61 protein-coding genes and 1 tRNA gene (2 of these 62 only partly in view) are annotated in these 55,113 nt (G+C 66.9%); 25 read left to right on the top strand and 37 right to left on the bottom strand.

Annotation, left to right across the window (positions count from 1 at the left end; genetic code table 11):
- The 3 genes from SY26_RS02605 to SY26_RS02595 form a co-directional block, all read right to left on the bottom strand.
- Positions 1-154, bottom strand: partial view of a hypothetical protein gene (locus SY26_RS02605; RefSeq protein WP_045999139.1) — the 5' portion only. Its footprint begins 116 nt before the window's first position; 154 of the gene's 270 nt are visible here — the first part of the coding sequence; the start codon lies at positions 152-154; the stop codon falls past the left edge of the window.
- 174 nt (positions 155-328) lie between these two features.
- A complete protein-coding gene (glnA, locus tag SY26_RS02600; RefSeq protein ID WP_045983010.1) occupies positions 329-1,735 on the bottom strand; it encodes a type I glutamate--ammonia ligase in 1,407 nt (468 codons plus the stop codon).
- 75 nt (positions 1,736-1,810) lie between these two features.
- The gene (locus SY26_RS02595) at positions 1,811-2,149 is read right to left on the bottom strand and encodes a P-II family nitrogen regulator (protein ID WP_042248864.1); all 339 of its coding nucleotides are present in this window, start codon (positions 2,147-2,149) and stop codon (positions 1,811-1,813) included.
- Between the two features lie 155 nt (positions 2,150-2,304).
- On the opposite strand from SY26_RS02595, the gene SY26_RS02590 reads away from it, so the two are divergent.
- Positions 2,305-3,894, top strand: a complete 1,590-nt coding sequence (locus tag SY26_RS02590; protein WP_045999138.1) for a bifunctional ADP-dependent NAD(P)H-hydrate dehydratase/NAD(P)H-hydrate epimerase — start codon at positions 2,305-2,307, stop codon at positions 3,892-3,894.
- 47 nt (positions 3,895-3,941) lie between these two features.
- Positions 3,942-4,026 (top strand) — tRNA-Leu (locus SY26_RS02585).
- A 15-nt stretch (positions 4,027-4,041) separates the two neighbouring features.
- On the opposite strand, the gene SY26_RS02580 is transcribed toward SY26_RS02585, so the two are convergent.
- From SY26_RS02580 to SY26_RS02555, 6 genes are all read right to left on the bottom strand, one after another.
- Complete coding sequence (locus SY26_RS02580) at positions 4,042-4,776, bottom strand: hypothetical protein (RefSeq protein WP_045999137.1); 735 nt, start codon at positions 4,774-4,776, stop codon at positions 4,042-4,044.
- 3 nt (positions 4,777-4,779) lie between these two features.
- The gene (locus SY26_RS02575) at positions 4,780-6,060 is read right to left on the bottom strand and encodes a hypothetical protein (RefSeq protein ID WP_045999136.1); all 1,281 of its coding nucleotides are present in this window, start codon (positions 6,058-6,060) and stop codon (positions 4,780-4,782) included.
- Positions 6,061-6,143: 83 nt separating this feature from the next.
- Positions 6,144-6,941 (bottom strand): Crp/Fnr family transcriptional regulator, encoded by a 798-nt coding sequence (locus SY26_RS19760; RefSeq protein ID WP_052715088.1) that lies wholly within the window; start codon positions 6,939-6,941, stop codon positions 6,144-6,146.
- A 276-nt stretch (positions 6,942-7,217) separates the two neighbouring features.
- On the bottom strand, positions 7,218-8,204 hold the full coding sequence (locus tag SY26_RS02565; protein WP_084693648.1) for a GGDEF domain-containing protein: 987 nt from the start codon (positions 8,202-8,204) through the stop codon (positions 7,218-7,220).
- Complete coding sequence (locus tag SY26_RS02560; protein WP_052715087.1) at positions 8,201-8,770, bottom strand: hypothetical protein; 570 nt, start codon at positions 8,768-8,770, stop codon at positions 8,201-8,203. The genes SY26_RS02565 and SY26_RS02560 overlap by 4 nt, the downstream gene beginning before the upstream one ends.
- Positions 8,771-8,840: 70 nt before the next feature.
- The gene (locus SY26_RS02555; protein WP_045999135.1) at positions 8,841-9,131 is read right to left on the bottom strand and encodes a DUF3572 family protein; all 291 of its coding nucleotides are present in this window, start codon (positions 9,129-9,131) and stop codon (positions 8,841-8,843) included.
- A 105-nt stretch (positions 9,132-9,236) separates the two neighbouring features.
- Between SY26_RS02555 and SY26_RS02550 the strand changes: the two genes are divergently transcribed.
- The 3 genes from SY26_RS02550 (at position 9,237) to SY26_RS02540 (ending at position 11,752) form a co-directional block, all read left to right on the top strand.
- Complete coding sequence (locus tag SY26_RS02550) at positions 9,237-10,622, top strand: diguanylate cyclase (RefSeq protein ID WP_045999134.1); 1,386 nt, start codon at positions 9,237-9,239, stop codon at positions 10,620-10,622.
- A 63-nt stretch (positions 10,623-10,685) separates the two neighbouring features.
- The gene (locus SY26_RS02545) at positions 10,686-11,084 is read left to right on the top strand and encodes a DUF983 domain-containing protein (protein WP_045984140.1); all 399 of its coding nucleotides are present in this window, start codon (positions 10,686-10,688) and stop codon (positions 11,082-11,084) included.
- Complete coding sequence (locus tag SY26_RS02540) at positions 11,081-11,752, top strand: DNA mismatch repair protein MutT (RefSeq protein ID WP_045999133.1); 672 nt, start codon at positions 11,081-11,083, stop codon at positions 11,750-11,752. Before SY26_RS02545 ends, SY26_RS02540 begins: the two co-directional genes overlap by 4 nt.
- Here the strand turns inward: SY26_RS02540 and SY26_RS02535 are convergent.
- From SY26_RS02535 to SY26_RS02500, 8 genes are all read right to left on the bottom strand, one after another.
- A complete protein-coding gene (locus SY26_RS02535) occupies positions 11,749-12,519 on the bottom strand; it encodes an enoyl-CoA hydratase-related protein (RefSeq protein ID WP_045999132.1) in 771 nt (256 codons plus the stop codon). The genes SY26_RS02540 and SY26_RS02535 overlap by 4 nt on opposite strands.
- A gap of 62 nt (positions 12,520-12,581) precedes the next feature.
- Positions 12,582-13,040, bottom strand: coding sequence for a cytochrome c-type biogenesis protein (locus tag SY26_RS02530; RefSeq protein WP_045999131.1), 459 nt, complete (start codon positions 13,038-13,040; stop codon positions 12,582-12,584).
- On the bottom strand, positions 13,037-15,001 hold the full coding sequence (locus SY26_RS02525) for a heme lyase CcmF/NrfE family subunit (RefSeq protein ID WP_045999130.1): 1,965 nt from the start codon (positions 14,999-15,001) through the stop codon (positions 13,037-13,039). Before SY26_RS02525 ends, SY26_RS02530 begins: the two co-directional genes overlap by 4 nt.
- Before the next feature lie 102 nt (positions 15,002-15,103).
- On the bottom strand, positions 15,104-15,631 hold the full coding sequence (locus SY26_RS02520; RefSeq protein WP_045999129.1) for a holin family protein: 528 nt from the start codon (positions 15,629-15,631) through the stop codon (positions 15,104-15,106).
- Complete coding sequence (locus SY26_RS02515; RefSeq protein ID WP_045999128.1) at positions 15,622-16,233, bottom strand: holin-associated N-acetylmuramidase; 612 nt, start codon at positions 16,231-16,233, stop codon at positions 15,622-15,624. Before SY26_RS02515 ends, SY26_RS02520 begins: the two co-directional genes overlap by 10 nt.
- 96 nt (positions 16,234-16,329) lie before the next feature.
- Positions 16,330-16,779, bottom strand: coding sequence for a cytochrome c maturation protein CcmE (gene ccmE, locus SY26_RS02510; RefSeq protein WP_045999619.1), 450 nt, complete (start codon positions 16,777-16,779; stop codon positions 16,330-16,332).
- A gap of 18 nt (positions 16,780-16,797) precedes the next feature.
- Complete coding sequence (locus SY26_RS02505; RefSeq protein WP_045999127.1) at positions 16,798-17,610, bottom strand: glutamate racemase; 813 nt, start codon at positions 17,608-17,610, stop codon at positions 16,798-16,800.
- Positions 17,611-17,677: 67 nt separating this feature from the next.
- Positions 17,678-21,067: an indolepyruvate ferredoxin oxidoreductase family protein gene (locus tag SY26_RS02500; RefSeq protein WP_045999126.1), complete on the bottom strand. Its 3,390-nt coding sequence runs from the start codon at positions 21,065-21,067 to the stop codon at positions 17,678-17,680.
- A 161-nt stretch (positions 21,068-21,228) separates the two neighbouring features.
- On the opposite strand from SY26_RS02500, the gene SY26_RS02495 reads away from it, so the two are divergent.
- The 5 genes from SY26_RS02495 (at position 21,229) to SY26_RS02475 (ending at position 26,718) form a co-directional block, all read left to right on the top strand.
- Positions 21,229-22,134, top strand: a complete 906-nt coding sequence (locus SY26_RS02495; protein WP_045999125.1) for a LysR family transcriptional regulator — start codon at positions 21,229-21,231, stop codon at positions 22,132-22,134.
- Positions 22,135-22,437: 303 nt separating this feature from the next.
- Positions 22,438-24,618 (top strand): phosphoribosylformylglycinamidine synthase subunit PurL, encoded by a 2,181-nt coding sequence (purL, locus tag SY26_RS02490; RefSeq protein WP_045999124.1) that lies wholly within the window; start codon positions 22,438-22,440, stop codon positions 24,616-24,618.
- Positions 24,615-25,757 (top strand): bifunctional 2-C-methyl-D-erythritol 4-phosphate cytidylyltransferase/2-C-methyl-D-erythritol 2,4-cyclodiphosphate synthase, encoded by a 1,143-nt coding sequence (locus SY26_RS02485; RefSeq protein ID WP_045999123.1) that lies wholly within the window; start codon positions 24,615-24,617, stop codon positions 25,755-25,757. The genes purL and SY26_RS02485 overlap by 4 nt, the downstream gene beginning before the upstream one ends.
- On the top strand, positions 25,754-26,251 hold the full coding sequence (locus SY26_RS02480) for a phosphatidylglycerophosphatase A (RefSeq protein WP_042246789.1): 498 nt from the start codon (positions 25,754-25,756) through the stop codon (positions 26,249-26,251). The genes SY26_RS02485 and SY26_RS02480 overlap by 4 nt, the downstream gene beginning before the upstream one ends.
- A complete protein-coding gene (locus SY26_RS02475; protein ID WP_084693646.1) occupies positions 26,248-26,718 on the top strand; it encodes a CinA family protein in 471 nt (156 codons plus the stop codon). Before SY26_RS02480 ends, SY26_RS02475 begins: the two co-directional genes overlap by 4 nt.
- Here the strand turns inward: SY26_RS02475 and SY26_RS02470 are convergent.
- The 11 genes from SY26_RS02470 to SY26_RS02420 form a co-directional block, all read right to left on the bottom strand.
- Entirely contained in the window at positions 26,715-27,755 is a 1,041-nt protein-coding gene (locus SY26_RS02470) for a low specificity L-threonine aldolase (RefSeq protein WP_045999122.1), read from the bottom strand. The two genes, SY26_RS02475 and SY26_RS02470, sit on opposite strands and share 4 nt — an antisense overlap.
- Positions 27,752-28,192 carry a YcgN family cysteine cluster protein gene (locus SY26_RS02465; protein ID WP_045984124.1) on the bottom strand — a complete coding sequence of 147 codons (441 nt, stop codon included), beginning with the start codon at positions 28,190-28,192 and terminating at the stop codon, positions 27,752-27,754. The genes SY26_RS02470 and SY26_RS02465 overlap by 4 nt, the downstream gene beginning before the upstream one ends.
- A complete protein-coding gene (locus SY26_RS02460) occupies positions 28,192-29,121 on the bottom strand; it encodes a bifunctional riboflavin kinase/FAD synthetase (RefSeq protein ID WP_045999121.1) in 930 nt (309 codons plus the stop codon). The genes SY26_RS02465 and SY26_RS02460 overlap by 1 nt, the downstream gene beginning before the upstream one ends.
- Before the next feature lie 29 nt (positions 29,122-29,150).
- Entirely contained in the window at positions 29,151-29,594 is a 444-nt protein-coding gene (locus SY26_RS02455; protein WP_045999618.1) for a MaoC family dehydratase, read from the bottom strand.
- Between the two features lie 141 nt (positions 29,595-29,735).
- Positions 29,736-30,605: a TIGR01459 family HAD-type hydrolase gene (locus SY26_RS02450; protein WP_045999120.1), complete on the bottom strand. Its 870-nt coding sequence runs from the start codon at positions 30,603-30,605 to the stop codon at positions 29,736-29,738.
- Positions 30,605-31,522, bottom strand: coding sequence for a manganese-dependent inorganic pyrophosphatase (locus SY26_RS02445; protein WP_045999119.1), 918 nt, complete (start codon positions 31,520-31,522; stop codon positions 30,605-30,607). Before SY26_RS02445 ends, SY26_RS02450 begins: the two co-directional genes overlap by 1 nt.
- Before the next feature lie 138 nt (positions 31,523-31,660).
- Positions 31,661-32,170: a CarD family transcriptional regulator gene (locus SY26_RS02440; protein WP_042246772.1), complete on the bottom strand. Its 510-nt coding sequence runs from the start codon at positions 32,168-32,170 to the stop codon at positions 31,661-31,663.
- 292 nt (positions 32,171-32,462) lie between these two features.
- Positions 32,463-32,801 (bottom strand): ferredoxin FdxA, encoded by a 339-nt coding sequence (fdxA, locus tag SY26_RS02435; RefSeq protein WP_045999118.1) that lies wholly within the window; start codon positions 32,799-32,801, stop codon positions 32,463-32,465.
- 31 nt (positions 32,802-32,832) lie between these two features.
- Positions 32,833-33,126, bottom strand: coding sequence for an RNA-binding S4 domain-containing protein (locus SY26_RS02430; protein WP_045999117.1), 294 nt, complete (start codon positions 33,124-33,126; stop codon positions 32,833-32,835).
- 1 nt (position 33,127) lies between these two features.
- Complete coding sequence (locus tag SY26_RS02425; RefSeq protein WP_045999617.1) at positions 33,128-36,058, bottom strand: helicase-related protein; 2,931 nt, start codon at positions 36,056-36,058, stop codon at positions 33,128-33,130.
- Positions 36,059-36,067: 9 nt separating this feature from the next.
- Positions 36,068-36,580, bottom strand: coding sequence for a tetratricopeptide repeat protein (locus SY26_RS02420; RefSeq protein WP_232303246.1), 513 nt, complete (start codon positions 36,578-36,580; stop codon positions 36,068-36,070).
- Between the two features lie 130 nt (positions 36,581-36,710).
- On the opposite strand from SY26_RS02420, the gene SY26_RS02415 reads away from it, so the two are divergent.
- Both SY26_RS02415 and SY26_RS02410 read left to right on the top strand, forming a co-directional pair.
- Complete coding sequence (locus SY26_RS02415) at positions 36,711-36,995, top strand: SCP2 sterol-binding domain-containing protein (RefSeq protein WP_042246766.1); 285 nt, start codon at positions 36,711-36,713, stop codon at positions 36,993-36,995.
- 8 nt (positions 36,996-37,003) lie between these two features.
- Positions 37,004-37,942, top strand: a complete 939-nt coding sequence (locus SY26_RS02410; protein WP_045999116.1) for an alpha/beta fold hydrolase — start codon at positions 37,004-37,006, stop codon at positions 37,940-37,942.
- A gap of 37 nt (positions 37,943-37,979) precedes the next feature.
- Here SY26_RS02410 and SY26_RS02405 read toward each other — a convergent pair whose 3' ends face one another.
- The 6 genes from SY26_RS02405 to alr all read right to left on the bottom strand — a co-directional run bounded on the left by SY26_RS02405 (position 37,980) and on the right by alr (position 43,148).
- Positions 37,980-38,909 carry a hemolysin family protein gene (locus SY26_RS02405; protein WP_084693645.1) on the bottom strand — a complete coding sequence of 310 codons (930 nt, stop codon included), beginning with the start codon at positions 38,907-38,909 and terminating at the stop codon, positions 37,980-37,982.
- Positions 38,906-39,403: an rRNA maturation RNase YbeY gene (gene ybeY / locus SY26_RS02400; protein ID WP_045999115.1), complete on the bottom strand. Its 498-nt coding sequence runs from the start codon at positions 39,401-39,403 to the stop codon at positions 38,906-38,908. The genes SY26_RS02405 and ybeY overlap by 4 nt, the downstream gene beginning before the upstream one ends.
- Positions 39,396-40,472 carry a PhoH family protein gene (locus SY26_RS02395; RefSeq protein ID WP_045999114.1) on the bottom strand — a complete coding sequence of 359 codons (1,077 nt, stop codon included), beginning with the start codon at positions 40,470-40,472 and terminating at the stop codon, positions 39,396-39,398. The genes ybeY and SY26_RS02395 overlap by 8 nt, the downstream gene beginning before the upstream one ends.
- Positions 40,473-40,606: 134 nt before the next feature.
- Complete coding sequence (locus SY26_RS02390) at positions 40,607-41,329, bottom strand: ABC transporter ATP-binding protein (protein WP_045999113.1); 723 nt, start codon at positions 41,327-41,329, stop codon at positions 40,607-40,609.
- The gene (locus tag SY26_RS02385; RefSeq protein ID WP_045999112.1) at positions 41,326-42,084 is read right to left on the bottom strand and encodes an ABC transporter permease; all 759 of its coding nucleotides are present in this window, start codon (positions 42,082-42,084) and stop codon (positions 41,326-41,328) included. Before SY26_RS02385 ends, SY26_RS02390 begins: the two co-directional genes overlap by 4 nt.
- A complete protein-coding gene (gene alr, locus SY26_RS02380) occupies positions 42,081-43,148 on the bottom strand; it encodes an alanine racemase (RefSeq protein ID WP_232303245.1) in 1,068 nt (355 codons plus the stop codon). Before alr ends, SY26_RS02385 begins: the two co-directional genes overlap by 4 nt.
- Before the next feature lie 119 nt (positions 43,149-43,267).
- Between alr and SY26_RS02375 the strand changes: the two genes are divergently transcribed.
- The 7 genes from SY26_RS02375 to SY26_RS02350 all read left to right on the top strand — a co-directional run bounded on the left by SY26_RS02375 (position 43,268) and on the right by SY26_RS02350 (position 48,830).
- Positions 43,268-44,800 carry an acyl-CoA carboxylase subunit beta gene (locus SY26_RS02375; protein ID WP_045999110.1) on the top strand — a complete coding sequence of 511 codons (1,533 nt, stop codon included), beginning with the start codon at positions 43,268-43,270 and terminating at the stop codon, positions 44,798-44,800.
- Positions 44,801-45,005: 205 nt separating this feature from the next.
- Positions 45,006-45,161, top strand: coding sequence for a hypothetical protein (locus SY26_RS20910; protein ID WP_157001723.1), 156 nt, complete (start codon positions 45,006-45,008; stop codon positions 45,159-45,161).
- An 87-nt stretch (positions 45,162-45,248) separates the two neighbouring features.
- Entirely contained in the window at positions 45,249-45,662 is a 414-nt protein-coding gene (locus SY26_RS02370; RefSeq protein ID WP_045983965.1) for a hypothetical protein, read from the top strand.
- A gap of 127 nt (positions 45,663-45,789) precedes the next feature.
- Positions 45,790-46,032, top strand: a complete 243-nt coding sequence (locus tag SY26_RS02365) for a hypothetical protein (protein WP_045999109.1) — start codon at positions 45,790-45,792, stop codon at positions 46,030-46,032.
- A gap of 75 nt (positions 46,033-46,107) precedes the next feature.
- A complete protein-coding gene (locus SY26_RS02360) occupies positions 46,108-46,320 on the top strand; it encodes a hypothetical protein (RefSeq protein WP_042246739.1) in 213 nt (70 codons plus the stop codon).
- A 99-nt stretch (positions 46,321-46,419) separates the two neighbouring features.
- On the top strand, positions 46,420-48,465 hold the full coding sequence (locus SY26_RS02355; RefSeq protein ID WP_045999108.1) for an acetyl/propionyl/methylcrotonyl-CoA carboxylase subunit alpha: 2,046 nt from the start codon (positions 46,420-46,422) through the stop codon (positions 48,463-48,465).
- Positions 48,462-48,830, top strand: coding sequence for a hypothetical protein (locus SY26_RS02350; protein ID WP_045999107.1), 369 nt, complete (start codon positions 48,462-48,464; stop codon positions 48,828-48,830). Before SY26_RS02355 ends, SY26_RS02350 begins: the two co-directional genes overlap by 4 nt.
- A gap of 10 nt (positions 48,831-48,840) precedes the next feature.
- Here SY26_RS02350 and SY26_RS02345 read toward each other — a convergent pair whose 3' ends face one another.
- Positions 48,841-49,227 (bottom strand): DUF4174 domain-containing protein, encoded by a 387-nt coding sequence (locus tag SY26_RS02345; RefSeq protein ID WP_084693644.1) that lies wholly within the window; start codon positions 49,225-49,227, stop codon positions 48,841-48,843.
- Positions 49,228-49,274: 47 nt separating this feature from the next.
- Here SY26_RS02345 and SY26_RS02340 point away from each other — a divergent pair, with 47 nt between their 5' ends.
- Entirely contained in the window at positions 49,275-49,952 is a 678-nt protein-coding gene (locus SY26_RS02340; protein ID WP_045999106.1) for a hypothetical protein, read from the top strand.
- Here the strand turns inward: SY26_RS02340 and SY26_RS20905 are convergent.
- A complete protein-coding gene (locus tag SY26_RS20905; protein ID WP_045984253.1) occupies positions 49,918-50,109 on the bottom strand; it encodes a hypothetical protein in 192 nt (63 codons plus the stop codon). The two genes, SY26_RS02340 and SY26_RS20905, sit on opposite strands and share 35 nt — an antisense overlap.
- A 93-nt stretch (positions 50,110-50,202) precedes the next feature.
- Positions 50,203-50,790: a DUF4174 domain-containing protein gene (locus SY26_RS02335; protein WP_045999105.1), complete on the bottom strand. Its 588-nt coding sequence runs from the start codon at positions 50,788-50,790 to the stop codon at positions 50,203-50,205.
- A gap of 57 nt (positions 50,791-50,847) precedes the next feature.
- Between SY26_RS02335 and scpA the strand changes: the two genes are divergently transcribed.
- The 5 genes from scpA to SY26_RS02315 form a co-directional block, all read left to right on the top strand.
- Positions 50,848-52,980 (top strand): methylmalonyl-CoA mutase, encoded by a 2,133-nt coding sequence (gene scpA, locus SY26_RS02330; protein WP_045999104.1) that lies wholly within the window; start codon positions 50,848-50,850, stop codon positions 52,978-52,980.
- Between the two features lie 126 nt (positions 52,981-53,106).
- The gene (locus SY26_RS02325) at positions 53,107-53,931 is read left to right on the top strand and encodes a hypothetical protein (protein WP_045999103.1); all 825 of its coding nucleotides are present in this window, start codon (positions 53,107-53,109) and stop codon (positions 53,929-53,931) included.
- The gene (locus SY26_RS20900) at positions 53,928-54,098 is read left to right on the top strand and encodes a hypothetical protein (RefSeq protein WP_198143075.1); all 171 of its coding nucleotides are present in this window, start codon (positions 53,928-53,930) and stop codon (positions 54,096-54,098) included. The genes SY26_RS02325 and SY26_RS20900 overlap by 4 nt, the downstream gene beginning before the upstream one ends.
- 9 nt (positions 54,099-54,107) lie before the next feature.
- Positions 54,108-54,446: a hypothetical protein gene (locus tag SY26_RS02320; RefSeq protein WP_052715086.1), complete on the top strand. Its 339-nt coding sequence runs from the start codon at positions 54,108-54,110 to the stop codon at positions 54,444-54,446.
- A 107-nt stretch (positions 54,447-54,553) separates the two neighbouring features.
- Positions 54,554-55,113, top strand: the 5' portion of a protein-coding gene (locus tag SY26_RS02315) for a homoserine dehydrogenase (protein WP_045999102.1). It continues 730 nt past the right edge of the window; only the first 560 of its 1,290 coding nucleotides appear in the window; its start codon is at positions 54,554-54,556; its stop codon lies off the right edge, out of view.

Below are 55,113 nucleotides of genomic sequence, written 5' to 3'. Positions count from 1 at the left end.
GATCACCGGCGCGACGTTCGACCTTGACCTGCGCCATGGGCGCGGGCGCGAAATCGGGGCGTTCGCTCATGCCCGCCAGGCCGGCGGCGGCGGGCAGTGCGGACAGCGCCATCAGGGCGGCGGTGGTGGCGGCGGCAACAAGACGTTTCATCATGTCTCTCCTGGGTGTCATGTGGGTGGACCGTGTCGATCCATGCTTACAGACACGCTGGAAACCGACTTTCGTGACACCCACTCACCAAACCGTGTCGTTCCGTGTGGACGTCGTGATCGCATGAGAAAGGGGCGGCCCCGCAGGACCGCCCCCCAATCTGATCCGCGGACGGGATCAGCAGCTGTAATACATCGCGTATTCGATGGGATGGGGGGTATGCTCGTAGGCATAGACCTCTTCCCATTTCAGCGCGATATAGCCTTCCAGCTGGTCGCGGGTGAACACGTCGCCCTGCAGCAGGAAGTCCATGTCCTTCTCCAGTTCCTCCAGCGCCTCGCGCAGCGACCCGCAGACGGTCGGGATTTCGGCCAGCTCTTCGGGCGGCAGATCGTAGAGATCCTTGTCCGAGGCCGGGCCCGGATCGATCTTGTTCTTGATGCCGTCCAGGCCGGCCATCAGCAGCGCCGCAAAGCACAGGTACGGGTTGGCCGAGGGGTCCGGAAACCTCGCTTCGACACGCTTGGCCTTGGGGCTTTCCGTCCACGGGATCCGGACGCAGCCAGAGCGGTTGCGGGCCGAGAACGCGCGCAAAACGGGGGCCTCGAAGCCCGGGATCAGGCGCTTGTAGCTGTTGGTCGACGGGTTGGTCAGCGCGTTCAGCGCCTTGGCATGCTTCAGGATGCCGCCGATGAAGTACAGCGCCTCCTGCGACAGGTCCGCATACTTGTCGCCCGAGAACAGCGGCTTGCCGTCCTTCCAGATCGACATGTTGACGTGCATCCCCGACCCATTGTCGCCCTTCATGGGCTTGGGCATGAAGGTGACCGACTTGCCATAGGCATGGGCCACGTTGTGGATGACGTACTTGTATTTCTGGATGTTGTCGGCCTGCTCGACCAGACCACCGAAGATCAGGCCCAGCTCGTGCTGGCAGGTCGCGACCTCGTGGTGATGCTTGTCGACGCGCATGCCCATGCGCTTCATGGTGGACAGCATTTCACCGCGGATATCCTGGGCGGTGTCGACGGGGTTGACCGGGAAATAGCCGCCCTTGTGGGCCGCGCGGTGACCGGTGTTGCCCATCTCGTATTCGGTGTCGGTGTTCCAGGCGGCGTCGGCTGCGTCGATCTGGAACGACACCTTCTGCGGCGTCACCGAATAGCGCACGTCGTCGAAGATGAAGAATTCGGCCTCGGGTCCGAAATAGGCCGCGTCACCAATGCCCGACGCCTTCAGATAGGCTTCGGCCTTGGCGGCGGTGCCGCGCGGGTCGCGCGAATAGGGCTCGTTCGTGTCTGGCTCGACCACGTTGCAGTGCACGCACAGCGTCTTTTCGGCATAGAACGGATCGATATAGACCGAGGCAGGGTCCAGGATCAGCTTCATGTCCGACTGGTCGATCGACTTCCAGCCCGCGATCGAGCTGCCGTCGAACATGAAGCCTTCCTCGAAGAAGTCCTCGTCGACCAGGTCGCGGTCCAGCGTCACGTGCTGCAGCTTGCCCTTGGGGTCGGTGAAGCGAACGTCGACATAGGCGACATCCTCGTCCTCGATCAGCTTCAAGACATCCTTAATTTGCATCTCTTCCCTTTCTTCGTAGATGCGGCCCGGCGGCCTGGGCCTGCCGGGCGCGAAGGCCTGTGTAACTTCGGTCGATCAGACGGCGTCGTCGCCCGTCTCTCCGGTCCGGATGCGGATCGCCTGTTCGACGGGCAAGACGAAGATCTTGCCGTCGCCGATCTTCTCGGTGCGCGCGGCGGCGACGATCGCCTCGATGGCGGCATCGACCTGATCGTCGGGCAGCACCATCTCGATCTTCACCTTGGGCAGGAAGTCGACGACATATTCAGCGCCGCGATACAGTTCGGTATGGCCCTTCTGACGACCGAAACCCTTGACCTCGGTTACGGAAAGACCCTGCACGCCGACTTCCTGCAGCGCCTCTTTGACATCGTCCAGCTTGAACGGCTTGATGATCGCCTCGATCTTCTTCATCGCAATAGACCCTTCCTCGCGGCTTGCCTGAAGACTGATTGGCGCGTTTGATGAACCGCGTAAATGCAGCAGCATGATCTTGGAAGCCCCCAAGCCGTTTGTCCGGCTCGTATGCCTAATATTTCACCATCCAGCCCAAGGATTAATCATCGACCATGATGGAAGGCAGTGAAATCGTCACCGTCGCTCAAATGCGCGCCATCGAATCCGCGGCGATAGGCAGCGGCGTGACGTCCGGGCTGAACCTGATGACCCGCGCGGGACGTGCCGTCGCGGGCCAGATCCGCCTGCGCTGGCCGCGTCCGGGGCGGGCGGTCGTCCTGTGCGGGCCGGGCGCGAATGGCGGCGACGGCTTTGTCGCGGCGCGCGCGCTGTCGCAGGCGGGCTGGCGGGTCGATGTGCTGGGCGCGGCCCCGCGACCGGGCTCCGACGCGGCGGCGGCGCGGGCGCAATGGCCCGGGCCGGTCCTGCCGCTAACCCGCGCGGCGCTGCGCGCCCTGCCCGATGCTGATGTCTATGTCGACGCGATCTTCGGCACCGGCCTAACCCGCCCGCCCGAGGGCGAGATCGCGGCCCTGCTGCGCCATCTGGGCGGCGAGGGCGGCGACGGCGCCTTCTATCGCCCGCGCCTGGTCGCGGTGGATGCGCCAAGCGGTCTGTGCCTGGACAGCGGCGTGATCCTGGGCTCGGGGCGCGGCGCCCTGCCCTGGCACGCGCTGCGCGTCGCGATGACGGTGACCTTCGACAGCCCCAAGCCCGGTCACCTGCTGGAGCATGGCCCCCTGACCTGCGGGCAACTGGTCGTGGCCGATATTGGGTTGGAGCCGTTCCGCGTCCAGGGCGGGCGCGGCCTGCGCCCGGCGCTGATGACCGCGCTCTGGCCGCGCTTCGAGCTGGCCGACCGGCGCCGCGCGCAGGGGCCGGGCGGCGAAGGGCCCTGGCTGCGCAAGCAGCAGTCCGAAGGCGGGCACAAATATGCGCATGGCGCGGCGCTGATCGTGGCGGGGGGCGCGGGGTCGGGCGGCGCGGCGCGGCTGGCGGCACGCGCCGCGCTGCGCGTCGGCGCGGGGCTGGTGACGCTGGCCCCCCCTGCGGCAGCGATGGCGGAACACGGCCTTCCCCCCGACGCGCTGATGCGGCGCGCGGTCGACGATGCGGATGCCCTGGCGCAGCTGGCGTCCGACCGCCGCGGGATGGCGCTGTGCATCGGGCCGGGCTGCGGCGTCACGCGGGCAGCGGCGCTGCTGGACGCCGTGCGGGCTGCGGCGCGGCCGACGGTCCTGGACGCTGATGCGCTGACCGCGTTGGCCAAGGCACCCGGCGCCCTGCCACCGGATTGCGTGCTGACCCCGCATGGCGGTGAATTCGCCCGGCTGTTCCCCGATCTTGCCGACCAGCTGTCCACCGACGCACCCTCCCGCCCCAAACCCACGATACTGCTTGAGGCGGCGCGGCGCATCGGCGCGGTGATCGTGTTGAAGGGGCCGGACACGGTCATCGCCGACCCGCAAGGACAGGTGGCGATCCATTCGGACCTGTATATTCCCTGGCTTGCCACCGCCGGATCGGGGGATGTTCTGGCGGGGATCATCACCGGCCTGTTGGCACGCGGCCTGCCGGCATTCGACGCGGCCTGCCTTGGGGTACGCTTGCACGGGGCGGTCGCACGCCGGCATGGGCCGGGGCTGATCGCGGACGATCTGATCGACGGGCTGGCCCCCGTCATCGCCGAATGGGACGGGTGATTTTTCCCCTCGCACTGCCCGCAGCCATTTGCTAGATCGCGGACAGCGCGGGTATGGCGAAATTGGCAGACGCACCAGATTTAGGTTCTGGCGCCGCAAGGCGTGGGGGTTCAAGTCCCTCTACCCGCACCACCACCGATCGATCGTTCAGCCTTCGGCCGGCGTGGTCAGGCCCAGTTCCGCCATCAGCTCCGGCTCCAGCACGTTGATCTCGGCCGGCGGGGTGCGCAGGGCATATGTCATCAGCCGCAGATCGACCCCCATCTGCACCAGGTAATCCATCACCCCCGCCTGCGCGCGCTGCAGGTCGCTGACCGCCATGAAGGCGGGCAGGATCGTGTTCTGGCCGAAATAATGCTGGTGGACCCCCACCACGCCGTCCGCAGCCACCTGCCGCGTGGCGCCGCCCGCCAGGATATAGGGGCAGGCCGACAGGCAGACCGCCCCGTCGCCCACGCGGGTCGCATAGCCCGCCGCGCGGATCGTGCGCCCGATGGCCAGCGCGTCGGAGACCGATCCGCCCGAACTGTCCAGCGTCACCTGTGTCGCCGTCGGGCGTGTCCGGTCCAGCCAGGCGGCAAAGCGGTCCGCATCGCCCGGCGCAATCTGGCCCGCGATGGTGATCGCGTCATCGGCCTGATCGAATTCCAGCGCCTCGGGCATGGCGCGCATGGGTGGGCCGCCCGGCTGCGACGGGTCCGACGGCCGCAGGTCGGGGCGATAGGGGCGCACGCTTGGTCCCTGTGCGGGCGGGGCGTACAACCCCGGCGCGGCCGATCCCGGTGCGCGCATCAGGTCCAGGCCGACGATGGCGCCCGCCAGCAGCACCTGCGACACCAACACGGCCCGCACCACCTTGTGCGGGGAGGAAAACAGCCCCATCGGCTAGCCCTCGCGCCGCGGAGTGTCGGTGGCGGGCGGCGGTGCGGCATCGATCTGACGCAGCAGGTCAGAGGCCGCAAGCGCCGCACGCAGCTCTCCGACCGTCATGCGTTCGTCGCTGTGCCCCTCTCCGCGGCCGGATCGGATCGCGGCCTGCACGACCATGATGATGAAGACCAGCACCGCGGGCAGCAGGTCGATGGCGATGGCACCCGCCCATGCGGGAACGAAGTTGCCGGCATAGGCGATGACCGCGTCCGCGGCCGACATGGGCGTATAGAGAGCCTCGTCCACCTGCGGCAGGGACATCACCTCGGTCGCGGCCTGCGCCAGGGTGGTGGCGCGCTGTTCGACCAGCGACAGGACAGAGGTGATGGTGCTGGACTGGCCCGCGCGCGTGGCCTCGGTGCTGCCGTCCAGTTCAGGCAGCACGACCGCATCGGCCAGGTCCTGCGCGGCGCGTCCGACCAGCGGCGCCGGGTTCAACTGGCGCAGCTGCGTGATCAGACCGGCCAGTTGGACGGCGTCTTCGGAAAAGCGGACCGTGCGATCCTCCAGCGGTCCCGGCTCAACCGAGGTGCCGCGCATCCGGGACAGGATGGTGTTCCCCTGCGCGAAGGTCTCCTCGATGGGGGCTTCGGCGGCCAGCAGCTGGTCCTCCAGCGCCTGCAGTTCGGCGCCCTTCTGGGTCAGCACCCGAAAGACCGCGCCGCGACCCGAAAAGCCCGACAGGGTGCCGCCCGCCTCCTGCTCGGACAGATCCGCAAAGCTTTGCCGCACCCGGGCCACGTCGCGCGACAGTGCCTGCCCCGCCACGGCGTTCGCATGCGCGCGTTCCAGCGAGGTCTGATAGGTCTGCACGGTGGCCGCCATGTGCGTTTCGACCGCGGCCGTCCCTGCCAGCGCGGCGGCGTTCAGCCAGGACGACATCGCAACGATCGCCACCGATCCAAGCGCCATCGTCAGCAGCAGGCCGACCCGCGATGCCGCCGAGCGCACCGCCGGCAACAGCCGCAGCATGTAGGACCAGAAGACGAAGATGCCCACCGACACCGCGATGGAATAGGCCAGCGCCGCAAAGGTTGTCCACAAGCCCGGATCGTCCAGCAGCGTCCGCACCCCAAGATAGGTATAGATGCCCGATGCGGCCGACAGCACCCCAAGGGCGGTCGAGGTGAAGCTGTCCAGCCAGTCCAGGTGCCGCTCCAGCTCCCGGGCATAGCGGTCGCCGACGCGGTCATGGCTGCGGTCTGGGACGGGGGCGGCGTTGGGGTCGTGGGCCATGCGGTCTCCGGGTGGCGCTGAGGGACTGGCCCCAGATAACCGCAGATTGCCCGCATTCTCAGCCCCTTGCGGCCGATTGCCGGTCACGCTTTCGGCATGACCACGATGGGCATGGCGGCATCGGGGATGCGGGCGAACCCCTCGTCGGGCAGGACCTGGTCGCAGCCGGGGCGTGCGGACTTCAGCCGGGCGCGGTCCAGGACCCGGATCTCTCCGCGCCCCATCTCGACGATGCCTTCGGCGCGCAGTTGCGACAGCGTCTTGTTGACCGTCTGGCGCGAGCATCCGGCGATCGCCGCCAGATCGGTCTGGCTCAGCTGGATCTGCGGAGATTCGGCGCTGGTCATAGTCAACAGGTTGATCCGGATGCGATCTTCGGCGGCATAGAACATCGCGACCGAGTGCTGGCGGTTGTCCCGCGTCAGGCGGTCGTGAAAGATCTTGGCAAAGTTGCGCATCAGCAGGTCGGCCGGAACGTGCCGCAGGATCATCGCCGCATCCAACAGCATCACCGTCGTGTCCGGCAGCGTGGTGCAGCTTGCCGCGCAGGTCCGGCCGGAAAACTGCTCGACCTCTCCCAGCACCTCGCCGGGAACGGCAAGATGGGCCATCACGCGATTTCCGTTGATATCCAGATAGTTGACCTCGATCCGGCCCTTGATGATCAGATAGATCCAGTCGGCAGGCTCGCCTTGGCGCAGAATGTCCCTGGGGCGACGGATATGGACGAGGGCAGCCTCAGCCACCAGGGCCGCCAGCTGCGGCTTGTCCAGATCGGCGATCAGCGCGGGCTTCAGGCGCGTCAGGATCGACAGCAGGTCGGGGATCTGGACAGGTGCCCTGCCTTTCGCCGAATTCGTCCGTGGGGTAACTGCCTGCATGTCCCCTGCCCGATGATCGATGCAGGACCAAGTATATCGACATGACCGCGCAGGAACAGAGGTTTTCGTCAGGTCAACCAAGGTCCCCGCACGCGGCGGTGGCGGATCAAGTGTGCCATCACTGGTTACAGTCCACGAGGTACCACACTCTCGACCCGCGTCACCGGTTTATTGGACAGTTCATTCCGGAACTGTCGGCAGGGCGACACAAGTCATATTGGCGCAGGAAAAATTTGGGGAATGCCCAGGAAACAGGCGACGGGATGCCGGTTGACCCTAGATGATCGTCGCCCGCCCGCGCCCCGCTCCCTTGGACAGGTAGAGGGCCTTGTCCGCCATCGCCAGGACCTGCTCCGGCTGGTCCGGACCGCCGGGATGCCAGACCAGGATGCCCAGGCTGGCCGAAACCTGCAGATCGGTCAGTTCCGGCGGCGACAGCGCCCGGATCGCCACGATGATCCGGTCGGCAAGCTGCTGCAGGGCGGCCCGCGATGTCATGCCCCGCAGGATCAGGACGAATTCGTCACCCCCGATCCGCGCCGCCGTGTCGGCCTTGCGGATATGGCTGCGCAGGACCGCACCGACCGCCCGCAGCAGGTCGTCCCCCGCCTGGTGCCCCAGCTGGTCGTTGACCTGCTTGAAATGGTCCAGGTCCAGATGCGCGATGGCAAAGGGATGCGCGACCTCGTCCGCGAAATCGGCCGTGCGCAGCGACAGGGACAGCGCGATCTCCAGCCCGCGGCGATTCTGCAGGCCGGTCAGCGGATCGGTCTGCGCCTGCAGCAGGGCCAGTTCGCGCGATTGCGCCAACTGGGTGTTGAAGCGCGACAGTTCGGTCAGGACGCCGCGGTTGGCCTCGTGCAGGAACAGTAGTTCCATTGCCAGTTCTGAGGGTGCAAAGTCGTCATCCGTCAGCCCCGCAGCACGAATCGCACGATGAAGGCCGATCCCGAAACCCAGATTGACCAGCAGCGTCCCATCATCGACCTGCACGCCATGGCCGCGCAGGACCAGGTCGCGCGACTGGACCACGCGCAGGAACAGGCGGCGGCGGTGTTCGACTGCGGTGCGGATCGCCTGCAGCGGACAGGGCCCCTGCCCCGCGCGCCCGCTGACTAACCGATCCGCCAGCCCGTCTGCCAGGTCCGGGATCAGCTTGGACAGCGTCGGCCCGACGGACAGGACCTTGCCGCAGGCCGACAGCCACAAGTGCATGGGCAGCAGCTGCCCAAGCGCCTGCGCGGACATGGTCGGGCCGGTCACGACGACACCGCGCCGCTCAGCTGCGCCCCCTGCAGGCTGAAGATGCGACCCTCGAAGAACTGTTCGTCCCAGATGTCGATGCGGATCGACAGCCCCTCGACCGAGATGAGGCACAGCGCGCCGTAATCGTCAGCCATGCCGCGGATCAGCCCGACCAGAAGATGCTGCCACACCGGGTCGGGTTCCAGCATGACCAGCCAGACGGACTGATCCTCCGCCTCGACCTGCAGGCGCGGAACCTCCAAGTCGGGCAGGACCAGATGCGCGCGACCGGGCAGCTCCTCAAGACGCAGCAGGAAATCCTTGAAGTCGCGGCCCGAAAACCGCAGCAGGCGCCGCACAGGCTCGATGCGCGTCATCCATCCGCCCAGATCCTCGAACATCTCGGGCAGCGGTTTCGACAGCCGGAACGCGGCGCGTTCCAGTGCACCCGTCCCGAACCCGGCGCCAAGCGGCGCCAGTCGACCGACGGCCACGGCCTCCTCGTCGGCGACGGACTGGACCAGGTCTTCACCATACGTGGCGCGGAGGAATTCTTCGATCGCGCGATTGATCAGACTTTTCATGCCCACCTCGATTCGAACCGAAACTAGCGGCAGGGCGTAAACAAATCGGAAAGCGCCGATGGAAAAAGGTCTAGTCGGCCTCCCAGCCATAGCTGCCCGGTCCCGACAGGGCCGTGCGGGCCGTCATGATGTCGCCTGGACGCACGCCAAGGCTGTCGGCAAAGCTGCACAGGCGGTCATCGTCCTCGACCAGAAAATCAAGCAGGAACAGGGCGATGTCAGGACGGCTGGCGAAATTGCGGATATCGGCGGGCTGCAGGCCGGCGGCCTCCATGAACTGCGCCAGATCCTGCGGCCGATCGGCCAACAGGATCAGCGTCTGCGTCGCCAGATCGGCGGCCTGCTGGGCCGAATACGCCATTTTTCCATCCGTATCGCAATTTCGTGAGCTGGCCTGCACCAGAAACTCTTTGTTAAGCATTTTAGGTGAAATTGAAATGAAGATGTCGGATTTCTGGATAGATCGATGACGGCACGTATCATGGTTGCAGATGGCATAGCGACGGCGCGGATCACGTTGAAGGTCCGGCTGTCCGCCGTGCGCTATGACGTGGCCGCGGTCGCCTCGGCCGCGCAGCTGATGCAGGAACTGGACGCGGCCCTGCCCGACCTGATCATCCTGGGAAATTTCCCCGACGGATCGGCCATCGACATCTGCGGGCGGCTGTCGCGCGATCCGCGGCTGGCGGATATCCCGGTGCTGATGCTGGTCCGGCCCGAACAGCGGCTGGCCGCGCTGCAGGCGGGGGCAACCGCGACGCTTGAACCCGACGTCGACGACCAGATGCTGATGGCGCGGATCCGCAACATTCTGCGCCAGTCGGATGCCCCGCAGGCCAGCCGGATGGGCATGGCCGAGGCACCGGCCGGTTTTGTCCATGCCGATCGTCCGCTGATCGTGCTCATCGCGGACAGCCAGACCCGTGCGCGGCGCTGGCGGCAGATGCTGTCCGAACGTATGCCCTGCCGGTTCGAGATCCGCGATCCTGACGAAGCGCTGGGCGCCGCATCCGCAGGGCGGACGGCGGACCTGTACCTAATCTCGGCAGATATCCGCGAGCGTGGTGACGGGCTGCGCCTGCTGTCCGAACTGCGGTCTCGTCAGGGGTCTCGGGATGCGGGCTTCGTCATCGCCATCGGGCCTGACCGGGCCGAGCTGTCGGCCATCGCCCTGGATCTCGGGGCGGGTGACGTGATGCCGGACGCGCTGTGCACCGCGGCGACAGCCGAGGCCGCGGCGGTGTCGCTGCAGATGCTGCTGTCGCGCAAATCCAAGAGCGACCAGCGTCGGGCCGAGGTTCAGCGTCACATGCTGTGGGCGATGACCGATCCGCTGACCGGGCTGTACAACCGCCGCTATGCCCTGCCAAAGCTGGCCGACATCGCGCGCGACGCGATGTTGGCGCATCAGGGATTCGCGGTCTTTGCCATCGACCTGGACCATTTCAAGGCGGTGAATGACTGCCATGGTCACACCGCCGGCGATGCCGTCCTGGCCGAGGTCGCGCAGCGTCTGCGCGATACCATCGGCGTGGACGGCATGACGGCCCGCATGGGCGGAGAGGAGTTCCTGGCTGTGCAGGGCAACTGTCCCCCGGTACGCGCGGCCCGCATTGCCGAGGCGCTGCGGCTGGCCGTGCAGGCGCGGCCCGTACGCCTGCCGGGCCTGTCCGGCGGCGGCGCGATCCGGGTGACGGCGTCGGTCGGGGTGGCCATGGTCGCGCCCGCGGACGACATCTGGCCGGATCAGCTGGCGCGCGTGGCGCTTGAGCGTGCGGACCGGGCGCTGCTGGCAGCCAAGGCTGCGGGGCGCAACCAGGTCGTCTGTTCGCGCGCGGAACGTGCGGCATAGGAGGGACTTTCAATGTGCCGCCCCGCCGCCTAGATTTGGTCCAAGCCCGCAGAGGACCCCGTCATGACAGATGCTGCCAAGATCACCCCATCGCTGACCCCCGAACGCCCGACGGGCCAGGCCATGCTGCGTGGCGCGCGGGGCCGCTGCCCGGCCTGCGGAGAGGGGCGGATGTTCTCAAGCTACCTCAAGGTGGCGGATGCCTGTCCCCATTGCCACGAGGATCTGCACCACCAGCGGGCCGACGACGGCCCGGCCTACCTGACCATCCTGATCGTCTCGCATCTGGGAGCACCATTGTTGCTGGCATCCTTCATCGCGTGGCGCCCCAGTGCCATGACGATGATCCTGTCCTTTGGCCTAGGGGCGATCGTGCTGTCTTTGGCGATGCTGCCGGTGATCAAGGGTGCCATGGTCGGGTTACAGTGGGCACGGCGCATGCACGGGTTCGGCCGGGCATGAGCGTAGCCATCCGCGATGCAGCGACGATCCTGGTCGTGCGCCGCGACGTGGGCGGTGCGTCGGTCCTGATGGGCATGCGCGGCGCCGGCGCGGCCTTCATGCCGTCGAAATTCGTCTTTCCCGGCGGGGCCGTCGACCCTGAGGACGCGCAGGTTGCCTTGGCCCGTCCCCTTGGCCTGACCTGCCGCGCGCGCCTGCTGCAGGAGGATGGCCTGTCCCCCGACGCCATCGCTGCCGCGGCCCTGCGCGAACTGGCCGAAGAAACCGGCCTGCTGATCGGCCGTCCGGGGGGCGCACCCTGCGGCTGGCCCGGCCATGTCAAGGCAGGTCTGACTCCTGATGCGGGTCCGCTGATCTATTTGTTCCGGGCCATCACGCCACCGGGGCGACCCCGCCGGTTCGATGCGCATTTCTTCGTCGCGGATGCGGCCGACATCGCCGGCGACCCCGATGATTTCGGCGCCGCCTGCGACGAGCTGTCCCATCTGCACTGGGTGCCGCTGGATCAGGCAGACGCGCTGGACCTGCCCTTCATCACCGAGGTCGTGCTGGCCGAACTGACGGCGCTGATCCGCGACCTGCCGCATGACCAGCCGCTGGCCGCGCCCGACACGGTGCCCTTCTTCGACAATCGCGGGCCCGCGCCGATCTTTCGCCAGATCGCCTAGCGGCCGGTAAAGACCGCCGGCCGCTTTTCCAGGAACGCCGTCACCCCTTCGACAAAATCGGCACTGCGTCCGGCCTGCCCCTGCAGACGTGCCTCCAGCGCCAGTTGCGCCTGCATGTCGTTCCCGAACGAGGCCGTCAGTGCCTGCCTGATGGCCAGAAACGCCCCGGTCGGCCCCTTGGCCAGCGCCTGCGCCCGGGCCGCGACCCCTGCGGCGAAATCGGCATCGGGCAGCGCCTGCCAGATCATCCCCCAGTCCGCCGCCTGCCGCGCGGACACGGGTTCGGCGAACAGCGTCATCCCCATCGCGCGCGCCATGCCGACCGCCCGCGGGATGATCCAGGTCCCGCCCGCATCCGGGATCAGCCCGATCCGCGTGAAGGCCTGGATGAAGCTGGCGCTTTCCGCGGCGATTACCACGTCGGCGGCCAGCGCCAGGTTCGCCCCGGCCCCGGCCGCCACGCCGTTCACCGCGGCGATGACCGGCACGGGACAGGTGGTTACCGCAGCCAGCATCGGCTCGTATTCCTCGCGCAGGGTGCGCTCCAGATCGGCGGCGGCACCCGCATCGGTCAGGTCCTGCCCGGAACAGAACCCCCGGCCTGCCCCGGTCATCACCACGGCACGCACATCGGGCGCCAGCGTCGTCAGCACCTGCGTGATCTCGGCCCGCATGCGGGTGTTCAGCGCATTCATCACCGCGGGGCGGTTCAGCGTAAGCGTGGCGACGCCGTCGGCTGTCGCGAACTGAATGGTCTCGAAGCTCATGTCATCCTCCCGTTTCCGGGGATCATGCCGAAATTCGCGGGCGGTGAAAGCGCGACCCGGCGTCAGGGATCGCGCATGATCTCGGCCAGGCGCCGACGTTCGTCGGGGTCCAGGGCCTCGACCTCGGGCGTCGGGCGGTTGCGGGCGCGCAGGAAGCCGGCCGCGGTCAGCAATGCGACCAGGGCCATCAGGGGCGCGGCCAGCCACAGGATCATGTTCGCCCCATCGGGCCGCGGATTGAACAGCACGAATTCGCCAAAACGGTCGGCGACCGCGTCGATCACCTGGTCGTTGCTGTCGCCCTCCAGCAAACGCTCGCGCACGTAGAGGCGCAGGTCGCGGCTGATCGGCGCGTTGGACTCGTCGATGTTCTCTCCCTGGCAGACGGGGCAACGCAGCTGTTGCGAAATCTCGCGGGCGCGTGCCTCCATCGCGGCGTCGGGCAGGACCTCGTCGGGCTGGACGGCCAGGACCGGACAGGCGGTCAGGATCAGCGCCAGCACGGCGGCCCGGACCCTCATTCCGCGGGGACCGCGCCGGGGCGCGCCTGCCGGGCCGCACCCGCCGCCACGCGATAGCGCCGGTCGGTCAGGCTGATCAGCCCGCCGATGGCCATCATCAGACAGCCCGCCCAGATCCAGTTGGCAAAGGGCTTGATATAGGTCCGCACCGCCCATCCGCCGCCGGGCTGTTCGTCACCCAGAACGACGTACAGATCGCGCCAGAAGCCGTAATCGATCGCGGCCTCGGTCGTGGGCATCCCCTGGACGGGATAGACGCGCTTTTCCGGAGAGAGGGTCGCGACCGGGCTGCCGTCGCGGCTGGCCTCGATCACCGCTTTCTGGGCCAGATAGTTGGGTCCGTCCGCCCGGCGCACGTCGCGCAGGACCAGGTCATAGCTGCCGACAGCAAAGGGCTGGTCGATCTGCGCCACGCGCACATCCTCGACCTGCCAGGCCTGGATCAGGGACACGGCCACGAAGGTGACGCCCAGCCCGGAATGCGCGACCGCCTTGCCCCAATCGGCACGCGGCAGGCGCAACAGGCGCGACGCGCCGGAACTGCCGGTCCGCAGCCACAGATCGGCCAGCGCGCCGAAGATCAGCCAAGATCCCAGCCCCGCTCCGATCACGGCCAGCGCCGAATGTCCGGTCGACACTGCAAAGACCAGCATCATGATCGCTGCCGACAGGATCAGCGGCCCGCGCAGCGGGCGCAGGCTGCGGGCCAGCGTCGCACGTTTCCACGGCATCAGCGACCCGATGGGCAGGGCGATCGCCAGCACGATCATGAACGGCGTGAAGGCCTGGTTGAAGAAGGGCGGGCCCACGGAAAGCACCCGCCCCCAGACCATCTCGGCCACCAGCGGCCAGATCGTGCCGATGAACACGACAAAGGCCGACACGGCCAACAGCACGTTGTTCAGCACCAACGCGCCCTCGCGCGACAGGGGGGCGAAGACACCCTTGGCGGTCATCTCGGACGCGCGGGCCGCGAACAGCGTCAGGGCGCCGCCGATGAACACCGCAAGGATCGCCAGGATGAACACCCCCCGTTCCGGGTCGTTGGCGAAGCTGTGGACAGAGGTGATGACCCCCGATCGGACGATGAACGTGCCGATCAGCGAGAAACCGAACGCCATGATCGCCAGAAGGATCGTCCAGCTTTTCAACGCCTCGCGCTTTTCGACGACGATGGCGGAATGCAGCAGCGCGGCGGCCAACAGCCACGGCATGAAGCTGGCGTTCTCGACCGGATCCCAGAACCAGAAGCCGCCCCAGCCCAGCTCGTAATAGGCCCACCAGGAGCCAAGCGCGATGCCGATGGTCAGGAACACCCAGGCCGCCAGGGTCCAGGGACGGACCCAACGCGCCCAGGCCGCGTCCACGCGACCCTCTATCAGGGCGGCGACGGCAAAGCTGAAGGCCATCGAAAGGCCGACATAGCCCAGATACAGGAACGGCGGGTGAAAGGCCAAACCTGGGTCCTGCAGCAGCGGGTTCAGGTCGCGCCCGTCGAAAGGCGGATTGCCCATGCGCCAGAACGGGTTCGACGTGAAGATGATGAATGCATAGAACGCCACGCTGACCGATGCCTGGACCCCCAGCACCCGTGCCCGCAGGCTGGGCGGCAGGTTGCCCCCGAACAGTGCCGCCGCCGCGCCGAACAGCGCCAGGATCAGCACCCACAGCAGCATCGAGCCCTCGTGGTTGCCCCAGACACCGCTGATCTTGTAGAGCATCGGCTTGAGCGTGTGCGAGTTCTCGTAGACCAGCAGGACCGAGAAGTCGGACGTGACGAAGGCGATCGTCAGCGCGCCGAAGCTGATGACCATCAGCAGCAACTGGGCCATGGCCGCCGGCCGGGCGCTGTCCATCCAGCCGTGCCATCCCTTTGCGGCGCCGATCATCGGCACGGTCATCTGATAGATCGCGACCATGAAGGCCAGGATCAGGGCGAAATGGCCAAGTTCAGCGATCATCTGCGGGCATCCTTTGTTGCCCGACAGCATAGGGATGCGGCCAAGGGGGGAAAAGCCCCCCCTTGGTCCCGGTCGCTCAGTTTTGCGTGCGGGCCTTGCGGCCTATTCGCGCAGGGTCGCCAGCCAGTCGCGCAGGGCCGCATTGTCGGCAAAATCGTCCGCGGGAATGGCGACTGGCGTTGCGACGGTGCCGGGGACGATGGTCGTCTCCTCGGTCACGGGGGCGGGCCAGACACGGTGGCGGAAATGATGCGCCTCGCGCGCGCCGAAATAGAACCCCACGATGGCGCCCAGCAGCCACCACAGGGGTTCGGGAACGCGCTGCAGCCCCTCCATGCGGATGCCGAATCCGATCGGCTCGACCATCGCATAGATGAACAGCGCCATCGTCCCCAAAGCCAGCAGCGGGCGCGGCAGGCGGTTCAGTCCGTTCACGAACCCGTCGAACCAGCCCTGCCGCGGCACCGCGAATTCCTGGCCGTGCTGGGCGATGGCACGGGCATAGGCCTCCTCGTCCAGTTCCATCCGGCGGGTGGCGTTCTGGGTAAAGACCTCGGCCATGCCGGTCGCGGCGCTGCCCAGGGCGGTGACGGTCGGGGCGATCCCGATGAAGCGGTCGATCAGGCCCATGCGGATGTCCTCTGGCGGTGCTCAGCCTCGCTGAGGCGATAGCGGGGGGCCATGAACTCCTCTTCGCGGGTGATCCAGCCGCCCTTGCCGCCCGCTTTGCTGCGCGCGTACTTGCGGCTGGCCGGGCGCTGATCGGCCAGCGCATAGTAATAGTTGCGCCGCGCGATCCCATAGGCGTCGACCAGATGATCCGGCGCGGCCTCGGCCGCGTCGGCCACGGCCGCGATGGTCATCGGCCCAACGACCCCGTCATCGGCGGTGCGAAAGCCCATTCGGCTGACCAGGCGCTGCAGTATCTTGACCGCGTTCCCGCCCGCATTGACATACATGTCAAAGACGCTGGCCTGCAGCGGTTCGGGCAGTTCGGCCAGGCGCGGCTTGCGAAAATAATGCTCGACGAAGATCTGTTCGGCCTGCGCCCGCGTCAGGGCGCGCACATCGGCGGCGTCGATGCGGCCATCGCGGTTCAGGTCCATCCCTAGGGACTGCATCGTGCCGATGGTGACGCCAAAGTTGGTGGCCCCGCCCGGATCGTCGGGGTCGTTCACGTACCCGCCTTCGCGGGCCACGATCTGACGGGCAATCTGTTCGACGCTTGGCATGACACCCCCATGTCTGACGCGCGCCCCGGATCGGGGCCGCATCGGGGGATGCTGGGGCGATGCGGTTAACCTGTCGTTAACCCTGCGCGCGTTGCCTCAGGTGCCGGGTTCCTGATAGACGCCGGTCGCCTTCAGCGTATCCACCACCTCGCGGGGCATATAGGTCTCGTCATGCTTGGCCAGCAGGTCGCGCGCCTCGAACCGGCCGTCGCGGTAGTGACCCTTGGCGATGGTGCCCTGCCCTTCGCTGAACAGGTCCGGGCGGGGGTCGTTGCCGACATAGGTCACCGGGATCTCGACCGCGCCGTCGGTGATCACGAAATCGAACGCCATGCCCGTGCCATTGACGATGGATCCGTCCTTGACCAGCCCGCCCAGCTGAAAGAACTCGTCGGGCTCGGGCGCCGTCTCGGCCACCTGGCTGGGAGAGCGATAGAGGTTGATGCCGTCGCTGAAGCCGTATCCGATCAGCCCCACCGCCACGACCAGGGCCAGGCTTGCCGCCGCCAGAACCTGGACGCGGCGTTGCTTCTTCAGGGATTTCATGCCGGCCATGGGTCCTCCTCAGGCGGGATCAAAGCTGATGGCGCGGCGCAGGAACTGCGTGGCCTTGCCGCCCACCCGCACCGGATCGCCGGTGGTCAGATACATCGATGTCGTGCCCGACCCAACGAATTCGGGCCTGCGCATCAGATAGTCGGCCAGGCTTTCAGCGACCAGCCCCGCCTGGCTGAAGACCTTGACCTGCGGTCCCAGGGCGCGCTGAAACGCGTCCTGCATCAGCGGGTAATGGGTGCAGCCCAGCACCGCGGCCTCGGGGTACGGCATGCGGCGCTTCAGCGCCTCGACATGGCTGGTGACCAGGGCCTCGGCCAGCTGCTCGTCGCCCATCTCGATCGCATCGACCACGCCGGCGCAGGGCTGGGCCTCGACATCGACGCCCACCGCGCGGAACGCCAGTTCGCGCTGGAACGCGCGGCTGGCGACGGTCGCGGGCGTGGCAAACAGCGCGACGTTGTTGACGGCCACGCGACGCGGCGGCGAATTGTCGCCCCAGGCCCGTTCGGTCAGCGCCTCGATCATGGGGACGAACACGCCCAGGACGCGCTTGTCCGCCGGCAGCCAGGTTTCCTGCATCCGCTTCAGCGCCGCGGCACTGGCGGTGTTGCAGGCCAGGATCACCAGATCGCAGCCCTCGTCCCACAGGCGCTCGACGCCCTTGCAGGTCAGATCGAAGATGTCGTCGGCGGTGCGAACCCCATAGGGCGCATGGGCGTTGTCGCCCAGATAGACCAGCGGCAGGTCGGGCAGGCGCGCGGCAATGGCCTGATGGACCGTCAGCCCGCCCAGACCCGAATCGAACACCCCAATCGCCATCCCAGAACCTCCCGCGTCGCGTGCCGCCCTTCATAGGGCGACACGCCGCTTTTGGAAATGACCTGGATCACTCCGCCGCTTCACGGATGGGTGGGTGCCCGGCCTGCAGCTGCGCCAGCAGCTCGGCCCGCCGGGTCGCGGCAAGATCGGCAGCCTTGTCCTTGACGGGACCAAAGCCGCGCACGCCCAAGGGCAGTTCCGCCAGTTCGATTGCCACCGGCATCATCGCATCCGTGACCGAGGCGAAGACGCGGGTCATGTCGGCCTCGTATTCGCGGATCATCGCCCGCTCGCGCCGGCGTTCGGCGCTGTAGCCGAAGGGGTCCAGCGGCGTCCCCCGCAGCCCCTTCATCCTGGCCAGAACCCGAAACGCGCGCAGCATCCACGGACCGAACTCCCGCTTTCTGGGGCGGCCGTTCGCGTCCTTGCCGGTCAGCATCGGCGGCGCCAGATGAAGGGACAGGGTCACGTCCCCCTCCCACCGTGCCGCAACCTGTTCGGCGGTGGTCAGATGCAACCGTGCAACCTCGTATTCATCCTTGTACGCCAACAGCTTGTAATAGCTTCTTGCGACGCTGTCGCGAAGCGGTGCGGGCGCGGCATCGACCAGCTTGCGGTACCGGGCGGCAAGCCGCTTGTTCTGATAGCCGACCAACCGTTCAGCGCGATAGGCCACGGGATCGACCGGCAGCTGCGTGACCTCGGCGGGCTTGCGCGTCTGTTCGGGATAGACCACCGCCCAACGGCCGATCTGGAATGCACGCTGGTTGGCGTCGACCTGCGCGCCGTTCAGGCGTATCGCCTCCATGATCGCCTCAAGCGACAGCGGGATCAGGCCACGCTGCCAGCACGCACCCAGCACCAGCATGTTCGAATAGATCGAATCCCCCAGCAGCCGCAGCGCCAGATCGTTCGCATCGAAGAACGCCACCCGGTCGCCCAAACGGGCCTGCAGCGACAGGCGCAGCCGGTCCGACGGCACCTGGAAATCGCGGAACCGGGTAAAGTCGCCGGTAATGATCTCGTGGTCGTTCACGACTGCGCCGGTGCGGCCCTGGGTCATCAGGCCCACGGTCTTGGCCCCCGCCGTCACCACCAGATCGCCGCCGATGACACAGTCCGCCTCGCCCACGGCAACGCGGATCGCGCTGATGTCGGCGGGGCGTTCAGCCAGGCGCAGGTGGATATGCACCGCGCCGCCCTTCTGCGCCAGGCCCGCCATCTCCATCATGCCGGCGCCTTTGCCGTCCATGTGGGCGGCCTGCGCCAGCACAGCGCCGATTGTCACGACACCGGTGCCGCCGACGCCCGTGATGACGACGTTATGCGTCCCGTTGATCGTGGGCAGCGTGGGCTGCGGCAGATCGGGCAGGTCGAACGCTTCGGCCTTGGGCTTGCGCAGCTTGCCGCCCTTGACCGACACGAAGCTGGGGCAGAACCCGTTGACGCAGCTGTAATCCTTGTTGCAGCTGGACTGGTCGATCTGCCGCTTGCGGCCCAGTTCCGTATCCAACGGCACGATCGAGACGCAGTTCGACTGGACCGAACAATCTCCGCAGCCCTCGCAGACGTCGGGATTGATGAAGATTCGGCGGTCCGGGTCAGGGAACTGTCCCTTCTTGCGCCGCCTGCGCTTCTCGGCCGCGCAGGTCTGGACATACAGGATGGCGCTGACGCCCGCGACCTTTTCCAGATCGCGCTGGACGGTCATCATCTGCGCGCGTTCCTCGAACCGCAGGCCCTTGGGGAACTGCGCCTGATCGACGTCCTCCTTTTCATCGTGAACCACGACGACCGTGCCGACGCCCATCGCCACCAGTTCGCGGGCGATCTGCGGGGCGGTCAGGCCGCCCTCGTTCGGCTGCCCGCCGGTCATGGCGACGGCATCGTTGTACAGGATCTTGTAGGTGATGTTCGTACCGGCCGCCAAGGCCGCACGGATCGCCAAAGACCCGGAATGATTATAGGTTCCATCGCCAAGGTTTTGAAAAACATGCCCTCTTGTGCTGAACGGCGCCTCTCCGATCCAGTTCGCACCCTCGCCGCCCATATGGGTGAAACCCTCGGTCTCACGGCCCATCCACTGCACCATGTAATGGCAACCGATCCCGGCATAGGCGCGGCTGCCCTCGGGCAGCGTGGTCGAGCTGTTATGCGGACAACCCGAACAGAACCAAGGGGTTCTGGTCGCAATCTCGGGGGCGTTGTCGTTGCGGCGCACCTCGTTCAGCCGCTCCAGCCCGGCGCGCAGACGCTCGGTGCCGCGACCCTCCTCGATCAGGATGCCGCCGATCTTCTGGGCAATCATCACAGGGTCCAGCGCATAGCGGGTCGGGAACAGCTCCTCTCCGGTGCGGTCGTGCTTCCAGCCGTGGACGCGACGCCCATGGCGGTTGTCAAAGATCGCCTCCTTCAGCTGCACCTCGATCAGCTTGCGCTTCTCCTCGACGCAGATGATCAGTTCCAGGTTCTCGGACCATTCCTGGATCGACTTCATGTCCATGGGCCATGTCTGCCCGACCTTGTAGGTGGTCAGGCCCAACCGCTCGGCCTCGGCCTCGTCGATGCCCAGCAGCGACAGGGCATGGACCAGATCCAGCCAGTTCTTGCCGGCGGCGACAAAGCCGATCCGCGCGCCGGACCTGCCCCAGACCTTGCGGTCGATGCGGTTCGCACGGCTGAACGCCTCGGCCGCCCACCGCTTGTGGTCGATCATCCGGGCTTCCTGTGCGACGGGCGTGTCGCCAAGGCGAATGTTCAGCCCCCCCTCGGGCAGCACGCGCTCCGGAAGGGTGAACGCCATCCGATGCGGATCGCCGTCGACGACCGATGTCGCCTCGACCGTGTCCTTCATCGTCTTCAGACCCGTCCAGACCCCTGCATAGCGCGACAGTGCGAACCCATACAGGCCGTAATCCAGGATCTCCTGCACCCCGGCAGGCGACAGCACCGGGATATAGGCGTCGATCATCGCCCAGTCAGACTGATGCAGCACGGTCGAGCTTTCGCCCGTGTGATCGTCGCCCATCGCCATCACGACGCCGCCATGGCGCGACGATCCGGCCATGTTGCCGTGGCGCATGACGTCGCCCGACCGGTCCACCCCCGGACCCTTGCCGTACCACAGCGCAAAGACACCGTCGTGACGCCCCTCACCGCGCAGTTCGGCCTGCTGGCTGCCCCAGATGGCGGTCGCGGCCAGATCCTCGTTCAGACCGGGCTGGAACAGGACCTGCGCTGCCGCCAGGCGCTTGGCCTCGCGCGTCATCTGCAGATCGACACTGCCCAGGGGAGAGCCGCGATACCCGGTGACCAGTCCCGCCGTATCAAGCCCCGCGGCTTTGTCGCGTGCTGATTGCATCAGCATCAGCCGGACAAGTGCCTGCGTTCCGTTCAACAACACGTGACGTTTCGACAGATCGAACCGATCGGCTAGCGAAAATTCCTGCTTGCTCATCACCCTCTCCTCCCATGACCAAAGGCCTCGGCGGTCATTATAGGTCAGAAATGCTGACCAACGAAGCGGAAATTCTTTCCTTGACGTGACCTTGCCGGAATCGCAGGGGAAGGTTAGGTCTGCAAAAATCGCATGGCTGTCATGACAGGATTGTAACAGGGATGGACTGGGACAAGCTTAGAATATTTCACGCTGTGGCCGATGCCGGCAGCCTGACGCATGCGGGCGACGTGCTGCACCTGTCGCAATCGGCGGTCAGCCGCCAGATCCGCGCGCTGGAGGAGTCGCTTGGCACGACGCTGTTCCACCGGCACGCGCGGGGGTTGATTCTGACCGAACAGGGAGAGCTGCTGTTCGAGGCGACCTCGTCCATGTCGCGCAAGCTGGACAGTGCCTCGGCCCGCATCCGCGACAGCGAGGAAAACGTCTTCGGCGAACTCAAGGTGACGGCCACCGTGGGCTTCGGCACGCTGTGGCTGGCACCCCGCCTGGTCAAGCTGTACGAAAAGTATCCTGACCTGCGCATCGACCTGCTGCTGGAGGAGCGCGTCCTGGATCTGCCCATGCGCGAGGCCGACGTGGCCATCCGCATGAAGGAGCCGAGCCAGTCCGACCTGATCCGCCGCCGGCTGCTGAACATCCGGATGCGCCTGTACGCCAGCCCGGATTACATCGCGGCGCATGGGGCGCCGGAATCGCTGGCCGACCTGTCCAACCACCGTCTGATTTGCCAAAAACCCGACCAGCCTCAGGTGGCGGCCGGCGCGCGCCTGGTGCAGGAGCTGATGTCCCAGAACGTCGGATCGACCCTGACGGTGAACAACTATTTCGGCGTGCTGCAGGCGGTACTGGCCAATCTGGGCATCGGCGTCCTGCCCGACTATCTGACCGCCGACCACCCGAACCTGATCCGCGTGTTCCCGGACACCGAGTCAGGAGAGGTACCGGTCTTCCTTGCCTATCCCGAGGAAATGCGCCAGACGCGCCGCGTCGCGGTGTTCCGGGACTTCGTCCTGGAAGAAATCCAGGCCTATCGGCGCCATCAAAGCGAGGCCGGGCAGGTCTGATCTGCCCAAACCACAGGCAAAACCGGAATGATGCACGCGCAGCGTGCAGCCATTACGCCAGCGCATGGCGGCTATGCTGCAGCCGCAGCGCCATTTGTCTTGAAGAGTTCACAGACTGCACATAGATCGGGCTTAGAAGGCGATGATCAGCGTAATCGCTCATCACCTTCTACCTCCCTGTTGGACTTAGGCCGGGCCTTGTGCCCGGCTTTTTTTTGTCCCGCGCCCGGGTTCTGCGGCCTTTCCATGGACGCCGCCAGCGCCTAGAAGACGCGTGATTTCATGCGCAGGAAGGGTCGTGTCATGCAGGAACCACAGCTTACCCCGGAACTGATCGCGGCCCATGGGCTGAAGCCGGACGAGTATGCCAGCATCCTGCAGATCATCGGGCGCGAACCGACCTTCACCGAACTGGGCATCTTCAGCGCCATGTGGAACGAGCACTGTTCCTACAAGTCGTCCAAGAAATGGCTGCGTACCCTGCCCGTCGACGGCCCCCAGGTGATCTGCGGTCCCGGAGAGAACGCGGGCGTGGTCGATATTGGCGACGGTCAGGCGGTGGTCTTCAAGATGGAGAGCCACAACCATCCCAGCTATATCGAACCCCATCAGGGCGCCGCGACCGGCGTGGGCGGCATCCTGCGCGACGTTTTCACCATGGGCGCGCGCCCCATCGCCGCGATGGACGCGCTGTCCTTCGGGCGCACCGATCACCCCAAGACCCCGCATCTGGTCAAGGGCGTGGTCGAGGGGATCGGCGCCTATGGCAACGCCTTCGGCGTGCCGAATGTTGGCGGGGAGGTTCGTTTCCACCCCAGCTATGACGGCAACTGCCTGGTCAACGCGTTTGCGGCGGGCTTGGCCGATGCCGACAAGATCTTCTATTCGGCGGCCTCGGGCGTCGGCATGCCCGTCGTCTATCTGGGCGCCAAGACCGGCCGCGACGGCGTCGGCGGCGCGACCATGGCCAGCGCCGAGTTCGATGACACCATCGAGGACAAACGTCCCACCGTGCAGGTCGGCGATCCGTTCACCGAGAAATGCCTACTGGAGGCGTGCCTTGAGCTGATGGCGTCGGGGTCGGTGATCTCGATCCAGGACATGGGGGCCGCGGGCCTGACATGTTCGGCGGTCGAGATGGGCGACAAGGGCGGCCTGGGGATTAAGCTGATCCTGGACAGCGTGCCCCAACGCGAAACCAACATGACCGCCTACGAGATGATGCTGTCGGAATCCCAGGAGCGGATGCTGATGGTGCTGAAGCCCGAGAAGGAGGCCGAGGCGCGGGCGATCTTCCAGAAGTGGGACCTGGACTTCGCCATCGTCGGAGAAACCATCGCCGAGGACCGCTTCCTGATCGTTCATCGCGACGTGGTCATGGCCGACCTGCCGCTGTCCAAGCTGTCCTCCAGCGCGCCGGAATATGACCGCCCTTGGGTCGAGACGCCTGCGGCCACGCCCGCGCCTGCCCTGCCCCCGATCGCGCCCATCGCCGGCCTGCGCGCGCTTGTCGGCAGCCCGAACCATGCGCACCGTGCTTGGGTCTGGGAACAGTACGACACGCAGGTCGGGGCCGACACGATCCGCCGTCCCGGCATGGGCGCGGGCGTCGTTCGCGTGCACGGAACCCGCAAGGCGCTGGCCTTCACCAGCGACGTCACCCCGCGATATGTCAAGGCGAACCCGTTCGAGGGCGGCAAGCAGGCCGTGGCCGAGGCCTATCGCAACCTGACCGCAGTGGGCGCCCTGCCCCTGGCCACGACCGACAACCTGAACTTCGGCAACCCCGAAAAGCCCGAGATCATGGGCCAGCTGGTCGGTGCCATCAAGGGCATCGGAGAGGCCTGCCGCGCGCTGGACTTTCCCATCGTGTCGGGCAACGTGTCGCTGTACAACGAAACCGACGGCAAGGGCATCCTGCCCACGCCGACCATCGGCGGCGTCGGCCTGATCGCGGATCTGGACGATCTGATCGCTGGCCTTCCCGCCGAGGGTGACCTGGCCCTGGTGATCGGTGCCACGCGCGGCCACCTTGAACAGTCGGCCCTGGCGTGGGAGGCGTTCCGCATCGAATCCGGCGACGCGCCGCATGTCGATCTGGACGACGAACGCCGCAACGGCGAATTCCTGCGCGCCAACCGGGGCCACCTGGCATCGGCGACCGACCTGTCGGACGGCGGCCTGGCGCTTGCCGCCTTCGAGATGGCCGAGGCCGCGGGCTTGGGCGTCACGCTGGACAGCGGTGACATCGCCCAACTGTTCGGAGAGGATCAGGCCCGCTATCTTGTCGCCTGCCGCCCCGACACCGCAGGCGCCCTGACCGCCGCGGCCCAGGCCGCGGGCGTCACCATCGCCAGCGTTGGCCGCTTTGGCGGCGACAGCGTGACCTTGGGCGACGACAGCGCGCCGCTGGCCGAACTGTCGAGCCTGTATCGGACGGCCTTTGCGGCTGCGATCCAGGGCGACATGCCCGATCACGCATGATCCGCGCGCCTGCGGGCTTTGCTGCGCTGATCACGGCGGCGGGACGGGGCACGCGGGCTGGGGACGGCCTGCCCAAGCAGTGGCGCGATCTTGCCGGGCGCCCTGTCCTGGACCGGACCCTGGCGGCCTTTAGGGGCTTTGAACGGATCGTTCTGGTCGTTCACCCCGATGACATGGGGCAGGCCATCGCCCGCTATGCCGGCGGCATCACCATCGTCGCGGGCGCCGAGACCCGCGCCGCCAGTGTCCGCGCCGGCCTGACCACCCTGCAGGGCCAGGCCCGCCATGTCCTGATCCATGACGGGGCACGCCCGCTGGTTGCACCATCGGTCATCGACGACGTGATCCGGGCGCTGCAAGAGGGCGCGGACGCCGCCGCACCCGCGTTGCCCGTGTCGGACGCGATGTGGCGGGGGGACGGCGCGCGGGTCGCGGCCATCGCGCCGCGTGACGGGCTGTTCCGGGCGCAGACGCCGCAGGGTTTCGTTCTGGACAGGATCCTGCAGGCGCATCGCGATCATCCGGGGGATGCGGCCGACGACGTCCAGCTGGCACTTGCCGCGGGGATGGAGGTTGCCATCACCCAAGGTTCGGAAGACAATCTGAAGATCACCTTTCCCGCCGATTTCGCGCGGGCCGAACGCATTCTGGGGACCGACATGGATATCCGCCTTGGCAATGGCTATGACGTGCACGCCTTTGGACCCGGGGACCACGTCACCCTGTGCGGCGTGCAGGTGCCGCATGAAGCGGGCCTGCTGGGCCATTCCGATGCCGACGTCGGCATGCACGCGCTGACCGACGCCATCTATGGCGCCTTGGCGCAGGGCGACATCGGGCGGCATTTCCCGCCCTCGGACCCGCAATGGAAGGGCGCCGACAGCGCGATCTTTCTGGCCCATGCGGCCAGCATGGCCCGCGACAAGGGGTTCCGCATCGGCAATGCCGACGTGACCCTGATCTGCGAGGCGCCCAAGATCGGGCCCCATGCGCTGGCGATGGCCCACCGCCTGTCCGAAATCATGGGCGTTGAGGAAGCGCGCATCAGCGTCAAGGCCACCACGTCCGAACGCCTTGGCTTTACCGGCCGGCGCGAGGGGATCGCCGCCATCGCGACCGCCACCCTGATCAAGGAATAACCATGGACCGCATGCTGGCCACCTGGTTCGGCGCAGGCCTGCTGCGCCCCGCCCCCGGCACCTGGGGGTCGGCCGTCGCCGTTGCGATGGGGCTGATCCTGCACCGCATCGGGCATTTTCCGCTGCTAGCGCTGGCCACGGGGCTGGTGATCCTGCTGGGGTTCTGGGTCGTGCCTCGATATACCGCCGGCATGGACGACCCCGATCGCAGCGAGATCGTCATCGACGAGGTCGCGGGCCAGTGGCTGGCGCTGATGGCGCCGTCCTTCGGGTTCTGGCACGCGGGTCTGCCCGCCGACAGCTTTCCCTATCCGGGCTGGGTCGCGGCCTTCCTGTTCTTCCGGCTGTTCGACATCTGGAAGCCGTGGCTGGTCGGCCGCGCCGACCGCCGCCATGACAGTGCCGGCGTGATGCTGGACGATCTGTGGGCGGGGATCTTTGCGGCGCTGGCCACGATGGCCGCCGCGGCCTTTGCCCATACGGTGCTGATGTGAGCCAGGCGGCGCTGGTCCTTGACGCCGCCCGCGCCCGGCGCGTCATGATCGCGACGGCCGAAAGCTGCACCGGCGGCCTGATCGCCGGCGCCCTGACAGAGGTTGCGGGATCGTCCGACGGATTCGACCGGGGCTTTGTCACCTATTCGAACGCGGCCAAGATGCAGATGCTGGGCGTCCGGGCCGAAACCCTGGATACGCATGGCGCGGTCAGCGAACAGGTCGCGGCCGAGATGGCCCAGGGCGCGCTGCGCCAGTCCGATGCCGGGATCGCCGTTTCCGTCACCGGCATCGCTGGCCCCGGCGGATCCGAGCACAAGCCCGAAGGGCGGGTCTGCTTTGGCATCAGCCAACCCTTTGGCACCTTCACCCAAACCGTCGAATTCGGTGCGATCGGCCGTCACCGCGTGCGTGCGGCAACCATCGAACATGCGCTGCAACTGTTGCTGGACGCGCTGCGCAACTAGCCGCGCAGGATCGCGGCCATCGCCGCGACGTCCGCATCGGGCGTATCCCACGCGGTGACCAGGCGCAGCGGCACGGGGTCGGCCCCCTGCACCGTCTTGTCGGGCCACAGGTGATACAGCACGCCCGCCGCCTGCGCCCGGTCATGGGCCGCCTTCGGGATCGCGGCAAAGACACCGTTCGACTGGACCGGCTGCAATAGCCGACCCCCGCCATCGACGACCGCCTGTCCCAGGACCTGCGCCTTGGTGTTCGCGCGATGCGCGAGGTCCAGCCACAACCCATCGGTCGCCAAGGCCAGCATCTGTGCCGCAAGATAGCGGTTCTTGGACATCACGTGGCCGGACTGCTTGCGACGGTAATCGAACCCCTCGGCACGGGCGGGGTCGAAGAATACCATCGCCTCGGCCCCCATCGCGCCGTTCTTGGTGCCGCCCAGGCACAGCGCGTCGACACCGGCGCGCCAGGTCAGATCGGCAGGCGAACAGCCAAGCGTCGCGACCGCATTTGCGAAGCGCGCCCCGTCCATGTGCAGCGGCAATCCCGCCGCATGGGCGACGGAAGCCAACGCCGCGACCTGGTCCGGGTCATAGACCGTGCCCCATTCGGTGGCATTCGTGATCGACACCAGCGCGCTGCGCCCGCCGTTCAGGCCTACCCCGGCACCGACCTGCAGCGTCTGCGCCAGGGTGGCCGCATCGATCCGACCGCCGTCGCCCGGCAGGGTCACCAGCTTTGCCCCGTGAGAAAAGAATTCGGGCGCGGCACATTCGCTGGTCTCGATATGGGCGTCGTCGTGGCAGTAGATGCGTCCGAAGGACGGCGACAGCTGCGCACAGACCAGCGCATTCGCGGCCGTCCCGGTGGCGACAAAGCGGACGACAGCCTTGGGTGCCTCCAGCAGATCGCGGATCGCGGCCTCGGCCCGCGCGGTGACCGGGTCGGCGCCATAGCCCATGACCGCACCGGAATTGGCGTCGGCCATCGCGGTCAGGACGGCAGGATGCGCAGCATACGAATTGTCCGAGGCGAAATTCATGACAGATCCTCGATGATGTGGTCCTCCCAATCGTCCTCGGTGACCGACAGCTCGCTGACGGTCCAGCCGCGGACGCTGACGCCTGCTTCGTGCACCGTCTCGGTCGAGCCAGAGATCAGGTGGTGCCAGTCATACAGCGGCCGCCCCTCATGGCGCAGGCGATAGGCGCAGGTGACGGGCAGCCACCAGGCGACCTCCTTGATCTTGGCGGGGGTCAGCACCACGCAGTCCGGGACATAGTCGTGGCGGTTCGGATAGCTGCTGCACCGGCAGGCATCCCCGTCCAGCAGCTTGCAGGCGACGCGCGTGAAGGCCAGCTCGTTCGTGTCCTCGAACTCGATCTTGTTCAGGCAGCACTTGCCGCAGCCGTCGCACAGCGCCTCCCATTCGTCGGGGGCCAGGCGGGGCAGCGGCAGTTCCCAGAAACGCTCGCGCATCAGCGGCCCGACAGCAGGGCGCGGGCCTGGGCGCCGTCCTGCTCCATCTGGTCGATCAGCGCCTGCAGACTGTCGAACCTGGCCTCGTCGCGCAGGAAATCGACCAGGGCGACCGACAGGTGCTGTCCGTACAGATCGCCCGAAAAATCGAACAGGTTCACCTCAAGATTCGGGGTGTTCACCCCGAACATCGGCCGCACCCCAAGCGAGGCGACGCCCTTGCACGGGCCGCGATCCGGGCCGGTCAGGATGTCGACCAACACCGCATAGACGCCAAGGCGCGGCAGGTGCAGCCCGTCCATCGCCAAGTTCGCGGTGGGCCAGCCCAATTCCCGGCCCCGCTTTTCGCCGTGGATGACCTCACCCTCAATGCGGTGCCAATGGCCCAGCATGCGCTCGGCCTCGTGGGTCAGCCCCTGCGCCAGCGCCGTGCGGATCGCGGTCGAGCTGTATTCGGCCTCTCCCGCGCCGATCAGCGGGACGATGGTCACGCCGAAGCCGTATGTCCGACCCAGATCCTGCAACGTCTGCGCCGTGCCCGCGCGGTTCTTGCCGAAACAGAAATCCGCGCCCACGGTGACATGCGCGATGCCCAGTCCGTCGGCCAGAACCTCCTGCGCGAAGGCCTGCGGGGTCAGGCCCGCCAGCACCGGGCCAAAGGGAAGTTCGTACAGGTGCTGAACACCAAGGCGGGACAGGCGGTTGGCCCGTGCCTCGGAGTTCATGAGGCGAAAGGGCGGCGCGTCGGGGGCGAAATACTCGCGCGGGTGCGGCTCGAAGGTCAGGATGCCCAAGGGCGCGTCGCTGGCGGCGCGGGCGGCGTCGATGACCGCGCGGTGACCCTTGTGGACGCCATCGAAATTGCCCATGGCAACCGATGCGCCGCGTGCCTCGGCCTTCAGCCCGGTCCAGTCGCGATGGATCTGCAATGCGCCCCCAACAGGGCGCCACGCACCCCTCAGTCGAACTTGCGGCTTGGGGCCAGCACGACCGCCTCGCCTTTCAAGACGACCGTATCGCCGACGAGGCAGCGGGTTGCAAGCGTGACCCGCCGTTTCGAATGGTCGATGGCCTGAACCTCGACCTCGGCGCGGACCATGTCGCCGGGGCGCACGGGGGCCATGAACTTCAGCGTCTGGCCCAGATAGACGGTGCCGTGACCGGGCAACTGTTCACCGATCACCGCAGAAATCAGCCCCGCGGTCAGCATGCCGTGGGCGATCCGGCCTTCGAAGATCGTATCCTGCGCATAAGCGTCGTCCAGATGGACCGGGTTCCGGTCGGTCGACACCTCGGCGAACAGCTCGATATCGCGATCGGTCACCTGCTTTTGCAGGTGCCGGACCATGCCGATCTCCAGATCCTCAATGACGATGGTGCCGCGTGGAAGATTGTCCAACATCTTGCTGCTCATCCGGAATGCCATGATCCATGCCTCATGCTGCATAGCAGCACAAAGCATGGATGGCAACAATATTTCCGAATGTCTTAGATTCGCGTTCCATTGTTGCGCTGTGACCCGCGCATCGCGAGCCGTGGCGCCTCAGCGCAGCCGCCCGATCGCGAAGGTCGGCGCCCGTCCCTGCGATCCCAGCCATTCAGGCAGCATCCCGGCATCGGGCTGTTCGACGTCCGGACCGAAGGCATCCGCAGCCAGACCGCCGGTGACGAAAATCGAATCGATCCCCTGCGCCTCGGCACCCGCGATGTCGGTGGCGATGCCGTCGCCCACCGCAAGATACCGCGCGTCGGGGCCAAGTCCCATCAGCGCCCGCGCCCGGTCATAGATCGGCGCATGCGGCTTGCCGTAATACAGCGCCGTCCCGCCAAGCGACTGATAGAAATCGGCCAATGCGCCCGCGCAGTAGATGCGCGTCTCGCCCATGTCGACGACGATGTCGGGGTTCGCGCACAGCATCGGCAGACCGCGGTCGACCGCCCCCTGGAACCGGTCGCGGTAATCTTCGGGCGTCTCGTTCAACTCGTCGAACGGACCCGAGGCGATGATCCCCTCGGCCTCCTCCAGCGGGACGCGCCGGATGGGCGCCGCATCGCGATGGGCGTCAGGGATGTCGGTAAAGAACCCGTGGTCCTTCTCGATCCCGATATGCCAGACGTTCCGCCCGACGGCGCCCGCGAACATCGCGTCCTGCGCCGCGTCGCCGGAACTGACGACCAGATCCCAGGCATCGCGCGGCACGCCCATGCGGTCCAGCTGAGCGATCACGTACTGGTTCGGGCGCGGGGCGTTGGTCATCAGGCAGACCTGGCCACCCTGCGCGCGGAACGCCTGCAGCGCCGCAACCGCAGCCGGAAAGGGCTGCTTGCCGTTGTGCAGGCAGCCCCAGAGATCGCAGAACAGCGCGTCATAGCTGGCCGATACCTCGGCCAGCGACGAAATGATGCGGGTCATCAGACAGCCAGGACCGGGATGATCTGCTTCTTGCGGCTCATGACGCCGGGCAGGACGACGGTGTCACCGGTGACGGTGACGCCAAAGCTGCGCTCGGCCACGAACTTGACATAGTCGTTGGGCACCAGCAGCGTCGCCTGTTCGCGCAGGATGTCGACCACGAACAGCATGACCTCGTCCGCACCGTCTTCGGCGGCGACGGCGGGCATGGCGGCGATCAGGGCATCCTTGCGGTCCAGGATCACCTGCGGTGCGGTCGTCTCCAGGACCGAGATACGCAGTTGCTTGCCGCCCAGTTCGTACTCCTTGCTGTCCATCTTTAGCAACGCGGCCTCGCTGAAGGCGCTGACATCGGATTTCGCGGCGAACATCTCGGCGGCGAACTCGGCGATGTCGACGCCCAGGTCGGCGGCCAGCTTCTCGGCCACGGCGCGGTCATGCGGCGTGGTGGTCGGGCTACGGAATTCCAGCGTGTCCGACAGGATACAGGTCAGCATCGCGCCCTTGATCCCTTCAGGGGCATGCGCCAGATCGTCGCCGATCAGGTCGTGCATGATCGTCGCGGTGCAGGCCAGCGGGCGGATCGTGATGTTGATCGGCGCACGGGTCTTGATGCCGCCGGCCAGCAGGTGGTGGTCGATGATCTCGATCACCTCGGCATGCTCCAGGTTGGCGGGCAGTTCGGCGGGGTTGTTGGTGTCCACGATCACGCAGACGTCGTCGGCGGTCACGTCGTCGATGATGCGCGGCTTGGACAGGTTCCAGCGGTCCAGCATCCACAACGCCTCGGTGTTCGGCTCTCCCTGCAGCACGGCTTCGGCCGGGGTCTTCCGGCACTCGTTCAGATACCAGGCCCAGATGATGGGCGAGCCGGTGGAATCCGTGTCGGGGGAAGTGTGGCCGAAGACCTTGATCATGATGCGCCTCGAAGGGTGTTGGGTATGGATGGCCGCCTTATAGGCAGGCGGGGCAGCGTTGTCCACGTTCGGCACAACGGTCCACCAAAGCGAAAGGGCGCCCGGTCGGGGCGCCCTTGGGGTCGTCGTGGTCAGCGCTCAGGCGGCGCGGGTCAGCAGGACTTCGCCCACCCGCTTCTGCGCACCGCCTTCGTCCAGACCGCCGACGGCCGCGACTTCGCGGGTCAGGCGGTCAAGGGCTGCCTCGTACAGCTGACGCTCGGAATAGGACTGTTCGCGCTGATCGTCGCAGCGGTGCAGGTCGCGCACGACCTCGGCGATGGACAGCAGGTCGCCGGAATGGATCTTCTGCTCATACTCCTGCGCCCGGCGCGACCACATCGCGCGCTTGACGCGGGCCTTGCCCTTCAGGGTCTCCAGCGCGCGGTCGATCAGGTCGGGGGTCGACAGGCTGCGCATGCCGATCTCGCTGGCGCGGGCGGTGGGCACGCGCAGGGTCATCTTGTCCTTGTCGAACGAGATCACGAACATCTCCAGCCGCAGGCCCGCGACCTCCTGTTCCTCGATCGAGACGATACGACCGACCCCATGGGCCGGATAGACAACAAAGTCATCGGGGCGGAATTCGTTCTTCTTCGATTTCGACATCTGGCTTCCTCTGACATGCGCCCGCGAGACGGGCACAAAGGGCCGCAGGGGGGCAAGGCCACCCTCGGTCCGTTTTCGATCATGTTTGACGACCCCTGCCTGCAGTCGGCACGGATCCGGCAGTTTGGGATGCAACACAGTCCTGTTGACAAGCAGCAGCACAAGGCGCGACATAAAGGACTATAACACAAAAATGACGCCAAAAAAAGCACCGCCTTTCGGGCGGCGCATTGGCATTGCCTGGTCCTTTAATGGCGGCGAAACAGAGCCTTAAAGGCCTTGCCCGGTCGAATCAATCGCCTTCGCCGGGCGTTTCCGAGAAATACTTTTCCAGCTTGCCTTCCTGACCGTCCATCTCGGCGGCGGTCGGCAAGGGATCCTTCTTCCGGGTGATCACCGGCCAGAGTTCGGAATATTTGCGGTTGAACTCGACCCAGCTTTCCATCGCCGGCTCGGTATCCGGGCGGATCGCGTCTGCGGGGCATTCCGGTTCGCAGACGCCACAGTCGATGCATTCGTCGGGATGGATGACCAACGTGTTCTCGCCCTCGTAGAAGCAGTCCACGGGGCACACTTCGACGCAATCAGTGTATTTGCACATGATGCAGTTGTCAGTCACGACATAGGTCATCGGGGCGCTTTCGTCAGGTCTGTTCGGGCTGTCACCTAGACATTCCCGGGGGATCAATCAAGTCTTCGCGATACAGCAGCTGCGCCTCGGGGGCCGGGCCGCGCCGGTCCGACAGGCCCAGCACGGTCAGCACCCGCACACGCTGATAGGCGGATACCGTCAGCACGTCGCCGGGCCGCACGGCGCGCCCCGGCTTGCGGCAGGGCTGGCCGTTGACCCGGATGCCGCCGGCCTCGATGCGGGCGGCGGCCAGGCCGCGCGTCTTGAAGATCCGCGCATGGCACAGCCATTTGTCCAGCCGAAGGCCGGCGGCGGCCTCGGTCAAGTCAGGTCTTGTCCTTCAGCTGGGCCAGGATCGCAAAGGGGCTGTCCGGATCGGCCTTCTTCTCGGGACGCGAGGAGAAGGTCTGGGGACCCTGATGCGACGGCTTGCCGCCCTTCTTGGGGCCACCGAACTTGCCGCCGGGCTTGCCGTTGCGATCACGGCGTTCGCCCTGCGGGCGATCCCCTGCCGGGGCCGCATCCTTGGACTGACCGTCGCGCGGGACGCCATCGCGGCGCGGGCCGCGGCGCTGGCCCTGCGGGCGATCACCCTGGGGACGCTCGGTCTGGCCGCGGTCCCCCTGCGGGCGACGGTTGCCGCGCGGCTTGGGCGCCCATTTGAAGGTATAGAACACCTCCATCTCAGGCGGTGCGACCTCGGCGGCGGTCTCGGGCTCCGCGTCGACAGCATCGGCCTCGGGGGCGTCTGCCTTGCGCTTTTCGGCCTGCTCGGCCTCCCATTTGGCGCGGGTCTCGGCGGCCAGGACCGATTCCTCCTCGGTCATCGGCGCGTCAGAGCCCTCAGCCTCGGGGGTGGACACGACGGCCGGGGTCTCGGTCGCCTTGACCTTGGCACGCTCGCCCTTGTCGGCGGAATAGCCCAGGCCCTGCATCAGGCCCGAAAACTGCTCCAGCGTCATGCCGGTGATCGACAGCATGTCTGGGTTGGCCTCGAACCCGCCGCGCGTGTCCTGCGCGCGCAGCAGATCGGCCAGACGCTCCAGCATGTCGATGCGGATCGCCCGGTCGCCCGCGGGGCGATAGCCCGACAGCGCATAGACCTGATCGGGCACGACCGGCAGATGCGGGATGGTGACCAGACCCGGCGGCGGGCTTTCCGGGAATTCGGACAGCCCCTCGTGCAGCGACCACAGGACCAGACGCAGGCGCGTCGGCGCGGGCTTCAGCAGCGCGGGCAGGAAGATGGTGAATTGGCCAAAGCGGACGCCATGCTTGCGCAGCATGCCGCGCGATTCCTGGTCCAGTTCCTTGACCTCGGCGGCGATGCCGTCGCGGGGCAGAATCCCAAGCGCCTCGACCAGCCGGAAGGCAAAGCCGCGGGCCAGACCGGTCAGCGCCTCGTCCTTCTGCAGGGTCAGCAGCGGCTCGTACAGCGCGGCGATCTTGCGGTCGATGAAATGCTGGGCCCGGCGGCGGACCTTGTCGGCGATCTCGGGACCGGCTTCCTCGTCGACGAAGACCTCGACGCCGGGATGCAGCGGATCGGCGCCCTTGACCAGCTTGCCGACCGCCTGGCTGCCCCACATCAGGCCGCCCTGTTCGGTATAGTCCATCTCGGTGTCGGGCGCGTTGTAGAAACGGTCCGCACGCAGATGGAACTCGGGCTTGAGCGCGTCATAGCTGGCGCGGCTCAGCATCCTGGCCTCGTCCGCCGATGCGGTCTGGTCGGGGCGGAAGCGGAAGCCCTCCAGGCGGCCGGCGAATTCGCCCTCGACCGTCACTTCGCCCTTGTCATTCACTTCGGCCACCAGGCTCTCCTTCTGCTTGAGCCGGCGCAGAAGCACGGATGTGCGCCGGTCCACAAATCGTTGGGTCAGGGCCGCGTGCAGCGCGTCCGACAGGCGGTCTTCTACAGCGCGCGTTTCCCCGCGCCAATGCTTTTCGTCCGCCACCCAGCCCGTTCTTTGCGCGACATAGGTCCAGGTGCGGATATATGCCAACCGCTTCGAAATGGCGTCGATGTCGCCGGCGGTCCGGTCGATGCGTTCGATGGCCCGGCCAAGCCAATCCGCCGGGATATGTCCATCCTGCAGGAAACCGAAGATCCGCGCCAGCAAAGTCGCGTGTTCCATGGTCGAGATTCCCCGGAAATCGGGCACCCGGCACACGTCCCACAGCAGGCGCACGTCCTTGCCGCCGCGGATGCGGTCCTTGATCTCGGGAAAGTCGCGCAGGATCTTCAGCGTCGCCACGTCGTCGGCCTCGCGCCCGCGGGCCAGCAGTTCGTGGCCGGGGCCGGTCTCCAGGCTTTCGACCAGCCGGTCCATGCTGCCGAAATCCAGCTTGCCGTTGCGCCAGACCAGCCGGCTGATGGGGGCGAACCGATGGTTCTCCAGCGCGTCGATCAGTCCCTCGTCGAGGGGCTCGGCCTCTCCGGTGACACCGAAAGTGCCGGATTCGGTGTGCCGCCCTGCCCGGCCCGCGATCTGGCCCATCTCATGGGGAAACAGCGGGCGGACCCGCTTGCCGTCGAACTTGTGCGTGGCGCTGAAGGCCACATGCTTGATGTCCAGGTTCAGGCCCATGCCAATGGCGTCGGTGGCCACCAGGTAATCGACCTCGCCGTTCTGGTACATCTCGACCTGGGCATTGCGCGTGCGCGGCGACAGCGCCCCCATCACGACCGCGCAGCCCCCCTTCTGCCGACGGATCAGCTCGGCCATCGCATAGACGTCGTCGACGCTGAAGCCCACGATCGCGCTGCGCGGCGGCATCCGGGAAAGCTTCTTCGATCCTGCCCATGACAGGGTCGAGAACCGCTCCTTGCGCTCGAACTGGGTTTCGGGAACCAGGGCCGCGATGGTCGGGCGCATGGTGTTGCTGCCCAGGAACAGCGTCTCGACGGTGCCGCGCATGTGCAGCAGTCGGTCGGTGAACACGTGCCCGCGTCCGGGATCGGCGCACAGCTGGATCTCGTCGATGGCCACGAAATCCGTGGCGATGTCGGGCATCGCCTCGGTGGTGGCGACCCAGTACTGGACGCGGTCGGGAACGATCCGCTCCTCTCCGGTGACCAGGGCCACGACCGAGGGGCCGCGCGCGGCCACGATCCGGTCATAGACCTCGCGCGCCAGCAGGCGCAGCGGCAGGCCGATCACCCCCGACCGGTGGTTCAGCATCCGCTGGATGGCGTAGTGGGTCTTGCCCGTATTGGTTGGGCCCAGGATGGCGGTGATTCGCCCGCGCGTCGTCATGTTCATGCCTTAGATATCGGTGCCGATGCGCTTGTGTTCCAGACGTGCCTGGCCATCGATGGCTTCCTGCTGGTGGGGATGGATCGCCAGGCTGGCGCGATAGGCCGCCAGGGCGCGGGCGTCGTCACCCATCTCCTCCAGCATGGCGCCCAGCTGGGTCAGCGCCGCAAAGTGGCGCGGCTCCAGCTCCAGCGTGCGGCGCAGGTCGGCCAGCGCGGGCCCGAACTGGCCCGCCGTCGCATAGGCCGCGGCCCGCGTCTGAAAGCCTGCCGCAAAGTCGGGGGCATGGTCGGTCAACGCGGTCAGATGACCGATGGCCGAGGGGATGTCCCCCATGTCCAGCGCCGCCTCTCCCCGCTGCAGCAGCAGGTCCATCGCCGGGGATCCGGACCGCGACCATTCGCGCAGGATGTCGCTTTCCGCGATGCGCCAGCCCTCGCCCTCGGGCTGAGCCAGGCGCGCGAAAGCGTCGTCCAGCCCCTGGCCCGCGGCCGCGATCGGTACCACGCTTGCAATAACCACGAAAATCGTCAGAACTTTGTGACGCAATGCCGTGACGGCAGAGTGGAAATTCAGGCGGACCGCGTTCATATGTCTGGTGTAGCCCAGGCCGCAGGTCGGGCGCCAGGCAAAGCGCACCAGGAGACGTGAAATGAGCGAAGTCGTGACCAAGGCCGTCCAGAAGCTGGGCGAAAAGATCGACAGCTTCGATTCTGTCGCAAAGTTCGTCATCACCGGCGAAGGCGCGATCATGATCGACGAAGACGGCGTGCGCGCCGGCGACGAGGATGCCGAGGTGACCCTGACGGCCAGCCGCGAGACGTTCGAAGGCATCCTGAACGGCGACGTGAACCCCGCCACCGCCTTCATGATGGGCAAGCTGAAGATCGACGGCTCGATGGGCGTCGCGATGCAGCTGGGCCAGAAGCTGTCCTAAGCGCCCGCGTGCAGCAGGCACCCTTCCATCAGCTTCCGGACGACCGGTCGCAGCCCGCCCGCGCCTTCTGGGCGCAGGCCGGCGATGGGGTCCGCCTGCGCATGGCGCACTGGCCCGCGGATGCGGCACGCGGCAGCGTGCTGCTGTTCCCCGGGCGAACCGAATACGTCGAGAAATACGCCCCCGTCGCCCATCGTCTGATGGCCGAGGGTTACAACGTCCTCTCGATCGACTGGCGCGGTCAGGGCATGTCGGACCGCCTGCAGCCCAATCCCCGCCCCGGCCATATCCGCGATTTCGCGGATTACCAGCACGACGTGGTCGAGATGATCGTGGCGGCGGAACAGCTTGACCTGCCCCGACCGTGGCATCTGCTGGCGCATTCGATGGGCGGCTGCATCGGGTTGGCCGCGCTGGAGGGCGGCATGGCCGTGCAGAGCGCGGTGTTCTCCGCGCCCATGTGGGGCATCAATCTTCGCCGGATGCAGCAGGGCGTGGCCTTGGGCATCGCCTATCTGGCCGGACGCGTGGGGCGTGGCGGCCTGACGGCACCGGGCAGCGGCGGGGCGGCGACGACCTATCCTCTGGACGAAAGCTTCAACGCCAACCTGCTGACCGGCAACGGTGACGAATGGGCGCGGCTGGTGCGCGAGGCCGTGGCCTGGCCCGACCTGACCATCGGCGGCGCCACCTTCGATTGGGTTGGCAGGGCACTGAACGAATGCGCTCGCCTGTCGCGCATTCCATCGCCCGACATGCCGATGCTGGTGTCTGTCGGCAGCGACGAGAAGGTCGTGTCGCCGCAGGCTATCCGGGACCGTGCCGCGCGCTGGCCGCAATCGGAGCTGCTGACCATTCCGGGGGCCAAGCACGAAATCCTGATGGAAACGGACGCGCTTCGCGACGTGTTTTATGAGGCGATGCTGGCCCGGTTCGAGGCCAGCTGACGCGACACGGACCGGGGGCTGTACGCCCCCCGCCCCGTCAGGACTGGGCGCTTTTCCGATCGGACGGCGTGCTGATGCTGGGCATGCGCAGGCGGATCCGCTTCAGGCGACGCGGATCGGCATCCACGACCTCGAACTCGGCGCCCGAGGGATGGGCGATCACCTCTCCACGCAGCGGCACGCGCCCCGCCAGCATGAAGATCAGACCGCCAAGCGTATCGATATCCTCGTCCTCGTCGCCGATCAGGCGCAGGCCGGTCTCAGCCTCGACATCGTCCAGCGCGGCACGGGCCTGGATCAGCCACTGGCCGGTCTTCTCGTGCACCCACAGGCCGCCCTCGACCTCGTCATGCTCATCCTCGATCTCGCCAATTACCTGTTCGATCAGGTCCTCGATGGTGACCAACCCGTCGACGCCGCCGTATTCGTCGATGACCAGCGCCATGTGGATGCGCTTGGTCTGCATCTGCTGCAGCAGCACCCCGATGGGCATCGAGGGCGGAACGTACAGCAACGGTCGCAGCATCGGGCGCATCGTGAACTTGCCCCCCGCACCGAACCCGTGCTTTAGCGCCAGGTCCTTGAGATGGATCAGGCCAAGCGGGCTGTCCAGCGTGCCGCGAAAGACCGGCATGCGTGAAAACCCGTGCTCACGAAACATCTCGACCAGATCCTCCAGCGACAGGTTCGCGGGGGCGGCCACGATCTCGACCTTGGGGATGGCGACGTCATCGACCCGCATGCGGCGCAGATTGACCAGGCCGGGGGTGCCCACGACATGGCGGTCCTGATGATCGTCGTCCGCGCCGCTTTCGGACCCTGTCAGGGCCGACAGCACGCGGCCAAAAAATCCTTTGCCATTACCGGCCTCCTTCTCCTCGGTGGCGCCACCGTCGACGGCGATCGCCGTGACTTCCTCGATGGCCGGCTGAGGAGCGGGCTCGGATAATCGGCTTTCGGAATTCATCGGTCTTTCTCCTGGTAAGGGTCTGGAATGCCAAGCCGGGACAGGATGGCGCGCTCGGTCGCCTCCATCAGTTCGGCATCGGGATCGTTCAGGTGGTCGTAACCCAGCAGATGCAGGGTGGCATGGACCAACAGGTGCTGGACGTGATGGTCGAAGGACTTGCCCTGATCCTCGGCCTCGGCCGCACAGGTATCATAGGCGATCGCGATGTCGCCCAGTTCCTCCTCGTCCGGCATCTCGGGCGCCTGACCGGGATCATGCGGCAGATGCTCGACCGACGGCCATGACAGCACGTTCGTGGCCCGGGGCTTGCCGCGGAAATCGGCGTTCAGCGCGGCGATGCGGGCGTCGTCGCAGCCCATGACGACCACCTCCCCGCCCAAGCGGTGGTGGTCCAGCGCGGCGTTGACGGCAAGGGCCGCCAGGTCCTCAAGACCGGCGGCCTGCCATCGGTCATCCTCGATGACGCAGTCGACGGAAATCTCGTCAGGCATCGTTTCTGAATGCGCGGCGGGGAACGTACTGGCCGCGCGGCTCCTCTGTTTCACCGCGGGCAAGTGCAGCGTTGTCCTCGACCTCATACGCCTTGATGATGCGCGCGACAAGCGGGTGGCGCACGACGTCATCGGCGGTGAAATAGCTGAAACTGATGCCCTTGACGTCCTTCAGGATGCGCTCGGCGTCCATCAGTCCCGACATCATGCCGCGCGGCAGGTCGATCTGGGTGCGGTCGCCGGTGATGACCATCCGCGAGCCTTCGCCAAGTCGGGTCAGGAACATCTTCATCTGCATGCTGCTGGCGTTCTGCGCCTCGTCCAGCACGACGAAGGCGCGCGACAGAGTGCGCCCGCGCATGAAGGCCAGGGGCGCGATCTCGATGCGCTTCTCCTCCATCAGCTTCTGCATCTGCTTTCCGGGAAGAAAGTCGTTCAGCGCGTCGTAGAGCGGCTGCATGTACGGATCGACCTTCTCCTTCATGTCGCCCGGAAGGAAACCCAACCGCTCCCCGGCCTCGACGGCGGGGCGCGACAGGATGATCTTGTCAACATGGCCGCCGATCAGCATCGTCACACCCACGGCCACCGCCAGATAGGTCTTGCCGGTGCCCGCAGGCCCGATGCCAAAGGCCAGCTCGTTCTGGAACAGCGACCGCACATAGGCCTTCTGTGCATCCGTGCGCGGCTCGACCGATTTCTTGCGGGTTCGCAGTTCGTAGTTGCCCTGAGCGAACATCTCCAGCTGTTCGGCCGGGGTCACGTCGGCGGCAGGTTCGACCCCCATGCGCAATGCGGCCTCGACCTCGTCGGGGCCGACGGGGCGGTGCTGTTCCAGCCGCGCGTAAAGGCCACGAAGCAGGTTCGCGGCCTCGGACTGGGCCTCGGGGCCGCCGACCACGGCAATCTGGTTGCCGCGACGCAGGATATGGACGCCAAGTGCCTCCTCGATCCGGGCCAGATGGCGGTCGTTGGGACCGCACAGGTCGATCAACAGCCGGTTGTCGGGAAATTCAAGCAAAGTTTCGGCAGAAGCCGCGGTGACGGGTGGCGTCGGGGTCAGGCCCAAATGTCTCTCCTGGTCAATCTGGTCGGTCCATGGTGGCAAGCCGGTCGGATTCGCACAAGTTCATGTTCGTGGTAAATGGGGCGCAGCTGCCCCGTTTGTGGCAGAACGGCCAAGCCTGTGCAAAAGTTGCATCCTTATCGCGCATGATCACCGGCCCCGGCGGAAGGGATGCCCAGAAAACCGGCCAAGGCGGGCGCGCGGTCCATGTCCGCCACCGGGCCGTCATGCGCGATGCGACCATCCGCCAACAGCGCGACCCGGTCGCCGATGATCCGGCAGCTGGCCATGTCATGGGTTATGGTGATCGCGGTGGCCCCTGTTTCGGTCACGATGTCGCGGATCAGCGCATCGATGGCCCGCGCGCGGATCGGGTCCAACCCGGTGGTCGGTTCGTCGAAGAAGATCACCGCCGGGTCGTCGGCGATGGCGCGGGCCAGGCCGACGCGCTTGGCCATGCCGCCCGACAGCTGCGCGGGCATCAGGTCGGCGATGTCCGAAGCCAGCCCCACGCGCGCCAGCTTGTCCAGCGCGATGGCACGGGCGCGGCGGTCGTCCATCCGCTGGCGCAGGCGGAAGGCGACGTTCTGCCAGACCGACAGGCTGTCGAACAGGGCCGCCCCTTGGAACAGCATCCCGAACCGCGCCATGAAGCGTGCCCGGTCCAGCGGCTGGCCGTTCCACAGCACCTGTCCCGCATCGGGGCGCTCCAGCCCCAGGATGCATTTCAGCAGGACCGACTTGCCGGTGCCGGACTGGCCGATCACGCACAGGCTCTCGCCCGTGGCGACGGTCAGATCGACGCTGTCGAGGACCCGCTTGGGGCCAAAGGATTTGCTGAGGCCGCAGGTCCGGATCATTCGAAGAACAGCCCGGTCAGCGCAAAGTTCGCAGCCAGAATGCCGACGGCGGCCGCGACGACCGCATTGGTCGTGGCCCGTCCGACGCCTGCCGCCCCGCGCCCCGACCGCATGCCGAACCAGCATCCCGACAACGCGACGACCAGCCCGAAGACCGCCCCCTTGATCAGGCCAGAGGTAACGTCCCACGGCTCCAGATATGCCCAGCTGTTCGCGATGTAGCTGGCCGAATTGAATCCAAGCGACGTCGTGCCCACCAGCCAGCCGCCCATGATGCCGATGATGTCGCCCGTGGCCACCAGCACCGGCATGCACAGGATCGCCGCCCACAGCCGGGGCGTGACCAGCCAGCGGACCGGGTCGGTCGACAGTGTCACCAACGCGTCGATCTGTTCGGTGACGCGCATGGTCCCGATTTCGGCGGCGATGCTGCTGGCGACGCGGGCGGCGACCATCAGGCCCCCCAGGACGGGCCCCAGTTCGCGAACCATGCCGATGGCCACGATGGCCGGGACGACGTCACCGGCCTGAAACCGCTCTCCGCCCGAATGGATCTGCAGGGCAAGCGCCGCCCCGGTGAACAACGCCGTCAGCCCTACGACCGGCAGCGACAACCAGCCGATCTGCATCACCTGGCGCAGGATCATACGGGGTGTCCCGAACCCCGACAGCCCCCGCATCGCGAACAGCGCCACCGCCCCGATGGTCCGAGTGGCGCGCAGGGCGGGTCGTCCGATCGCCCGGATGGGCGTCACAGATAGGTCCGCTGGTAGCGCAGCCCAAGCGAGGTCAGCACCTCGTATCCGATGGTGCCGGCGATGTCGGCCAGACGGTCGATGGGTTGATGCGCGCAGATCAGGTCAAGCCGGTCTGGCACCGCGTCCAGACCGGTGACGTCCACCGTGATCAGGTCCATCGACACGCGCCCGACGACCGGACAGGCCACATCGCCGGCGAACAGCTGCGCGCCCTTGCCCGACAGCGAACGCAGGATGCCGTCGGCATAGCCCGCATCGACGGTGGCGATGCGACAGTCGCGCGGCGCGTGCCAACTGGCGCCATAACCGACCATCTCTCCCCTCCGCACGTCACGGGTCTGGATCACGCGCAGCGACAGCGTGACGACGCCGCGGGCCTGCGCAAAGGGCAGCCCTCCATACAGGCCCACGCCGGGGCGAACCATGTCGAAGTGATAGTCCGGTCCCAGCAGGATACCCCCGGTCGCGGCCAGCGACCGCGGCATGTCACAGCCATCGGTCATTGCGCGGAACGCGGATAGCTGCGCCGCATTGGCGGGGTGGTCGGACTCGTCCGCGCAGGCCAGGTGCGACATGATGAAGGCCGGTCCGGCGGCCAGCGCCTCGTCCCGGATGGCGCCCCATTCGGCGGCCTCCATGCCAAGGCGGTTCATCCCGGTGTCCAGCTGGATGGCGAAGGGCTGGCCGGGGCGCATGGCGCGCTCACGAAAGAACTGCGCAGAGCTGTTCAGGACCGGGGTCAGCCCGGTCAGGTCCGCACCCTCCATGTGGCCCGACAGCACGTTGATGCGCGCGTCCTGCGGCAGCAGCGGCCGGATCGCCCGTCCCTCATGCGCCAGGGCCACGAAGAAATCGCGCACGCCGGCGGCATAGAGGGCCGGGGCGACGCGGTCGGCGCCCAGGCCATAGGCATCGGCCTTGACCACGGCGGCGGCACGCGCGCCGGGGGCCAGTGCGGCCAGCGCCGCGTGATTGGCCACGATGGCCGCGATGTCGATCTGCAATCCCATATGCGTGGCTTGCCCCCCTGCCCGGCCGGCGTCAAGAGGCTGCTGCAGCATGTGTTTGCACATATGCACTTAGCATGAACCGCTGTTTCGGTAATTTGCAAATTCCCCCGAATTAACTTTGCCGCACCTGCATCGCAGTCTAGCCTGGGACACCGGATCAGGAGGGCGCGATGAAGTACATTCTGCAGCAGCTGGAAGAACGCCGACAGCAGGCCCGGCTTGGCGGCGGCCAGCGGCGCATCGACGCCCAGCACGCCCGCGGCAAGCTGACGGCCCGCGAACGCATCGACCTGCTGCTGGACGAGGACAGCTTCGAGGAATTCGACATGTTCGTCGCCCATCGCAGCACCGATTTCGGCATGCAGGACGACCGCCCGGCAGGCGACGGGGTGGTGACCGGATGGGGCACCATCAACGGCCGCATGGTCTATGTCTTCTCTCAGGACTTCACCGTCTTCGGCGGATCGCTGTCGGAAACCCATGCCCAGAAGATCTGCAAGATCATGGACATGGCGATGCAGAACGGCGCGCCGGTGATCGGACTGAACGATTCGGGGGGCGCGCGCATCCAGGAGGGCGTGGCCAGCCTTGCGGGTTATGCCGATGTGTTCCAGCGCAACGTGCTGGCATCGGGCGTCGTGCCGCAGATCAGCGTGATCATGGGCCCCTGTGCGGGTGGCGCGGTCTATTCGCCCGCGATGACCGACTTCATCTTCATGGTGCGCGACACGTCCTACATGTTCGTGACCGGGCCCGACGTGGTCAAGACGGTCACGAACGAGGTCGTGACCGCCGAACAGCTGGGCGGTGCGTCCACACATACCCGGAAATCCTCCGTCGCGGACGGGGCGTTCCAAGACGACGTCGAGGCGCTGTCGGAGATCCGCCGGTTGTTCGACTTCCTGCCGCTGAACAACCGCGAAAAGGCCCCGACCCGGCCCTTCTTCGACGACCCGGCGCGGATCGAGCCCAGCCTGGACACGCTGATCCCCGACAACCCGAACCAGCCCTATGACATGAAGGAGCTGATCGCCAAGGTCGCGGACGAAGGCGATTTCTACGAAATCCAGAAGGATTTCGCGGGCAACATTATTATCGGCTTCATCCGCATCGAGGGGCAGACCGTGGGGGTCGTCGCGAACCAGCCGATGGTGCTGGCCGGTTGCCTGGACATCGACAGCTCGCGCAAGGCCGCGCGCTTCGTGCGGTTCTGCGACGCGTTCGAGATCCCGATCCTGACGCTGGTCGACGTTCCGGGCTTTCTGCCGGGGACCGGTCAGGAATATGGCGGCGTCATCAAGCATGGGGCAAAGCTGCTGTTCGCCTATGGCGAGGCGACGGTGCCCAAGGTCACGGTCATCACCCGCAAGGCCTATGGCGGCGCCTATGACGTGATGGCGTCGAAGCATCTGCGCGGCGATTTCAACTATGCCTGGCCCACCGCCGAGATCGCGGTGATGGGCGCCAAGGGCGCGGTCGAGATCCTGTATCGCAGCGAACTGGGCGATGCCGAAAAGATCGCCGCCCGCACCAAGGATTACGAGGACCGCTTTGCCAACCCCTTCGTGGCCGCTGAAAAGGGCTTCATCGACGAGGTGATCCAGCCCCGGTCCACGCGTCGCCGGGTGGCCCGCGCCTTTGCCAGCCTGCGCGGCAAGCGGCTGACGAACCCTTGGAAAAAGCACGACAACATTCCGCTGTGACGGACGGGGACGGGCGCGCGATGCACAAGGTCGTGAATGATGCAGCCGGGCCACAGGGGGGCGGCGCTTTGGCGCCCGCCTTCCTGCGTCCCTGTCTGATCGCGGCGGGCTTCTCTATCATGCCGCGCAGGCCGGCAGATCAACAAGCCGACCACAACCCGAGCAGCCGGGCGCAACACCGCCCGCCCTACAGGAGCATGTTTCCATGTCGAAAAAGATCATCCTCGGCCTCGTGCTGGTTTCCGCCTTCGCCGCGTGCCAGCGCCAGCAGCCTGCCGACGTCTATGTCCCGACCGCCCCGGCCGCGCCCATGGTCAACCCCGTCACGACCGAGCCTGTCTACAACAGCAAATTCGGCTAAGACGAGACGTCCGACAATTGCGCGCGGGCGGCCAGCCTGCCCGTGCGCAGCGATCCGGCCCGCGCGCCCCAGCACAGGGGCCCTGCCATGCTGAAGCATCGCGGCTTTCCCGGGCGTCTGCCCGGCACCGATTTCCAATTCGTCATCCGGCGCGAGAATCGCAAGAAGGGTGCCACGCCCATCACGCGCCGCGAACGGTTCAAGGACCGCAGGCCCGCCGACAAGCGCGCCGATGCGGGCTTTCTTTCGGCGTTGATCGCGCATTTCGGCGACGAACCCTTTCCCCGCGGCAATCTTGATGCCGGTCGGCTGTCCTGGCTGATCGGCCGCGAGGTCAAGCCGGTCGGCCAGTTCGACCCTGCCGATTACGACCAATTGCTGCAGGTCGACATGGCCGAGGCGGAGGCCGCCTTCCCCGAGCTGTTCGTCAAGGATGCGCCCCAGGAGTTCGACTGGGACGACCAGGACGGCTGGGACGACGACGAGGCCGACGACGACTGATGCGCAGGTTGATGCTGAACCCCTTGAAGTCACACGCATGTCAGTTTGACGCAGGCATCAGCTATGCGATAACCCCTTACCACCTCCCATCGGCCCCCGACGGGCCCATTACGACAGGTTTCTTATCATGCAGAAATTCTTCTCGCTTCGCGTTGCCGGCCTGGCCCTGGTTGCCGCCGGTCTTTCGGCTTGCGCCCCCGGCTATCAGGGCGGCGGAATCTCGCCCGACGCGCAGCGCGCCGCAGGCGGTGCCGTTGCCGGTGCCGTCATCGCGAAGGCCCTGGACGAAGACCTGGCAACCGGCGCCGCGATCGGTGCCGTCGGCGGCGCGCTGTGCGACGACGCCGGTGTCTGCCAGCGTCGCTACTGATCGCTGCGGCAACTTCTCACCCTATCGGCAGCCCGCGCCCGGCGCGGCTGCCGCCCAACCCACGGGATCTTCACCATGTCCAAATTCCTTGCTATCGCTGCCCTGGTCGGCACCACGGCCATCGCCGGCTGCACCCAAGGCATCAACCCGACCGACACTGACCGCGCGCTCATCGGCGCGGGCGTCGGCGCGACCGTCGCATCGGTCGGCGGCACCAACGTCGTCAAGGGCGCGGCCATCGGCGGCGCGGCGGGCGCACTGTGCAACGACTTCCGTCTGTGCCAGTGACCTGCTGATCGGCGCGCCCGGCGCGCCGACCGTCTGCAAAGCCGTCCGAAGCCCCGCGCTTCGGGCGGCTTTTTCACGTTCCGTCCTGGGGGGGAGCCCATGTTCAAGAAGATCCTGATCGCCAACCGGGGCGAGATTGCCTGCCGTGTAATCAAGACCGCCCGCAAGATGGGCATCGCCACCGTCGCCGTCTACTCCGACGCCGACCGCAATGCGCTGCATGTGCGCATGGCGGACGAGGCCGTCCATATCGGCCCGGCCCCTGCCAACCAGTCCTATATCGTGATCGACAAGATCATGGACGCGATCCGCCGGACTGGCGCCGAGGCCGTCCATCCCGGATACGGCTTTTTGTCCGAGAACATGAAGTTCGCCGAGGCGCTGGAGGCCGAGGGCGTCGTCTTCATCGGCCCCCCGTCCGGCGCGATCGAGCAGATGGGCGACAAGATCACCTCGAAGAAGCTTGCGCAGGCCGCGGGGGTCAGCACGGTTCCGGGTCACATGGGCCTGATCGCGGACGCGGACGAGGCTGCGGCCATCAGTGCCCAGATCGGCTATCCGGTGATGATCAAGGCCAGCGCGGGCGGCGGCGGCAAGGGCATGCGCATCGCCTGGTCCGACGAGGAGGCGCGCGAGGGTTTCCAGTCCTCCAGGAACGAGGCCGCCAACAGCTTTGGCGACGACCGGATCTTCATCGAGAAATTCGTGACGCAGCCGCGCCACATCGAGATCCAGGTCCTGGCCGACCAGCACGGAGGCGCGGTCTATCTGCACGAACGCGAATGCTCGATCCAGCGCCGCAACCAGAAGGTCATCGAGGAGGCGCCGTCGCCCTTCCTGGACGAGGCCACCCGCGCCGCGATGGGTCAGCAGGCAGTGGCCCTGGCCAAGGCCGTCGGCTATACCAGCGCGGGCACGGTCGAGTTCATCGTGGACGGAAGCCGCAACTTCTATTTCCTGGAGATGAACACCCGCCTGCAGGTGGAGCATCCCGTGACCGAACTGATCACCGGCGTCGACCTCGTCGAGCAGATGATCCGCGTCGCGGCCGGAGAGCCGCTGCCCTTCGCGCAGTCTGACCTGACGATCACCGGATGGGCGATGGAAAGCCGGCTGTACGCCGAGGACCCCTATCGCGGTTTCCTGCCCTCCATCGGACGTCTGACCCGCTATCGCCCGCCGGTCGAGGTGGCGGCGGGGCCGATGCTGACCGGGGGCAAGTGGCTGGCCGATGGCGCCCCCACGGGTGCGGCCGCGGTCAGGAACGACACCGGCGTCTATGAGGGCGGCGAGATCAGCATGTTCTATGACCCGATGATCGCCAAGCTGTGCACCTGGGCCCCGACCCGTGGCGAGGCGATCGAGGCGATGCGCACCGCGCTGGACGCCTTCGAGGTCGAAGGGATCGGGCATAACCTGCCCTTCCTGTCGGCAGTGATGGATCACCCGAAATTCGTCGCGGGCGACATCACCACGGCCTTCATCGCCGAGGAGTATCCCGACGGGTTCCACGGCGCGGCCCTGCCCCAGGACGAGATGCACCGCATCGCCGCCGCCGCCGCCGCCATGCACCGCGTGGCCGAGATCCGGCGCACCCGTATCAGCGGCCGCCTGAACAACCACGAACGCCATGTGGGCGACGATTGGGTGGTGTTCGCGGACAAGCAGGACTGGCCCGTCCGCATCACTGCCGATGCCCATGGCGCAAATGTCGCCATCGCGGGGCGCACGATCCGGGTCGAAGGCGATTGGCGCCCCGGCCAGTCGCTGGCGCGGCTGGAGGTGGACGGACGCCCCCTGGTGCTGAAGGTGGACAAGATCGCCGCCGGGCTGCGCCTGCGTGCGCGCGGGGCGGACCTGCGCCTGCATGTGCGTCGGCCCCGTGCGGCGGAGTTGGCACGGCTGATGCCCGAAAAGCTGCCGCCCGACACGTCCAAGTTCCTGCTGTGCCCGATGCCCGGCCTGATCGTGACGATCAATGTCGCCCAAGGGGACGAGGTTCAGGAGGGTCAGGCGCTGGCCACCGTCGAGGCCATGAAGATGGAGAACATCCTGCGCGCCGAACGCCGGGGCATCGTGAAATCCGTCAATGCCGCGCCGGGCGAAAGCCTGAAGGTCGACGACGTGATCATGGAGTTCGAATGATCCCCGCCCTGCCCGCCTATCTGCTGTCGGCCGGACTTGGGCTGGTGGGCGCGGCGGGCATCATGTCGGCGGTGGCGGCGCAGACCGTGCCCTTGCTCGGCACGCAGGTGCCGCTGGCCTATCTGCTGCCGCCGATCGTCGGGCTGGCGCTGTTCCAGCTGGTTTTTGGGGCATGCACCGGACGCTGGCGCGGGTGGCGGTTCTGGGCGGCGGCCATCCCGCTGTCGGCGGTTATCTGGGGCGCGGCATTGATGGCGCTGCTGGGCGGTCATGCGTCGTGGCAGGCCGCACTTGGCATAACGGCTGTCGGTCATGTCGCCGCAGGTCTGGCGGCGGTGTCGCTGACACGGGGGCGCGTGGCATGATGCGCGGGCGCTATCGCATCTCCTGCTGGCGCATCGGCATGCTGTCGATCAGGGACAGGATGTCCTCTGCCGCGACGGGTTTGGCCGAGCTCATCTTGACCCCGCCATCCTTGCCGATCAGCAGAACCTGGAACCCCTGCCCGTCGCGCAGCGCGTCTGCACCGGGTCCGTCGGTCAGGATGACCACCTCGCGTTCTGCCAACTGCTCCGCGTGTCCCTGCAGGTCGGCGATCTGCCGTGCGACCTGCGCCTCGGGTCCAAGGACGACGACAGGGCGCGCCTGCCAACGCAATGCGGCAAGCGTGTCCGCCTGCAGCGGCGCGGGACCGCGGGCGGTGTCGGCTGGTGCCATGGCAGGCCACAGGGCCAGGACGGTAGACAGGCAGAATCGGTGCATGATCGCTCCTTCCGAAACAGGACGCGCATGGCGCGGGACGGGTTCCCATGGCACCGCTTGACCAATGGCTCAGCCCGCAGCTGCAACAGGCGGTCGTCACCGGCCTTTTCGTGGCCATCGGTTGGATCGTTGTCGCGTCCCAGACCCGCCGCCGCGACGCCACGCTGCGCCGCGCGCGCGAGACCGACCTGCAGCGCGCCCTGCTGGCAGAGATCCGGGCGCATGTCTTTGCCCTGGAGCAGCAGGTGCCGTCGCCGCAGGACGCGGCCTTGCTGGTGTCGCGCATCGAGTCGGGAGATTTCGTGCCGACCCTGCCGCAGCAGGCCAACGACCGAATCTTTGCGGCCGTGATTTCCGACATACACATCCTGCCCGCACCGGTCATCGACCCGATCGTGCTGTACTATCGGCTGCTGTCGATCATGGGCGCGCTGGCCACCGACCTACGCCGGATCGCGCGCAGTGACGGCAAGCGGGCGGCGCAGATGATGGCCGATTACCTGGAGCTGATGGAGGAAACCCGCGATACCGGCCTGCAGGCGATGCGCGTGCTGACCGAATGCCTGCGCGGCGGTGCCGACGCGGTCGAGGCGATGCTGGACGAGGACGAGGCGCAGGCCGCGGCACAGATCGGTGCGCGCCTGCCGCAGGAACTGGCGCAGATGCGCGAGCGTCTGTCGGCGACCGAGTTCAGTAACCGATCTTCGGACCCGAGAGGCCGGTGATGGGACGCAATCCGATGGCGCGCACGATTTCGTTCGCACGGCTGACGGCGGTCGGTTTTGGCTTGGCTTCGCTGCGCAGCACGGGTGCGTCGGGTCGGGCGGACGCCTTGGGCGCGCGCGGTTGCGACAGGCTGCGGTCGGAACGCGAATTGGCCATGATCAACCCTCCTGCTGATCCGGCAACCGTACCGGATACCGGTCATGATATAGGGAACGCGCCGCAAATCCACAAGTTTCGCGGCCCTGCGCCTTATCGCATCAAGCTGCCGCGCCCGATCTCCTGCCGGCGCAGGGGCAGACGGTCGATAGCGCGGCCGATCTCTCTGGCATCCCATGGGACGGGGCGGCGGATCTTGACCTGTCCGTCCTTGTCGATCAACACCAGCGAGAACCCTTGCGGGCGCAGCTGCTGTCGCCACACGCTGTTGGCCGACGGGTCGCTGTCGAGCACAAGCACCACGTCGCGCGATGCCAGCGCCCGACCGTCACGGCGCAGCGATGCCACCTGGTCGACAAAGGCCGGGTCGTCCGCCGTGTCGGCAAAGATCACCACGGGGCGCGCCGTCCACAGGAACTGGTCCGGGTCGACCGTGGCGGCGTCCAGCACCTGCGGAGAGCCGTCGTCCAGGGGGGACGCGTCCGGCAGCGGGTCGGGCTCGACCCGCTGCGCGACCGGCGGCAGACGGGCGGGGTTGCGTTGCGGCACCGTGTCGCGCGGCTGCGTCGCGGCCGCCGCCCCGTCCGGTGCCCGGACGGCGGCGCCATCCGGCGGGGGGGCGTCGCGTGCGGGGCCCATCGCCGCAAGCGCCATCACGAATATCATAAATTTCAACTTCATCGGCACCTCGTCATGTCTTGAATATAGGGCAGGACCGTCGGCAGGAAAGGATGGATCATGACAAAACCCACGCTGGAGGACTGGCGCAAGCTGGCACAGGGCGAACTGAAGGGGCGCGACCCCGACAGCCTGACCTGGGACACGCTGGAGGGGATCGCCGTCAAGCCGGTCTATACCCGCGACGACCTGGAGGGGATGGACCACCTGGATGGCCTGCCCGGCATCGCGCCGTTCACCCGCGGCCCGCGCGCCACGATGTATGCGGGCCGCCCCTGGACCATCCGGCAATATGCTGGATTTTCCACGGCCGAGGAATCGAACGCCTTCTATCGCCGTGCGCTGGCCGCGGGGCAGCAGGGCGTGTCGGTGGCCTTCGACCTGGCCACCCATCGGGGCTATGACAGCGACCATCCGCGGGTCGAGGGCGATGTGGGAAAGGCCGGCGTCGCCATCGATTCGGTCGAGGACATGAAGATCCTGTTCGACGGCATCCCGTTGGACCGCGTTTCGGTGTCGATGACCATGAACGGCGCGGTCATCCCGATCCTGGCAAACTTCATCGTCACCGGAGAGGAGCAGGGCCATTCCCGTGCCGTGCTGTCCGGGACCATCCAGAACGACATCCTCAAGGAGTTCATGGTCCGCAACACCTATATCTATCCGCCCGAACCCAGCATGCGGATCATCGCGGACATCATCGAATACACCTCGGCCGAGATGCCCAAGTTCAACTCGATCTCGATCTCGGGCTATCACATGCAGGAGGCCGGGGCGAACCTGGTCCAGGAACTGGCCTATACCCTGGCCGACGGACGTGAATATGTGCGCGCGGCCATCGCGGCGGGGATGGACGTCGATGCCTTCGCGGGGCGGTTGTCGTTCTTCTTTGCCATCGGCATGAACTTCTTCATGGAGATCGCCAAGCTGCGCGCGGCGCGCCTGCTGTGGCACCGGATCATGTCGGAATTTGAGCCCAAGAAACAGGGCAGCCTGATGCTGCGCACGCATTGCCAGACGTCCGGCGTGTCCCTGCAGGAGCAGGACCCTTACAACAACGTCATCCGCACCGCCTATGAGGCGATGTCGGCGGCGCTTGGCGGCACGCAGTCGCTGCACACGAACGCGCTGGACGAGGCCATCGCCCTGCCTACGGATTTCAGCGCCCGCATCGCGCGGAACACCCAGCTGATCCTGCAGGAGGAGACGGGCATCACCCATGTCGTCGATCCGCTGGCGGGCAGCTATTACATCGAGAGCCTGACGGCGGAACTGGCGGAAAAGGCCTGGGCGCTGATCGAGGAGGTCGAGGAGATGGGCGGCATGACCAAGGCCGTGGCCAGCGGCATGCCCAAGCTGCGCATCGAGGAGACGGCGGCCCGGCGTCAGGCCCTGATCGACCGGGGCGAGGACGTGATCGTCGGCGTCAACAAGTACCGCAAGGAGGCCGAGGATCCGATCGACATCCTGGACATCGACAACGTCGCCGTCCGGGACAGCCAGATCGCCCGCCTGACCCGCATCCGCGCCTCGCGGGACGAGGGCCGCGTCACCGGGACGCTGGCCGAACTGACCCGCCGCGCCCGGGAGGGCGGCAACCTGCTGGAGGCCGCCGTCGAGGCTGCCCGCGCCCGCGCCACCGTCGGAGAGATCAGCACGGCCATGGAAGACGAATTCGGACGCCACCGCGCCGAGGTGCGCACCCTGGCCGGCGTCTATGGCGCGGCCTATGAGGGGGACGAGGGCTTTGCCCAGATCCAGCGCGACGTCGAGGCATTCGCCGTGGAGGAAGGCCGCCGCCCGCGCATGCTGGTCGTCAAGATGGGTCAGGACGGCCATGACCGGGGCGCCAAGGTGATCGCCACGGCCTTTGCCGATATCGGCTTCGACGTGGACGTGGGACCGCTGTTCCAGACGCCCGAGGAGGCCGCCCAGGACGCCATCGACAACGACGTCCACGTGATCGGCATCAGCAGCCAGGCCGCCGGCCACAAGACGCTGGCACCCAAGCTGATCCAGGCCCTGCAGGATGCGGGCGCCGGCGATATCCTGGTCATCTGCGGCGGCGTGATCCCGCAGCAGGATTACGACTTCCTGCGCCGTGCGGGGGTCAAGGCGATCTTCGGCCCCGGCACGAACATCCCATCCGCAGCCGCTGACATCCTGCGGCTGATCCGCGAGACGCGACCCTGAAATTTGCGTCCCGCGACGGCGGGGGGCCAGCCCCCCGCACCCCCCGTGGCCTGCGCGGAACCGTGAGGCCTGCTTGCCTCGCGGTGCGCGCTGTGAAACCCTGTACCCAAAGCGAATGGGTGAGACATGGACGACGGGCGCAACGGATCGGTCAAGCAGATCATCTGCATCAAGTGGGGTGCAAAGTTCGGTCCCGAATATGTCAACCGCCTGCATGCGATGATCGCCCGCAACATTACGCCGCCTTTCCGGCTGTTCTGTTTCACCGATGACGGGACCGGCCTGCATCCGGATGTCGCTGTGCGCCCGCTGCCCGATTTCGCCTATCAGGCCCCGGTCAACACCCGCGGCAAGTGGCCCAAGTCACGGTTGTGGGGGGACTTGGGCGACGTCACGGGGGTGGTGCTGTTCCTGGACCTGGACGTGATCGTCACCGGCAGCCTTGACGCGTTCTTCGAACATGGCGATCCGGACGACACGATCCTGGGCCTGAACCCCAACACGCCGTTCGAGAAGATGGGCCAGACCTCGGTCTATCGGATGCGGGTCGGCAACCTGGCGCCGCTGCAGAAGATCTTTGCCGCAGACCCACAGGCCGCCGCTGACAAGTACAAGTACGAACAGCGCTTTGTCACCCGCAACGCCCCGGGCGGGGTCAAGTTCTGGCCGCGCGGGTGGCTGGCCCATTTCCGCTTTCACTGCGTGCCGACATTCCCGCTGAACTATCTGCGCGATCCCAAGATTCCGCGCGGGACGCGCATCGTGATGTTCCCCGGCAGCCTGAACCCGCCCGACGCGATTCTGGGCCGATGGGACGAGGCCGACGAGGCCCGCGCCCCGTTGGATCACCTGCGCGCAGCCTTCACCGGCCAGCGGCGCGAGGGCTTCCTGAAGCATCTGCGCCATTATGTCCGGCCGACCCCGTGGGTGGCGCAGCTTTGGCGTGAATGATGCCTCTGCCCCGCGCGCCCGATCGTCTGCCCGATGAGATGGCTGCGGCATTGGGCCATGCCGTCGCGGCCTTCGGCTTTCTTGAGGAGGCGCTGAAGCGCGCGATCTTTTCGCTGACCCGAAAGGGTCTGGGCCAGGATGCGCAGGACCACGCCCTGGAGGCCTAGCTGCGCCGCATGGAGGAGATCGCCGACGACACCTTGGGCACGCTGATCGACAGCTTTCTGGCCGCCGCCCGCCGCAGCGATGGGGTCGAGCTGGGTGCGCTGCCACCGACGCTGACCGACCTGCGGCGGATGCGCAACCTGCTGTGCCATGCGTCCTGGCGGCCGGGGGCACGGCCCGGCATGTGGCACCCGACCTTCATCAACACCCGCGGAGAACGCCATCCTCATGACATGGGAGCGGAAGACGTCCTGCAGGTCCGCGACCGAACCCTGCAGGCGGCGCGCCAGGTCGTGTCGGTGATGCGGCGGACCGGGATCGATGGGGAATGGGCGGGCGCCGACCTGTGATCGGTTCGTCGGCACGCATGCCACAGGACCGCACCGCGACCGCATCGCGCGTTGCAACACGCGGCCCGGCGCGCTAACACCCGCAAAATCAAGGATGAGAGGCACTCATGTCGTCCCCCCTCCGCCTCGGCATCGCCGGGCTTGGCACCGTCGGGATCGGTGTCGTCAAGATCGTTCAGAAACACGCCGACCTGCTGGCGATGCGGTCGGGTCGCCCGGTGGCGATCACCGCCGTCAGCGCACGCGACCGCATGAAGAACCGCGACGCGGACCTGTCGTCCTATCGGTGGGAGGCGGACCCGATGGCGGTCGCCACCGCCGATGACGTCGATGTCTTCATCGAACTGGTCGGCGGGGATGCGGGCGTCGCGCGCGACAGCATCGAGGCTGCACTGCGGTCCGGCAAGGATGTCGTGACCGCGAACAAGGCGCTGCTGGCCATGCACGGTCAGCACCTGGCCAAGCTGGCCGAGGATCTGGGCCGCGTGATCCGGTTCGAGGCCGCCGTCGCGGGCGGCATCCCGGTGATCAAGTCGATAACCGAGAGCATGGCCGGCAACCGCATCACCCGCGTGATGGGCGTGATGAACGGCACCTGCAACTACATCCTGACCCGGATGGAGAGCGCGGGCCTGCCCTATGACGCCGTCTTCGAAGAGGCCCGCCA

Origin of the sequence: Paracoccus sp. 228 (genome assembly GCF_000967825.1) — a bacterium.
Lineage (GTDB): Bacteria > Pseudomonadota > Alphaproteobacteria > Rhodobacterales > Rhodobacteraceae > Paracoccus > Paracoccus marcusii.
The sequence above is the reverse complement of the archived record's forward strand: the minus strand, read 5'-3'. Positions and strand labels throughout refer to the sequence as shown.

Excerpts from the sequence above, each read along its gene's own strand:
- SY26_RS20900 (WP_198143075.1), top strand. The coding sequence starts at position 53,928 with ATGATGCCTCTGCCCCGCGCGCCCGATCGTCTGCCCGATGAGATGGCT.
- SY26_RS02345 (WP_084693644.1), bottom strand. The coding sequence starts at position 49,227 with ATGCACCGATTCTGCCTGTCTACCGTCCTGGCCCTGTGGCCTGCCATG.
- SY26_RS02340 (WP_045999106.1), top strand. The coding sequence starts at position 49,275 with ATGGCACCGCTTGACCAATGGCTCAGCCCGCAGCTGCAACAGGCGGTC.
- SY26_RS02555 (WP_045999135.1), bottom strand. The coding sequence starts at position 9,131 with ATGGCGTATTCGGCCCAGCAGGCCGCCGATCTGGCGACGCAGACGCTG.
- SY26_RS02450 (WP_045999120.1), bottom strand. The coding sequence starts at position 30,605 with ATGACCCGCATCATTTCGTCGCTGGCCGAGGTATCGGCCAGCTATGAC.
- glnA (WP_045983010.1), bottom strand. The coding sequence starts at position 1,735 with ATGCAAATTAAGGATGTCTTGAAGCTGATCGAGGACGAGGATGTCGCC.
- purL (WP_045999124.1), top strand. The coding sequence starts at position 22,438 with ATGCAGGAACCACAGCTTACCCCGGAACTGATCGCGGCCCATGGGCTG.
- SY26_RS02445 (WP_045999119.1), bottom strand. The coding sequence starts at position 31,522 with ATGATCAAGGTCTTCGGCCACACTTCCCCCGACACGGATTCCACCGGC.
- SY26_RS02535 (WP_045999132.1), bottom strand. The coding sequence starts at position 12,519 with ATGAGCTTCGAGACCATTCAGTTCGCGACAGCCGACGGCGTCGCCACG.
- SY26_RS02500 (WP_045999126.1), bottom strand. The coding sequence starts at position 21,067 with ATGAGCAAGCAGGAATTTTCGCTAGCCGATCGGTTCGATCTGTCGAAA.
- SY26_RS02515 (WP_045999128.1), bottom strand. The coding sequence starts at position 16,233 with ATGCCAAGCGTCGAACAGATTGCCCGTCAGATCGTGGCCCGCGAAGGC.
- SY26_RS02355 (WP_045999108.1), top strand. The coding sequence starts at position 46,420 with ATGTTCAAGAAGATCCTGATCGCCAACCGGGGCGAGATTGCCTGCCGT.
- SY26_RS02505 (WP_045999127.1), bottom strand. The coding sequence starts at position 17,610 with ATGGCGATTGGGGTGTTCGATTCGGGTCTGGGCGGGCTGACGGTCCAT.
- SY26_RS02575 (WP_045999136.1), bottom strand. The coding sequence starts at position 6,060 with ATGGCCCACGACCCCAACGCCGCCCCCGTCCCAGACCGCAGCCATGAC.
- SY26_RS02325 (WP_045999103.1), top strand. The coding sequence starts at position 53,107 with ATGGACGACGGGCGCAACGGATCGGTCAAGCAGATCATCTGCATCAAG.
- SY26_RS20910 (WP_157001723.1), top strand. The coding sequence starts at position 45,006 with ATGTCGAAAAAGATCATCCTCGGCCTCGTGCTGGTTTCCGCCTTCGCC.
- SY26_RS20905 (WP_045984253.1), bottom strand. The coding sequence starts at position 50,109 with ATGGCCAATTCGCGTTCCGACCGCAGCCTGTCGCAACCGCGCGCGCCC.
- SY26_RS02350 (WP_045999107.1), top strand. The coding sequence starts at position 48,462 with ATGATCCCCGCCCTGCCCGCCTATCTGCTGTCGGCCGGACTTGGGCTG.
- SY26_RS02415 (WP_042246766.1), top strand. The coding sequence starts at position 36,711 with ATGAGCGAAGTCGTGACCAAGGCCGTCCAGAAGCTGGGCGAAAAGATC.
- SY26_RS02495 (WP_045999125.1), top strand. The coding sequence starts at position 21,229 with ATGGACTGGGACAAGCTTAGAATATTTCACGCTGTGGCCGATGCCGGC.
- fdxA (WP_045999118.1), bottom strand. The coding sequence starts at position 32,801 with ATGACCTATGTCGTGACTGACAACTGCATCATGTGCAAATACACTGAT.
- SY26_RS02370 (WP_045983965.1), top strand. The coding sequence starts at position 45,249 with ATGCTGAAGCATCGCGGCTTTCCCGGGCGTCTGCCCGGCACCGATTTC.
- ybeY (WP_045999115.1), bottom strand. The coding sequence starts at position 39,403 with ATGCCTGACGAGATTTCCGTCGACTGCGTCATCGAGGATGACCGATGG.
- ccmE (WP_045999619.1), bottom strand. The coding sequence starts at position 16,779 with ATGAAATCCCTGAAGAAGCAACGCCGCGTCCAGGTTCTGGCGGCGGCA.
- SY26_RS02520 (WP_045999129.1), bottom strand. The coding sequence starts at position 15,631 with ATGGGCCTGATCGACCGCTTCATCGGGATCGCCCCGACCGTCACCGCC.
- SY26_RS02590 (WP_045999138.1), top strand. The coding sequence starts at position 2,305 with ATGATGGAAGGCAGTGAAATCGTCACCGTCGCTCAAATGCGCGCCATC.
- SY26_RS02440 (WP_042246772.1), bottom strand. The coding sequence starts at position 32,170 with ATGTCGAAATCGAAGAAGAACGAATTCCGCCCCGATGACTTTGTTGTC.
- SY26_RS02320 (WP_052715086.1), top strand. The coding sequence starts at position 54,108 with ATGGAGGAGATCGCCGACGACACCTTGGGCACGCTGATCGACAGCTTT.
- SY26_RS02560 (WP_052715087.1), bottom strand. The coding sequence starts at position 8,770 with ATGAAAAGTCTGATCAATCGCGCGATCGAAGAATTCCTCCGCGCCACG.
- SY26_RS02540 (WP_045999133.1), top strand. The coding sequence starts at position 11,081 with ATGAGCGTAGCCATCCGCGATGCAGCGACGATCCTGGTCGTGCGCCGC.
- SY26_RS02335 (WP_045999105.1), bottom strand. The coding sequence starts at position 50,790 with ATGAAGTTGAAATTTATGATATTCGTGATGGCGCTTGCGGCGATGGGC.
- SY26_RS02390 (WP_045999113.1), bottom strand. The coding sequence starts at position 41,329 with ATGATCCGGACCTGCGGCCTCAGCAAATCCTTTGGCCCCAAGCGGGTC.
- SY26_RS02530 (WP_045999131.1), bottom strand. The coding sequence starts at position 13,040 with ATGAGGGTCCGGGCCGCCGTGCTGGCGCTGATCCTGACCGCCTGTCCG.
- SY26_RS02375 (WP_045999110.1), top strand. The coding sequence starts at position 43,268 with ATGAAGTACATTCTGCAGCAGCTGGAAGAACGCCGACAGCAGGCCCGG.
- SY26_RS02465 (WP_045984124.1), bottom strand. The coding sequence starts at position 28,192 with ATGCGCGAGCGTTTCTGGGAACTGCCGCTGCCCCGCCTGGCCCCCGAC.
- SY26_RS02545 (WP_045984140.1), top strand. The coding sequence starts at position 10,686 with ATGACAGATGCTGCCAAGATCACCCCATCGCTGACCCCCGAACGCCCG.
- alr (WP_232303245.1), bottom strand. The coding sequence starts at position 43,148 with ATGCTGCAGCAGCCTCTTGACGCCGGCCGGGCAGGGGGGCAAGCCACG.
- scpA (WP_045999104.1), top strand. The coding sequence starts at position 50,848 with ATGACAAAACCCACGCTGGAGGACTGGCGCAAGCTGGCACAGGGCGAA.
- SY26_RS02455 (WP_045999618.1), bottom strand. The coding sequence starts at position 29,594 with ATGTTGGACAATCTTCCACGCGGCACCATCGTCATTGAGGATCTGGAG.
- SY26_RS02470 (WP_045999122.1), bottom strand. The coding sequence starts at position 27,755 with ATGAATTTCGCCTCGGACAATTCGTATGCTGCGCATCCTGCCGTCCTG.
- SY26_RS19760 (WP_052715088.1), bottom strand. The coding sequence starts at position 6,941 with ATGCAGGCAGTTACCCCACGGACGAATTCGGCGAAAGGCAGGGCACCT.
- SY26_RS02365 (WP_045999109.1), top strand. The coding sequence starts at position 45,790 with ATGCAGAAATTCTTCTCGCTTCGCGTTGCCGGCCTGGCCCTGGTTGCC.
- SY26_RS02360 (WP_042246739.1), top strand. The coding sequence starts at position 46,108 with ATGTCCAAATTCCTTGCTATCGCTGCCCTGGTCGGCACCACGGCCATC.
- SY26_RS02525 (WP_045999130.1), bottom strand. The coding sequence starts at position 15,001 with ATGATCGCTGAACTTGGCCATTTCGCCCTGATCCTGGCCTTCATGGTC.
- SY26_RS02405 (WP_084693645.1), bottom strand. The coding sequence starts at position 38,909 with ATGAATTCCGAAAGCCGATTATCCGAGCCCGCTCCTCAGCCGGCCATC.
- SY26_RS02485 (WP_045999123.1), top strand. The coding sequence starts at position 24,615 with ATGATCCGCGCGCCTGCGGGCTTTGCTGCGCTGATCACGGCGGCGGGA.
- SY26_RS02580 (WP_045999137.1), bottom strand. The coding sequence starts at position 4,776 with ATGGGGCTGTTTTCCTCCCCGCACAAGGTGGTGCGGGCCGTGTTGGTG.
- SY26_RS02425 (WP_045999617.1), bottom strand. The coding sequence starts at position 36,058 with ATGACGACGCGCGGGCGAATCACCGCCATCCTGGGCCCAACCAATACG.
- SY26_RS02595 (WP_042248864.1), bottom strand. The coding sequence starts at position 2,149 with ATGAAGAAGATCGAGGCGATCATCAAGCCGTTCAAGCTGGACGATGTC.
- SY26_RS02550 (WP_045999134.1), top strand. The coding sequence starts at position 9,237 with ATGACGGCACGTATCATGGTTGCAGATGGCATAGCGACGGCGCGGATC.